At 39.5% G+C, this 57,671-nt stretch carries 47 protein-coding genes (2 of these 47 cut by a window edge); 20 read left to right on the top strand and 27 right to left on the bottom strand.

All coding sequences use genetic code 11. From position 1 onward, the window contains the following. The 5 genes from AC27JL_RS08040 to dapB form a co-directional block, all read right to left on the bottom strand. A protein-coding gene (locus AC27JL_RS08040; protein WP_487195321.1) for a S66 family peptidase crosses the window boundary here: on the bottom strand, positions 1-551 show its 5' portion. Its footprint begins 493 nt before the window's first position; the window shows 551 of its 1,044 coding nt (coding positions 1-551); the start codon lies at positions 549-551; its stop codon lies off the left edge, out of view. Positions 552-683: 132 nt separating this feature from the next. Next, positions 684-1,160 carry a transcription elongation factor GreA gene (gene greA / locus AC27JL_RS08035; RefSeq protein WP_006792433.1) on the bottom strand — a complete coding sequence of 159 codons (477 nt, stop codon included), beginning with the start codon at positions 1,158-1,160 and terminating at the stop codon, positions 684-686. A 47-nt stretch (positions 1,161-1,207) separates the two neighbouring features. Beyond that, positions 1,208-4,426, bottom strand: coding sequence for a carbamoyl-phosphate synthase large subunit (gene carB, locus AC27JL_RS08030; RefSeq protein ID WP_006792432.1), 3,219 nt, complete (start codon positions 4,424-4,426; stop codon positions 1,208-1,210). Positions 4,427-4,442: 16 nt separating this feature from the next. Continuing rightward, entirely contained in the window at positions 4,443-5,579 is a 1,137-nt protein-coding gene (gene carA / locus AC27JL_RS08025; protein ID WP_006792431.1) for a glutamine-hydrolyzing carbamoyl-phosphate synthase small subunit, read from the bottom strand. Positions 5,580-5,941: 362 nt separating this feature from the next. Then, the gene (gene dapB, locus AC27JL_RS08020; protein WP_487195320.1) at positions 5,942-6,739 is read right to left on the bottom strand and encodes a 4-hydroxy-tetrahydrodipicolinate reductase; all 798 of its coding nucleotides are present in this window, start codon (positions 6,737-6,739) and stop codon (positions 5,942-5,944) included. A 348-nt stretch (positions 6,740-7,087) separates the two neighbouring features. Between dapB and AC27JL_RS08015 the strand changes: the two genes are divergently transcribed. The 3 genes from AC27JL_RS08015 to AC27JL_RS08005 all read left to right on the top strand — a co-directional run bounded on the left by AC27JL_RS08015 (position 7,088) and on the right by AC27JL_RS08005 (position 10,478). Continuing rightward, the gene (locus AC27JL_RS08015; protein WP_058428722.1) at positions 7,088-8,401 is read left to right on the top strand and encodes a Na+/H+ antiporter NhaC family protein; all 1,314 of its coding nucleotides are present in this window, start codon (positions 7,088-7,090) and stop codon (positions 8,399-8,401) included. A gap of 119 nt (positions 8,402-8,520) precedes the next feature. Beyond that, complete coding sequence (locus AC27JL_RS08010; protein ID WP_487195319.1) at positions 8,521-9,309, top strand: nucleoside-binding protein; 789 nt, start codon at positions 8,521-8,523, stop codon at positions 9,307-9,309. Between the two features lie 152 nt (positions 9,310-9,461). Next, entirely contained in the window at positions 9,462-10,478 is a 1,017-nt protein-coding gene (locus AC27JL_RS08005; RefSeq protein ID WP_487195318.1) for an alpha/beta fold hydrolase, read from the top strand. A 108-nt stretch (positions 10,479-10,586) separates the two neighbouring features. Here AC27JL_RS08005 and AC27JL_RS08000 read toward each other — a convergent pair whose 3' ends face one another. Beyond that, the gene (locus tag AC27JL_RS08000) at positions 10,587-11,384 is read right to left on the bottom strand and encodes a M48 family metallopeptidase (protein WP_006792426.1); all 798 of its coding nucleotides are present in this window, start codon (positions 11,382-11,384) and stop codon (positions 10,587-10,589) included. A gap of 180 nt (positions 11,385-11,564) precedes the next feature. Here AC27JL_RS08000 and AC27JL_RS07995 point away from each other — a divergent pair, with 180 nt between their 5' ends. Further along, positions 11,565-12,767: a Bcr/CflA family efflux MFS transporter gene (locus AC27JL_RS07995; RefSeq protein ID WP_487195317.1), complete on the top strand. Its 1,203-nt coding sequence runs from the start codon at positions 11,565-11,567 to the stop codon at positions 12,765-12,767. Positions 12,768-12,795: 28 nt separating this feature from the next. On the opposite strand, the gene grpE is transcribed toward AC27JL_RS07995, so the two are convergent. Continuing rightward, positions 12,796-13,404 (bottom strand): nucleotide exchange factor GrpE, encoded by a 609-nt coding sequence (grpE, locus tag AC27JL_RS07990; RefSeq protein ID WP_033019113.1) that lies wholly within the window; start codon positions 13,402-13,404, stop codon positions 12,796-12,798. Between the two features lie 58 nt (positions 13,405-13,462). Further along, on the bottom strand, positions 13,463-14,428 hold the full coding sequence (locus AC27JL_RS07985; protein WP_006792423.1) for an HrcA family transcriptional regulator: 966 nt from the start codon (positions 14,426-14,428) through the stop codon (positions 13,463-13,465). A gap of 175 nt (positions 14,429-14,603) precedes the next feature. Between AC27JL_RS07985 and nadK the strand changes: the two genes are divergently transcribed. From nadK to recN, 3 genes are all read left to right on the top strand, one after another. Then, complete coding sequence (nadK, locus tag AC27JL_RS07980; protein WP_010557611.1) at positions 14,604-15,488, top strand: NAD(+) kinase; 885 nt, start codon at positions 14,604-14,606, stop codon at positions 15,486-15,488. A 78-nt stretch (positions 15,489-15,566) separates the two neighbouring features. Next, positions 15,567-16,124, top strand: coding sequence for a hypothetical protein (locus AC27JL_RS07975; protein WP_375276849.1), 558 nt, complete (start codon positions 15,567-15,569; stop codon positions 16,122-16,124). A 75-nt stretch (positions 16,125-16,199) separates the two neighbouring features. After that, positions 16,200-17,879: a DNA repair protein RecN gene (gene recN, locus AC27JL_RS07970; RefSeq protein WP_487195315.1), complete on the top strand. Its 1,680-nt coding sequence runs from the start codon at positions 16,200-16,202 to the stop codon at positions 17,877-17,879. A gap of 377 nt (positions 17,880-18,256) precedes the next feature. On the opposite strand, the gene AC27JL_RS07965 is transcribed toward recN, so the two are convergent. The 3 genes from AC27JL_RS07965 to gltB form a co-directional block, all read right to left on the bottom strand. Continuing rightward, the gene (locus tag AC27JL_RS07965) at positions 18,257-19,279 is read right to left on the bottom strand and encodes a GGDEF domain-containing protein (protein ID WP_487195314.1); all 1,023 of its coding nucleotides are present in this window, start codon (positions 19,277-19,279) and stop codon (positions 18,257-18,259) included. 322 nt (positions 19,280-19,601) lie between these two features. Further along, the gene (locus AC27JL_RS07960; RefSeq protein ID WP_006792417.1) at positions 19,602-21,017 is read right to left on the bottom strand and encodes an FAD-dependent oxidoreductase; all 1,416 of its coding nucleotides are present in this window, start codon (positions 21,015-21,017) and stop codon (positions 19,602-19,604) included. A gap of 9 nt (positions 21,018-21,026) precedes the next feature. Then, on the bottom strand, positions 21,027-25,484 hold the full coding sequence (gene gltB / locus AC27JL_RS07955) for a glutamate synthase large subunit (RefSeq protein WP_487195313.1): 4,458 nt from the start codon (positions 25,482-25,484) through the stop codon (positions 21,027-21,029). 876 nt (positions 25,485-26,360) lie between these two features. On the opposite strand from gltB, the gene AC27JL_RS07950 reads away from it, so the two are divergent. The 6 genes from AC27JL_RS07950 (at position 26,361) to AC27JL_RS07925 (ending at position 33,628) form a co-directional block, all read left to right on the top strand. Further along, the gene (locus AC27JL_RS07950; protein WP_487195312.1) at positions 26,361-27,614 is read left to right on the top strand and encodes an efflux RND transporter periplasmic adaptor subunit; all 1,254 of its coding nucleotides are present in this window, start codon (positions 26,361-26,363) and stop codon (positions 27,612-27,614) included. Between the two features lie 36 nt (positions 27,615-27,650). Next, the gene (locus tag AC27JL_RS07945) at positions 27,651-28,361 is read left to right on the top strand and encodes an ABC transporter ATP-binding protein (RefSeq protein ID WP_006792414.1); all 711 of its coding nucleotides are present in this window, start codon (positions 27,651-27,653) and stop codon (positions 28,359-28,361) included. 3 nt (positions 28,362-28,364) lie between these two features. Next, on the top strand, positions 28,365-29,678 hold the full coding sequence (locus tag AC27JL_RS07940; protein ID WP_487195311.1) for an ABC transporter permease: 1,314 nt from the start codon (positions 28,365-28,367) through the stop codon (positions 29,676-29,678). 11 nt (positions 29,679-29,689) lie between these two features. Then, positions 29,690-30,898, top strand: coding sequence for an ABC transporter permease (locus tag AC27JL_RS07935; protein ID WP_487195310.1), 1,209 nt, complete (start codon positions 29,690-29,692; stop codon positions 30,896-30,898). Positions 30,899-30,983: 85 nt separating this feature from the next. Beyond that, positions 30,984-32,315 carry a sigma-54-dependent transcriptional regulator gene (locus tag AC27JL_RS07930; RefSeq protein ID WP_487195308.1) on the top strand — a complete coding sequence of 444 codons (1,332 nt, stop codon included), beginning with the start codon at positions 30,984-30,986 and terminating at the stop codon, positions 32,313-32,315. Beyond that, on the top strand, positions 32,315-33,628 hold the full coding sequence (locus AC27JL_RS07925; protein ID WP_487195307.1) for a sensor histidine kinase: 1,314 nt from the start codon (positions 32,315-32,317) through the stop codon (positions 33,626-33,628). The genes AC27JL_RS07930 and AC27JL_RS07925 overlap by 1 nt, the downstream gene beginning before the upstream one ends. A gap of 90 nt (positions 33,629-33,718) precedes the next feature. Here the strand turns inward: AC27JL_RS07925 and AC27JL_RS07920 are convergent, their stop codons facing one another. Continuing rightward, the gene (locus AC27JL_RS07920; protein WP_006792409.1) at positions 33,719-34,057 is read right to left on the bottom strand and encodes a Grx4 family monothiol glutaredoxin; all 339 of its coding nucleotides are present in this window, start codon (positions 34,055-34,057) and stop codon (positions 33,719-33,721) included. 265 nt (positions 34,058-34,322) lie between these two features. Here AC27JL_RS07920 and AC27JL_RS07915 point away from each other — a divergent pair, with 265 nt between their 5' ends. From AC27JL_RS07915 to AC27JL_RS07900, 4 genes are all read left to right on the top strand, one after another. After that, entirely contained in the window at positions 34,323-34,904 is a 582-nt protein-coding gene (locus AC27JL_RS07915) for a superoxide dismutase (protein WP_010557600.1), read from the top strand. A 208-nt stretch (positions 34,905-35,112) separates the two neighbouring features. Beyond that, positions 35,113-37,035, top strand: coding sequence for a PrkA family serine protein kinase (locus AC27JL_RS07910; protein WP_487195306.1), 1,923 nt, complete (start codon positions 35,113-35,115; stop codon positions 37,033-37,035). Positions 37,036-37,065: 30 nt separating this feature from the next. After that, the gene (locus AC27JL_RS07905) at positions 37,066-38,349 is read left to right on the top strand and encodes a YeaH/YhbH family protein (RefSeq protein WP_487195305.1); all 1,284 of its coding nucleotides are present in this window, start codon (positions 37,066-37,068) and stop codon (positions 38,347-38,349) included. Between the two features lie 17 nt (positions 38,350-38,366). Beyond that, a complete protein-coding gene (locus tag AC27JL_RS07900; RefSeq protein WP_487195303.1) occupies positions 38,367-39,881 on the top strand; it encodes a SpoVR family protein in 1,515 nt (504 codons plus the stop codon). 46 nt (positions 39,882-39,927) lie between these two features. Here the strand turns inward: AC27JL_RS07900 and AC27JL_RS07895 are convergent, their stop codons facing one another. Together AC27JL_RS07895 and AC27JL_RS07890 are read right to left on the bottom strand one after the other, a co-directional pair. Next, entirely contained in the window at positions 39,928-40,899 is a 972-nt protein-coding gene (locus AC27JL_RS07895) for a sensor domain-containing diguanylate cyclase (RefSeq protein ID WP_006792404.1), read from the bottom strand. 3 nt (positions 40,900-40,902) lie between these two features. Beyond that, positions 40,903-41,907, bottom strand: coding sequence for a response regulator (locus AC27JL_RS07890; protein ID WP_006792403.1), 1,005 nt, complete (start codon positions 41,905-41,907; stop codon positions 40,903-40,905). A gap of 229 nt (positions 41,908-42,136) precedes the next feature. Here AC27JL_RS07890 and tpx point away from each other — a divergent pair, with 229 nt between their 5' ends. After that, positions 42,137-42,718, top strand: a complete 582-nt coding sequence (tpx, locus tag AC27JL_RS07885) for a thiol peroxidase (protein WP_487195301.1) — start codon at positions 42,137-42,139, stop codon at positions 42,716-42,718. A gap of 55 nt (positions 42,719-42,773) precedes the next feature. Here tpx and adk read toward each other — a convergent pair whose 3' ends face one another. The 12 genes from adk to AC27JL_RS07825 all read right to left on the bottom strand — a co-directional run bounded on the left by adk (position 42,774) and on the right by AC27JL_RS07825 (position 54,955). Then, on the bottom strand, positions 42,774-43,418 hold the full coding sequence (gene adk, locus AC27JL_RS07880; RefSeq protein WP_006792401.1) for an adenylate kinase: 645 nt from the start codon (positions 43,416-43,418) through the stop codon (positions 42,774-42,776). A 174-nt stretch (positions 43,419-43,592) separates the two neighbouring features. Continuing rightward, positions 43,593-45,506, bottom strand: coding sequence for a molecular chaperone HtpG (gene htpG, locus AC27JL_RS07875; protein WP_006792400.1), 1,914 nt, complete (start codon positions 45,504-45,506; stop codon positions 43,593-43,595). A gap of 103 nt (positions 45,507-45,609) precedes the next feature. Then, complete coding sequence (locus tag AC27JL_RS07870) at positions 45,610-46,317, bottom strand: RluA family pseudouridine synthase (protein ID WP_487195300.1); 708 nt, start codon at positions 46,315-46,317, stop codon at positions 45,610-45,612. A 5-nt stretch (positions 46,318-46,322) separates the two neighbouring features. Beyond that, positions 46,323-48,224 carry an MFS transporter gene (locus AC27JL_RS07865; protein WP_487195299.1) on the bottom strand — a complete coding sequence of 634 codons (1,902 nt, stop codon included), beginning with the start codon at positions 48,222-48,224 and terminating at the stop codon, positions 46,323-46,325. Between the two features lie 173 nt (positions 48,225-48,397). Next, positions 48,398-49,006 (bottom strand): recombination mediator RecR, encoded by a 609-nt coding sequence (gene recR, locus AC27JL_RS07860; RefSeq protein ID WP_008132248.1) that lies wholly within the window; start codon positions 49,004-49,006, stop codon positions 48,398-48,400. Between the two features lie 6 nt (positions 49,007-49,012). Beyond that, positions 49,013-49,339: a YbaB/EbfC family nucleoid-associated protein gene (locus tag AC27JL_RS07855; protein ID WP_487195298.1), complete on the bottom strand. Its 327-nt coding sequence runs from the start codon at positions 49,337-49,339 to the stop codon at positions 49,013-49,015. Positions 49,340-49,398: 59 nt separating this feature from the next. Next, a complete protein-coding gene (gene dnaX / locus AC27JL_RS07850; protein WP_487195297.1) occupies positions 49,399-51,894 on the bottom strand; it encodes a DNA polymerase III subunit gamma/tau in 2,496 nt (831 codons plus the stop codon). 3 nt (positions 51,895-51,897) lie between these two features. Further along, positions 51,898-52,443: an adenine phosphoribosyltransferase gene (apt, locus tag AC27JL_RS07845; RefSeq protein WP_006792394.1), complete on the bottom strand. Its 546-nt coding sequence runs from the start codon at positions 52,441-52,443 to the stop codon at positions 51,898-51,900. A gap of 169 nt (positions 52,444-52,612) precedes the next feature. Further along, positions 52,613-52,735: a hypothetical protein gene (locus tag AC27JL_RS07840; protein WP_008132255.1), complete on the bottom strand. Its 123-nt coding sequence runs from the start codon at positions 52,733-52,735 to the stop codon at positions 52,613-52,615. A 71-nt stretch (positions 52,736-52,806) separates the two neighbouring features. Beyond that, positions 52,807-53,559 (bottom strand): HvfC family RiPP maturation protein, encoded by a 753-nt coding sequence (locus AC27JL_RS07835; RefSeq protein ID WP_487195295.1) that lies wholly within the window; start codon positions 53,557-53,559, stop codon positions 52,807-52,809. 36 nt (positions 53,560-53,595) lie between these two features. Then, a complete protein-coding gene (locus AC27JL_RS07830) occupies positions 53,596-54,453 on the bottom strand; it encodes an HvfB family MNIO-type RiPP peptide maturase (protein WP_487195294.1) in 858 nt (285 codons plus the stop codon). Positions 54,454-54,520: 67 nt separating this feature from the next. Beyond that, positions 54,521-54,955 (bottom strand): HvfA family oxazolone/thioamide-modified RiPP metallophore, encoded by a 435-nt coding sequence (locus AC27JL_RS07825; RefSeq protein ID WP_248519656.1) that lies wholly within the window; start codon positions 54,953-54,955, stop codon positions 54,521-54,523. Positions 54,956-55,189: 234 nt separating this feature from the next. Here AC27JL_RS07825 and AC27JL_RS07820 point away from each other — a divergent pair, with 234 nt between their 5' ends. Then, on the top strand, positions 55,190-56,170 hold the full coding sequence (locus AC27JL_RS07820) for a tRNA-dihydrouridine synthase (RefSeq protein WP_487195293.1): 981 nt from the start codon (positions 55,190-55,192) through the stop codon (positions 56,168-56,170). A 61-nt stretch (positions 56,171-56,231) separates the two neighbouring features. Next, positions 56,232-56,573, top strand: coding sequence for a TraR/DksA C4-type zinc finger protein (locus AC27JL_RS07815; RefSeq protein ID WP_008131363.1), 342 nt, complete (start codon positions 56,232-56,234; stop codon positions 56,571-56,573). Positions 56,574-56,884: 311 nt separating this feature from the next. Here the strand turns inward: AC27JL_RS07815 and AC27JL_RS07810 are convergent, their stop codons facing one another. Further along, positions 56,885-57,671 carry the 3' portion of a hypothetical protein gene (locus tag AC27JL_RS07810; RefSeq protein ID WP_487195292.1) on the bottom strand. It continues 260 nt past the right edge of the window, so 787 of the gene's 1,047 nt are visible here — the last part of the coding sequence; its start codon lies off the right edge, out of view — the gene reads right to left on this strand; the stop codon is at positions 56,885-56,887.

Below are 57,671 nucleotides of genomic sequence, written 5' to 3'. Positions count from 1 at the left end.
AACAACGCATCAGGGTCGCTCTCATAATTAATTAATTTAGTTTGGTATGAAGTTGAAGGTAATTGTTCAAATTGCTCGCCTTTGGTGAGCGCTAAAACGTGAAAAACATTTACACAATTATGATCAGTTTCATTTGGATGTAGCTGCATTAAATTAGCAGTATGAAGGGTTGCCCAACCACAACGAGAAGTGAGCACACACGCTAATGTACTAACATCAGAGAACCCCACCAACCACTTAGGTTTAGCCGTTTTCACTATGTTAAAGTCAATATATTGCAAAACGTCTAGGGCAAGCTCTCCACCCCATGGGGGCATAATTGCCGCTATATTATCGTCGGTAAGAAAGTGCATTAGCTCTAAAGCTCGCTCTTTAGCGCTGATATTTTGCCTCACACTATTACCTTCAATTACTTTAAACCCTTGCGACTTTAAACCATTTAGCACAGTGTCTAATCGTGTTTGAAAGTGATTATCAACACCTGAAGAAAACGCACAAATTGCAATATTATCATTAGGTTTAAGTGGCTCAGGAAAATTAATTAAGGACATCAGTACTCTCAATCATTAGGATATAGTCAACCTAACGTACCCAATAAAGTAAACAAAGTCGAGATTATTAAAGGCATAAAAAAACCGATGTAATCACATCGGCTTTTATGTAAACGCTAAAGTGAGGATATATTAAAGGTACTCAACTTCAATGATTTCGTATTCAACGTCGCCCTTTGGTGTTTTAATGGTGACTGCATCATCCATTTGCTTACCAATCAAACCACGAGCTATAGGTGAGTTAACAGAGATTAAGTTATTTTTAATATCTGCCTCATCATCGCCAACTATTTGGTATTTAACTTCGGCATCAGTTTCTACATTAACAATAGTTACTGTGGTACCAAAAATAACCTTACCTGTGTTAGGCATTTTAGTTACGTCGATTATTTGAACATTTGAAAGTTTAGCTTCAATTTCTTGAATACGACCTTCACAAAAACCCTGTTGCTCACGCGCAGCGTGGTACTCAGCGTTTTCTTTTAAGTCACCGTGTTCACGCGCATCAGCAATATCAGCGATGATTTTAGGACGGGTAACTGTTTTTAATTCGTTAAGCTCCTTACGCAGTAAATCTGCGCCACGAACTGTCATCGGAATTGTTTGCATATTTTCTCACTTAACACCAAGGCCTAATTAGGCCTTGGTACATTTCCTTAGTTCAATCGCAGGTGTAGCTCTTGAACTGACGCCACTTTACTGCGGTCATCTGCTTTGTTAGCAGTACAGTTAGCGAATGCCGCGTTCAAGGTAGTCGTATAGTTGGTTTTATTTTGCAATGCACCACGACGTAACACCTTCGAATCTTCGATCGCTTGGCGACCTTCGGTGGTATTAACGATATAGCTGTATTCTTTATTCTTAATGTAATCAAGAATATGTGGACGACCTTCGTAAACTTTGTTTACGCGACGAACGTTAATACCCGCTTCTTCAAGCGCTTTGGCTGTGCCACCTGTTGCGTCTAATTCAAAACCTAACTCAGTCATGATTTTAGCTAATTCAACAATACGTGACTTATCGCTATTACGAACAGATAATAACGCGCGACCACCGCGTGGTAAAGTATTGCTTGCACCTAATTGTGCTTTTGCGAATGCTTCGGCGAAAGTATCACCAACACCCATTACTTCACCTGTTGAGCGCATTTCAGGGCCACGGATAGGGTCTACACCTTGGAACTTAGCAAACGGTAAAACCACTTCTTTAACGCTGTAGTAAGGAGGGATAATTTCTTTAGTAATGCCTTGGCTCGCTAAAGATTGGCCCGCCATACAACGTGCAGCTACTTTTGCAAGTGCAACGCCGGTGGCTTTAGATACAAATGGAACCGTACGCGCAGCACGTGGGTTAACTTCAATTAAATACACTTTGCCATCTTTTACTGCAAACTGTGTATTCATTAAGCCTACAACACCTAGTTCAAGAGCCATATCGGTTACTTGCTTGCGCATTACATCTTGCACTTCTTGCGATAAAGAATGTGCTGGTAATGAACAGGCAGAGTCACCAGAGTGAACACCAGCTTGCTCAATGTGTTCCATAATACCGCCAATGATTACTTGCTCGCCGTCACATATTGCGTCAACGTCAACTTCAATTGCGTTATCTAGGAAGTGGTCTAATAAAACAGGCGCTTCATTTGAGGCTTGAACTGCTTCGGTCATGTAACGACGTAAATCGTCTTCGTCGTATACAATTTCCATTGCACGGCCACCTAATACATATGATGGACGAACAACCAGCGGGAAACCAATTTCAGCTGATTTTAAAATAGCTTCTTCAGTTGATGTAACCGTTGCGTTTTCTGGCTGTAGTAAATCTAAACGCTCAACAAGTTGTTGGAAACGCTCACGGTCTTCTGCACGGTCAATTGCATCTGGTGAAGTACCAATTACTGGCACGCCATTGGCTTCTAGCTCACGTGCTAGTTTAAGTGGTGTTTGTCCACCGTATTGAACAATAACACCTTTTGGCTTTTCAACACGTACAATTTCTAGTACGTCTTCAAGGGTAATTGGCTCAAAGTAAAGTCGGTCAGATGTATCGTAATCGGTAGATACAGTTTCAGGGTTACAGTTAACCATGATGGTTTCGTAACCGTCGTCACGAAGTGCAAGAGCAGCATGTACACAACAGTAATCAAATTCAATACCTTGGCCGATACGGTTAGGACCGCCACCAATAACCATGATTTTATCTTTGTCTGTTGGATTTGCTTCACACTCTTCATCATACGATGAGTACATGTAAGCGGTGTCTGAACTAAATTCTGCAGCACACGTATCTACACGCTTGTACACTGGCACAATATTTAGCTGATGACGTTTTTTACGAATTTCAGCTTCTGACACGCCGGCAATTTCAGCAATACGCGGGTCGGCAAAGCCTTTACGCTTAAGCTTGCGTAAAAAATCTGCATTAAGGCCAGCCATTCCGCCTTCAGCGATTCTTGCCTCATCTTTTAAAATGTCTTCAATTTGAACCAAGAACCAGCGGTTAACTTTAGTCAGCTCGTAAACATCTTCAACGCTCATACCGTGTCGCATTGCATCTGCAATGTACCAAATACGCTCAGCACCTGGCTCACGTAATTCACGGATGATTTTTTCTTTTGCCTTAGGGTCATCAAGTGCAACAATTGGGTTAAAACCCGTTGCGCCAACTTCAAGACCACGTAATGCTTTGTGTAATGACTCTTGTTGGTTACGACCAATTGCCATTACTTCGCCTACTGATTTCATTTGCGTGGTTAAACGGTCGTTCGCACCGGCAAATTTCTCAAAGTTAAAGCGAGGTATTTTAGTTACAACGTAATCAATTGAAGGCTCAAAAGACGCTGGTGTTTTACCGCCAGTGATATCGTTTTGAAGTTCGTCAAGCGTGTAGCCTACTGCAAGTTTTGCCGCAATTTTAGCAATTGGGAAACCCGTTGCTTTAGAGGCTAGTGCCGATGAGCGCGATACACGTGGGTTCATCTCAATGATAACCATACGGCCATCTTTAGGGTTAATACCAAATTGTACGTTAGAGCCACCGGTTTCAACACCAATCTCACGCAGTACTGCCATAGAGGCATTACGCATAATTTGGTATTCTTTGTCGGTTAACGTTTGCGCTGGTGCAACAGTGATTGAATCACCTGTGTGCACGCCCATTGGGTCAAAGTTTTCAATAGTACAAACAATAATACAGTTGTCTTTTTTGTCACGAACAACTTCTGTTTCGTATTCTTTCCAACCAATCAGTGATTCATCAATTAGTAATTCGTTGGTAGGTGATAAGTCTAAACCACGCTCACAAATTTCTTCAAACTCTTCCATGTTGTAAGCAACACCGCCACCGGTGCCACCCATGGTAAAAGAAGGACGAATAATACAAGGTAAGCCTATGCGGCTCATTGTATCTTTAGCTTCTTCCATTGAGTGTGCTATCTCTGCACGAGGACACTCAAGACCAATATTTTTCATTGCAGTGTCAAAGCGTTCGCGGTTTTCGGCTTTGTCTATTGCATCAGCTGTTGCGCCAATTAACTCTACGCCATGCTTAGCCAATACACCGTGCTTATCTAAATCAAGTGCACAGTTTAATGCTGTTTGGCCGCCCATTGTAGGCAGAACTGCATCTGGCTTTTCTTTTTCGATGATTTTTTCTACCACTTCCCAGTGAATTGGTTCGATGTATGTTGCATCAGCCATTTCTGGGTCGGTCATAATCGTTGCTGGGTTTGAGTTAACAAGAATAACTCTATAGCCTTCTTCTCTAAGTGCTTTACACGCTTGTGCACCAGAGTAGTCAAATTCACAAGCTTGACCAATAACAATTGGGCCTGCGCCTAAGATAAGAATGCTTTTTATGTCGGTACGTTTTGGCATTATTACTCCAGTTAAATTAGTGTTTACGCGCTTGCATCAAATCGATGAAGTGGTCAAATAATGGGGCTGCATCATGCGGGCCAGGACTTGCCTCAGGGTGACCCTGAAAACTAAATGCTGGCTTATCTGTACGATGAATACCCTGAAGCGTACCGTCAAACAGTGATTTGTGTGTTGCACGAAGCGTGCTTGGTAGGCTTGATTCTTGGGCTGCAAAACCATGGTTTTGCGCTGTGATCATCACTACATCGCGGTCTAGATCTTTAACTGGGTGGTTACCACCATGATGGCCAAATTTCATTTTTTCTGTTTTAGCACCTGAAGCAAGCGCTAATAACTGGTGACCTAAACAAATACCAAAAATGGGTGTGTCGGTTTCTAAAAATGATTTTATTGCGTCAATTGCGTATGTACATGGCTCAGGATCACCAGGGCCATTAGATAAGAAAATACCATCGGGGTTTAATGCGAGTACGTCAGCAGCACTTGTTTGTGCAGGTACTACGGTAAGTTTACAACCACGGTCAACAAGCATACGTAATATATTACGCTTAACACCGAAGTCATAGGCTACAACATGAAACTTTTCATCGGCGGTATCTAAGGTTTTAAACCCCTCGCCTAATGTCCAGCTTGATTCGCGCCACTCAAAATTTTCCTTGGTTGAGACAACTTTTGCTAAATCCATACCTTTTAAGCCTGGGAAGGCTTGCGCGGCTTGTAGCGCTTTTTGTTCGTCTAGTTCGTCACCAGCAATAATACAACCATTTTGAGCGCCTTTGTCGCGCAAAATACGTGTTAGCTTTCTGGTGTCGATGTCCGCAATACCTAAAATATTACGTTCTTTCAAGTAATCATCTAACGATTGCTCGTTACGAAAGTTACTTGCTAGCAGTGGCAAATCACGGATCACTAGGCCTTTAGCCCATATTTGATTCGCTTCTTCGTCTTCGCTGTTGGTACCCGTATTACCGATATGTGGGTACGTCAAAGTTACGATTTGTTCCGCGTACGAAGGGTCAGTCAAAATTTCTTGATAACCAGTCATAGACGTATTGAATACCACTTCACCGACTGACATGCCGTCAGCGCCGATTGCAGTACCGCGAAACACTGTGCCGTCTTCTAGGACTAACAGAGCGGATTTAGTCAAGTTAAACCTCCTAACAGTAAAAAACGGGAGTAAGCAAATTGCTTATCACCCCGCCAATACCCAGAGGGATCGTCAAAACCAGATTTTGTATGAGATTAAATTGTTTTACGCAGTCTTAAATGAGGCCGATATAACCGCTAAATCTTCAACATTTTTTCTTGCCTAAAACTCTTATCATTCCCACTGAACCCCTGATTTTACTAGCCACTTGGGTATAATTGGAAACACGCATTTAGTAATTTTTGGCAAATTGGCTGTATACTACATGATGTTGAGTTTTAGGTCTAACATTATTTGGTAAATCATAACAAATAAGTGCTTTTAGCTAAAATTAGACCCAAACACCCAAAATAGATACTAAACTACTTTAAATCGAGCACATCTTGCATGTCATAAAGTCCTACCGGTTTATTTTGCAACCAGCTTGCAGCTCTTATAGCGCCTAGCGCAAAGGTCATTCTCGAACTTGCTTTGTGCGTTAATTCAAGCCTTTCCCCCATTGTGGCAAAATATGCGGTATGTTCACCTACTATGTCACCTCCTCTTAGGACTGAATAACCAATTTCGTTTTGAGATTTTTCAGTTTCAATTTGGCTTCGATCGTATACAGCAACCTCTTCGTGGTTCCATCCTTTTGCATCTGCAATTGACTCACCAATTGCCAGAGCCGTGCCCGATGGCGCATCGATTTTATGACGGTGATGCGCTTCAAATATCTCAATATCTAAATCTTCACCGAACTTAGTGGCAGCCGTTTGAACTAAATTTAGTAACACATTTACACCAACACTGTAGTTACGAGCAAATACAATAGGTATATGTTTAGCAGCATTTTCTAATAATGCCATGTCATCGGCCGTTAAACCTGTTGTGCCAATAACTAAAGGGAGAGATTGTTCAACAGCACGCTTTAAGTGGCTACGCATACCGTCTGGCAGGGTGAAATCAATTAAAACATCAACACTTTCGAGCGTGTTTTCGTCGCTAAAACATACGTTTTTATCAGCAGCGCTATTTATTTGGTTTACATTAATTCCAATTAACGATGACCCACTGCGAACATAGGCGCCTGTTAGTTGTGTTTGCTCTTTTATTGTTGCGGCTTCCAATAAAGCTAAACCCATTCTGCCATTAGCACCAAAAACACCTATTCGAATCATCACTATGCCTTAATTTATTTTTGTTTAAACCGTAAACCGATCGTTTTGTATATGTTGAGTGTATATATCGCTCAGTTAACATCAATCACTGAAAGTAACGTACTTAGTAGATTTTATCTAAAAGTCATGTAATAGTCAGTCAACCCTTTAATAAAAGAATAATAACAATACCAGTTTACTTTAGCCATCTATACATTTAAACTTCCCCTTCGCGTCGATTTGGTCTTTGGCTTGCGGGCGCTGCATTGTTCTACTATTTGTTAGCTTTTAACAACGTAGATAGGCTTGCTAAATTCAGCTAAAAGAGGAATTTTTGGCTGTGGTAATTAATTGGTTTCGAGGATTATGATGCAGCCATCATTTAATAAAAACAAAGCAATACTTTCTTTACTACCCCTACTAACATTTGTAGCCCTATTTTTAGGTTCTGGTTTATACCTGCAATCTCAAGGGGTTGATTACGCTTTCTATCAACTGCCAGCACCGGTGGCAATATTACCCGCCATTATGCTTGCCTTTATACTTAATAAAGGCACTGTTAATCAATGTGTTGAAACCTTTATAAAAGGCGCTGGGCATAACAATATTATTACGATGTGTTTAATTTACCTGCTTGCCGGTGCTTTTTCTGCAGTGGCCAGTGCAACAGGGGGTGTTGACGCAGTAGTTAATGCGGGTTTATCACTGATACCGCCCGCTTTATTACTTCCTGGTTTATTTTTAATTGCCGCGGTTGTATCTACAGCCATGGGCACATCAATGGGCACTATTGGGGCGATTGGCCCAATTGCTTATGCGGTGTCGATCAAAACAGGTATAGACCCAGCCCTTATGGCGGGTACTATTGTGTCTGGCGCTATGTTTGGCGATAACTTATCAATTATTTCAGATACCACGATTGCGGCTACACGAACGCAAGGTTGTGAAATGAAAGATAAGTTTAAAGAAAACCTTAAAATTGCAGTACCAGCCGCAATTTTAACAATCGGTTTATTATTTTACCTTACGCCTGCAGCGCAAGTGGTCGAAACCCAAGATTACGATATTTGGTTAGTGCTACCTTATGCTTTTATTTTAGTTCTCGCCGTAGCAGGTCTAAATGTATTTGTTGTGTTATTTAGCGGTATTATATTTGCTGCATTAATGGGCTTTACCGGTAGCTACGAAGGGTCTAGCTTTGTTAAAGATATTTATCAAGGCTTTACCGATATGCAGGAAATATTTTTACTTTCTATGTTTATTGGTGGTCTTTCAGAATTTATTCGCATTAACGGTGGCCTTGATTACATTGCCCAAAAAATTCAAGCCATTACTAAAGTAATTGCTAAATGGCACCGTAAAGTAGCTGACCAACTTGGCATTGCAGCCCTAGTCATGACAAGTAACATTTGTATTGCCAATAATACCGTTTCAATTATTGTGGCAGGTCCTATTGCTAAAAAACTCGCTGACGATGGTAAAATTAGTGGCAAACGCTCTGCAAGCCTACTTGATATTTTTGCTTGTGTAACTCAGGGCTCTTTACCTTATGGAGCACAAGCACTTTTACTTGGCGCTACGTTTAAAATTAGCCCTTGGGAAGTCTCAACATCGTCTTATTATTGTTTCATTTTAGCATTTACCGCTATAGCAATAATTTGTTTGCGTCGTAATAAAGCTTAAAACCTTTGCCCCACTGTTGCAGCTTAAAAACAAGCTGCAACATATTACTCTACATATTAATCACTTTTGCTATAATGCGCGCTTTCGCGTGTCAATCAAGTTATAGTTAAATACAAATTATGAAATTAAATAAAATACTCTCCTTTTTTACCCTTACATCCATTGCCTTATCGTCTTCTGCTTTTGCCGCTAATTGGAGCAGCACAGCATTACATATTAACAATGGCGACCAAAAAAACCCTTTTACTGAGCAAGAGTCAGATACCACGGTTTACTCAGTTCAACATGCATCGGGTTACGATTACGGCGACAACTTCTTTTTCATTGATTACAGTAAAGACGATAAAACTGACGGCTATCAAGATAGCGATTTTTACGGCGAATGGTATTCAACTGTTAGCTTATCGGCGCTCAGCGGTGAAAAAATTGGCACCGGTGCGTTATTAGATGTTGGCCTTACTGGCGGTATAAATATTGCTGGCGATGCTAAAATGGTGAAATACCTGCCAGGTGTTAAATTAAACTGGGATGTACCAGGTTTTAACTTCTTTCAAACAATAGTAACAGCCTATATTGACGACAGCGAAGGTGTTGCTAAAGGCGGCGCCCCCATAGAAACAAATAGCTGGATGTTTGATGTAGCTTTTGAATACCCTTTTACTATTGGCTCACAAAAGTTCAGCTTTAAAGGGCACGCAGAATACATTGCAGAACGTGAAGACGAATTTGGAAACGATGTAGAGGCATGGATACTCGCACAACCTATTTTAGTATGGGACATGGGTCATGCCTTTGAAATGAAAGAAAATACGTTGCTACTCGGCATGGAGCTTCAATACTGGCATAACAAGCTAGGAACTGAAGTGACAGAGTCAGTTCCGCAAATACATGTAGAGTGGACCTTTTAAGCAATTACACTGCGTTAAAATCACATAAATTGGAGCCCTATTAAGCGCTCCTTTTTTTATGCCATAAAAGTATTTAATTGAATGGCTGTAAATACTTAGTTATTGTCGTATTTCTTTTAAGCCTCATGCTTTACCTTTGAAGGAATAATGAAATGATGTCAATTAAAGTGATGTGTTTTGCCGCCTTGTTAGCTTTCACTAATAATGCTTTAGCAAGTAGTGAAGTAAATACAGAGTCCCTATCTTACGATGCCCTTTTAAGCAGTTATCAATATGACTTTAACGTAAATTACTTTAGCGTTGAATCACAAAAGCAGTCTTTAAAAATGGCGTATATATACCTAAAGCCTACCAAAGAAAAGATGCCTACCGTGACACTTATGCACGGCAAAAATTTTAATGCTGATTATTGGACGACTACAGCGCAGTACTTGCAATCGCTTGGCTTTGGTGTATTAATTCCTGATCAAATTGGCTTTGGTAAATCATCCAAACCCACTAACTATCAATATTCGTTTGCATCGCTTGCCCACCATACACATGCGTTAATGGACTCCCTTAACTTAAAACAAACAATTGTAGTTGGCCATTCTATGGGCGGCATGTTGGCAAGTCGCTTTGCTTTAATGTATCCCAATACAACAATTAAATTGGTTTTGCTTAACCCTATAGGGCTTGAAAACTACTTACATTATGTTGAATACAAAGACACCAACTTCTTTTATAAAAATGAGCTTGCTAAAACGCCCAAGGGCGTAAAAAAATATCAGCAAAAAAACTATTACGATGGTAAATGGAACGCTACGTATTCAGCATTAACAGACTTTATTACTGGGCAAATACAAGGGCCGGACAAAGCTCACATGGCGTGGGTTAATGCTAAAACATACGATATGATTTTCACTCAACCCGTTATTACTGAATTTAAAGACTTTGCCGTGCCAGTTGAGTTAATTATTGGTACCCGTGATAGAACAGGACCAGGCCGAAACTGGAAAAAAACCGGTGTAGATTATGAGCTTGGTCGATACGATAAGTTAGGCAAAAATGCCGTTTCGCTTATCCCCAATGCTAAATTATATGAACTCGATAATTTAGGCCATTTACCACATATAGAAGACTTTGAACGTTTTAAAACTGTATTTAAAGAAGCACTCGCTGCTGAATAACACACATAACCGATAAAATAAAACCCCTGAAAGTATTTACATTCAGGGGTTTTATTTTATTAGCGCATCAACACTATACGCCACTGCTTTATACTGTTAAGAGCTCAACTAAAGTGAGCACTGTGGCCTTTTTCCTTGCGAGTTTGCAGTACTTTGCTCACTTAGTGCTTTTGTCATTTGCGACTGCAAATTATTAATACGACTCGTTGGTGCTGGGTGGGTAGACAAAAATTCAGGCGTTGCACCGCTTCCCGCTTTACTCATGTTTTCCCAAAGCGTAACCGACTCTTTTGGGTTAAAACCCGCTTTTGCCATTAAATCAAGACCAATGGTGTCGGCCTCAGATTCATGAGAACGGCTAAACGGTAAAACCACACCATATTGAGCGCCTAATCCGAGTCCTTGCATAATTTCATTACGGTACTGCACGTTACCCATTTCAAGCGCAACACTACCCAATTGCATTCCCGTACTTAACAACGAGCTTTGTGATACACGTTCATTAGAGTGTTCTGCAATTACGTGTCCTACTTCATGCCCTAAAACGGTAGCGACTTGATCTTGATTAGTCGCTATTTTTAGTAACCCGGTATGAACACCAATGTAACCGCCAGGCAAAGCAAATGCATTTGCTGAATCATCTTCAAATACCACCACTTCCCAGTTTTGAGATGCATACTCATTAGGTAAAACGGCAATTACTTTTTCAGCAATACAATTTACATATGTATTGGTTTTTGGATTTTTATTAATTGGCTGATTTTTTTTCATGTCAGCAAAGCTAGCTGTACCCATTTCGCTCATTTGCTGATCCGAATAAAGCGCTATTTGAGTACGCCCTGTTGGCGATGTTTTACACCCTGCTAAAACAGCCGTTGCTACTAGTGCCAATACCAATTTTTTCATTGTATTACCTTAAGTCATTTATACTGCAAGTAGGATAGCAAACACAGTGCCAGTTTAAAATCATTGGTTTAAGGTAAGTACTTTGCGGTGAAGTAAGTAACGTTCCGGCTAAACTACGTTTATACATATACAATGCCCTGCTACACTATAGCCCTTGTTTTAGTTACCTTGAGTTTATGTATGGGCGCCTCGTCTACGTCTTTTAATACCCGTATTTTATTACCTTTATTGGCAAGTATTGTCGCTATTACACCCCTTGCAATTGATATGTATTTGCCCGCAATGTTGGTTATTGCGAACAATTTACAAACTAGTATGCCAAATGTACAAATATCGCTAAGTATATATTTAGCAGGTTACTCATTGGGCATGTTATTTTTTGGCCCTATAGCGGATCAAATTGGCCGCCGGAAACTGGCTAAAATTGGTTTAACATTATTTGGTTTAACCTCTACTGCGTTAGCATTCACAACAGAAATTCATACTTTTTGGGCACTAAGGGCAATACAAGCGTTCACTGGTGCTGCTGCTACGGTGGTCGTGCCAGGAATCATTAGGCATATTTATCAGCAAAATACGGCAAAAGGTATGTCGTATGTATCGATGATCATGATGGTTGCACCATTAATAGCGCCGTCTGTAGGCTCTTTTATTTTAGGGTTTTCTGTTTGGTCTACCATATTTTTAGTATTAGCAGCTTACAGCTTTATAATACTTGTGTTTGTGCAAGTATATTTAATTGATATACCTATTCATACCAGTGAAAAAAAAGGTTTAGCCTTATTTTTTGACAGTTATAAAACTGTGTTGAGTAACACCGATGCACGCGCCGATATTTTAAGCTCAATGTTTGTATCGTTTGGCTTTTTTTGCTTTTTAACCTCAGTGCCTTTTATTTATTTAGACTTATACAAAGTGTCGGAGCAACTGTTTGGGATATTATTTGCCTTTAACGTGATGGCATTAATGTTTGGTAACTTTTTAAATACGCGTATTGTGCCGCGTATTGGTTCACGCAAAATGTTATATATTGGATTGGTATGCGGTTTTATATCAGGGTTGTGCCTTTTAACTTTTAGTATTTTACATTTATCGCTTTATTATATAGTGGCAGCAATTGCACCATTAATGATGAGTTTAGGGGTCACTGCCAGTAATGCAGATTCGTTAATACTCATGAAGTTTGAAAAAAACACCGGCACGGCTACTGCCGTTATTGGTACGCTTAGGTTTGGCAGCGGTGCCTTGGTAGGCCCCATTCTTGCTGTTATGCATGCTCAAAGCTCTGTGCCGTTTTCGAGCCTCATGTTTAGCGCGGTACTACTGACGATATTAGCGCAAATAATTCATTTTAAAAAAGACAAAAAAAATGCCTCAATTTGAGGCATTTTTAAAGTGTTAAACGGCTAAATTAAGCGTCAGCCGCTTTTGAAACCATAACCATTGCCGGGCGTAATAAACGTCCATTTAATGTGTAGCCTTTTTGCATAACAGCAAGCACAGTGTTTGGTGTTACATCGTTGCTTGGCTGAATTGACATAGCTTGATGGAACTCTGGGTTAAATTGCTCGCCTTGTGGGTTAACAATTTCAACACCGAATTTAGCAACAGCATCGTTAAAGCTTTTAACTGTCATATCAATACCTTCAAGCAACGGCTTTAACGTTTCGTTTTCTTTATCAGAAAACTCAATAGCGCGTTCAAGATTATCAATCACAGGAAGTAATTCGTTAGCAAACTTTTCAAGTGCAAATTTGTGTGCTTTCTCTACATCTTGTGCAGCACGACGGCGAATGTTGTCAACGTCGGCAGCGGCACGGATCACACCGTCTTTTTGGTCTGCAATAGTTTGCTTAGCAGCTTCTAGCTCTGCGTAAAGCATCGCAATTTCAGCTTCAGGGCTTTGTTCTTCTGAATGTTGTTCAGCGGCATCCACGGCTGCTTCTACATCTGCTTGCATTTGTTCAATTTCTTCGTTTAGTTCTACTTCTTGCTCTGGGTTTTGTGTCTGCTCAGACATAAAATACATGCTCCAATTCTTTTCAATTGCGGTAATTATGGGGATTGAATAAAAAGATTCAAGAGTTCGATGACTCAATTAATTTAAATTCTTGGATTATTTGTTCTATTTGCGCTGATTTTGGGCAGATTATACAAAAGCGGCTTTGGTATTCTTGGTTTTGAAAGTAAGGAACGCTGATGGTTATTAGATCGTTACATTCACTAAACGGGAGTTTTTTACCGCTGATCACCGAAACACCATTTTTAAATGCCAGTGCATCTTCAACAAAATTTAGAAATGACACGCCTATATTTAGGCTTTGCTCACAATTTATTTTTTTATAAAGGTAGTTTTCACCCACAACGATACTATTATCTGAACCTAACTTTTGACTTAGCTGCCGTGTCCATTGAGTAAGTGAGTCATGACAGTTTTTAGGCGCTGTGTTTGCCATTGCTTGCATTCTATACAAGCCTTCCATCAATGTTTGTTGGCTAAATACTGTATTTAACCACGTTGCAAACTGGTAACGAACCGTATCTGAAGCATCATGTGGTTTATCAATGCAAATATTATGGCTTTGGCCTGCTCGATCGATCAATAAAATAAGCCAATCGGTAGAATCAAAATCAAGTACTTCGACTCTAAATACATGCTGTGAGCTCACTTGCGGTAAACCAACACAACAGCATACCTGATACTTTTGACTCAAGCCATGTGCCAATTCAACTAGCTGTGCTTGCTCTGGCTCCCAGTAACTAGCAATATCTGATAATGGAAAAAACTCATCAAACCAATAATTAAACCCTTCATCTGTAGGTACTCGTCCAGCAGAAGTGTGGGGGGAATACAATAAACCTACTTTTTCAAGACGGGCCATTGCATTACGAACGGTTGCTGAACACACAGCCATGCTTTTTAGCTTGGCAATTTTTGTTGATGGAACGGGCAATCCCTCACCGTTACAGTACATGTTCATTACAGCTGAAAATATTTGCTGATCGCGCGGATTTAATTTCATGATATCTACATCTTGTTGCATGAAAGGTATATCGGGGCATTTGCTGCTATTTCAAGTCATTTCCCCTTTGTTGAACAATATAAAACAAATTTATTTTAAACTAAATTGAATCATACTCATTTAGGTAAAATCTGTATTTTCAAACACTTTGCTTTTGAGTTACTCTACAAACATCAAAATTTTTAGTGTGCAGATTATGAACTCTCCTTTCAATACTATTGGCCTTATTGGCAAACCAAACCACCCAAAAGCGGCTGCCACTTTGCAGCGTTTGCATACATTTTTACTGGCACTTGGTTTTGAAGTGATTGTTGAAAAACGCACTGGTGGACAGTTAGTCGATGTACCTAAAGAAAACCTTGTTAAACTGGTTGATTTAGGAGAGCAAGCCGACCTTGCAATTGTGGTTGGCGGTGACGGAAATATGTTAGGAGCTGCGCGCGTGCTTGCTCGTTTTAACATTGCTGTAATTGGGGTTAACCGAGGTAACCTTGGTTTTTTAACCGACTTAAACCCTGAAGGTTTTGAAGCTAGCCTAGAGCATGTTTTAAGTGGTGAGTATATTGAAGAAAATCGCTTTTTATTGGAAGTAGAAGTTTATCGTCACAATGAACTAAAAAGTGCCAATTTAGCGGTAAACGAAGCCGTATTACATGCAGATAAAGTGGCTCATATGATTGAGTTTGAGGCATTTATAAATAGCGACTTTGTATTCTCTCAGCGCTCTGATGGGCTAATTGTATCTACGCCAACAGGATCAACTGCTTACTCACTTTCTGGTGGCGGTCCAATATTAACGCCTGAACTAAATGCAATATCTTTGGTGCCTATGTTTCCGCACACGTTATCAAGCAGGCCATTAGTAGTAGATGCCGATAACGAAGTGAGGCTAAAACTTAGTTTAGACAATACTGACAGCTTGCAAGTCAGCTGCGACAGCCACGTTGTGCTTGCCGTTTTACCTGGTGATGAAGTCGTCATTAAAAAAGCAGATAAAAAATTGCGGTTAATTCATCCAAAAAACTACTCTTACTACAACGTTTTACGTACAAAATTAAATTGGGGCAGTCGTTTATACTAATTTTATTGCTAAAGCGTTGTCTTTAGCGCAAAATGCAGATTACAACAATAATACACCAATTTTTAGGAACAAATAGCAATGACATATGTCGTTTTTTTTGCCTTGCTACTGTTAATTACACTTCTAGCAACCTACTTAAAAATAGAAAGCAATCGTCGCAAAGCAATTGAAGCTCAAAAAAAACAATTTAACGAACGGGTATCACAAGTTGGCGCCCGTCTAAAGTCAAAATTAAATGAGCTAGTAGAAGCGAAAATTCTTCGCCCTAAATACGCACCTCGAATTCAAGCAATCGTTTCCAACTTTTTTGTAGTTCAAAAGCATACTGACGAGAATTTACAAACCCTTGAAGATGTATCTGATCTATTAATCAATACTTTATCTAACGAATTGACTAAAGCGAACCAAATAGGCAGTGGCCAAAGCTTGGAAGAAAATATCCAGTATTTTGTGTCTGAACTTCCACAGCAAGGTATCTCGTATAACAAAACGTTTTACTCAGAGGCGTTACCAAACCTTATCGAATTAATTAAAACCAACGACTTGCTACAACCCCTTGATAATGAAGAAAATGAATACATCCCAGAAAATCAAGACCCAAACAACCAACTCAATCAACATGTTAATATTGCCTAAATAATAAAAAATTAATTTGCAAAAAAGCTAAACACTGTATAAATTACCAGTTAATTAACTGGATGGATAAACAGTATGTTAGTTGGTTTAGAAATTAAAAACTTTGCAATTGTAAGTAACTTAAGCACTGAATGGCATAACGGCATGACGGCGATCACGGGTGAAACCGGCGCGGGTAAATCGATTGCCATTGATGCACTTTCATTGTGTTTAGGCGAGCGCGCTGAAGCCTCTGCTGTACGACCTTCTGCAGACAAAGCTGAAGTATGTGCTCAATTTGATATAAGCGCACTCCCGCTCGCTCAGGCTTTTTTAGAGCAACATTTTCTGACCAGTACTGATAATGATTGCTTACTTAGACGCGTTGTTTGCAAAAATGGTCGCAGTAAAAGCTATATTAATGGCAGCTCAGTAACTGCATCTCAGCTCAAAGAACTTGGCCAGTATTTAATTTCTATACATGGGCAACACGCTCATCAACACCTTTTAAAAGCTGAACATCAATTACAACTACTTGATGCATATGCTGGCCATCAAGACTTGGTTGTAAAAGTAACTGAAAGTTATAAACAATTCGCCAACCTTCAAAAAGAATTTAAACAGCTTGAGCAACAGCAATTACAACAAGCTGCTCAAAAACAGCTACTAGAATACCAAGTGGCAGAACTTGACGAGTTTGACTTACAAGATGGCGAATTTGAACAAATTGAAGCCGAACACTACAAGCTAAGTAATAGCCAAACCATTTTAGAGTCATGTCAAAAAGAGCTGCAATACCTATATGAAGGTGAAGAACAAAGTGCGTGTTCTGTTTTACAGCACAGCGCACAACAGTTTGCAGATTTAGCACAATATGATGAAAGCTTAGCAAGTGTGGCTGCAATGTTAGAAGAAGCGGCTGTTCAAGTAGAAGAAGCTAGCCGAGAAATTCGCAATTATACGGAACAAGTTGATTTAGACCCTGCCCGTTTAACAGAAATAGAGAACAGGTTAAGCGGCGCAATGGACTTAGCTCGTAAGCACCATATAAAACCGCAAGCATTAGTTGAATTTCATCAGTCAATTTCAAATGAACTCGAGTCAATTAGTAATAATAGTTTCCGCTTGGAGCAACTCGACTCTGAAATAAACGATGCATTGCTTGACTACAAGCAAGCAAGTGAAGCATTAAGCGTTAGCCGCAGAAGTTATGCTAATACCTTAAATACCTTAATAAGCGAAAGTATGGCAAATTTATCCATGGAAAATGGTGTATTTGAAATATCGCTTACTGAAGATCCTGAACGAGCCCCCAATCTTTTAGGGCAAGATAGCGTTTCGTTTTTAGTATCGACCAACCCAGGGCAGCCTCTTCAGCCTTTGGCTAAGGTGGCGTCTGGTGGTGAGCTTTCGCGTATTAGCTTAGCTATTCAGGTTATTATTGCCCAAAAAGTAACAACACCAACATTGATATTTGATGAAGTAGACGTAGGTATTTCTGGACCTACAGCCTCTGCTGTTGGAAAGTTATTAAGGCAACTTGGTAAATCGACTCAGGTGATCTGTGTTACCCATTTGCCGCAGGTTGCAAGTAGTGCGCATCAGCAATTTTTTGTAGCAAAAGAAATTGCTAAAGGTGAAACCTTTACCAATATGCTGGCACTAACAAAAGATGGTAGAGTAGACGAAATAGCAAGGTTGCTTGGCGGCGACAATGTTAGTAAAACAGCAAAAGCAAACGCAAAAGAGTTAATAAAAAGCGCATGTGTAATTTAGGTTTAATTAATAACCAACTAGGGTTTCAATTTTCAGCAAGGCCTTTATATGATTACTAATACTGCTTTAATTCTTATTATTGTAAGCTGGCTACTGGTTTTAATTAGTATATTGTTAACTTTATTTAGCCGATATAAACACACACAATTCAAGAAACACTTAATGAGCTTTTTAAATGTAACGTTATTCGTTCAGCTTATTCTTAGTGTTTACAATTTAATGAGTTACCAGGATGGTAATTCGAATAATTTAATTTTTAGTTATACATGTGTTTTGCTCACCCAAATACTGTGTAATGTATTTTGTTACATGAGTTTAAAAAGACGTATTGCTAAAGTTAAGTCAACACTTGATTCGTTCTCAATGGAATAATAAAACTACTCTGAGCAAGTCTTATTTTTACCTTGCTCTTTAGCTTTATAAAGCAATTCATCTGCGCGCTTGATATCAATGTCTATAGAATCGCTTTCATGGGATTGAACAACCCCCATACTAATCGTTAAGCTTAAGCTCGCAAAAGATGTATTAACAGGAAATTGTTTTAGCGCGGCATGTATTTTATTTGAGATTTCTACGCCCTTTGCGTTAAATACATTAGGAATTGCAATCAAAAACTCTTCCCCGCCCCAGCGTGATGCAACGGCATTATTAGGAATATGTTGCTTTAAAATATTAGCTAAGTGTATGAGCGCTTCATCACCAAAACTATGCCCGTACTCGTCGTTAACTTTTTTAAAGTTGTCTACATCGCACAAAATAAGTACAAACGGTGTTTGTTCCTTCGTGAGCGCTAATTTAAATTCACTAAGCTTATTCATTGTAAAGCGTCTGTTTGGTAACCCCGTTAAAGGGTCAATAGTCGCCAACAGTTCATTTTTTTTACTCAGTGCTAATATTTTTTGATTGTATTTTTCCCTTGAGTTTTCATAAAAGCCACTCAACATTGCGACAATAATAAATGAAAATATAACTCGATAGGGAAATTGATCCGGTAGATAGTTATAAATACTAAAGGTATGCGCGCAATAAAAAGCTAATATAACCGCTAATAAAAACAAAACAATATCAACGATACCGCGCTTTAAGCCTCTAATTGAAAATGTGACTGGCGAAACTATGAATATCCAAATCGGACCAGTTCCCTGCGCGCCTCCAGTTAAAACAAGGTAAATCATCAATGCATAAAGGTTATAAAGGATAGCACTAGCTGACTTTTCAAGGTTTTTATAAACACTAAGCGCCCATGCGTAAATTAGCGAAGAACATATTAAGGTAAAAAATAAAAAATAATCGCTGTTGGTCAATGCAATGCAGCCCATCACCAAGGTTGCTATAAAGCCTATTGATGAGAAAAATCTAACTATTAGTTTTCTTTCTGGATTATTTGAATGTTCATGCATAATAAGCGCTATTTTTCTTATATTATTGAGTTAATTTTCAGCAAAGTTATCACCAATTTTTCTGAGTAACACTCAATACTCCCCTTTTTCAGCAGTTAAATCAAGATTAAAGTATTACTGATGTAAAATTAATACTAGTACCTTTTTTAACAAATTATAAGTTTATGAATCTTAAAACTATTCATGAGAATAGCTTGGTCATTCAACCAAATTATCATCGAAATTAAAATGGTTAAAAATAAATGGTACCTAATTCGTTTCAAACACAAAAAAGCAAGCCACTTGGCTTGCTTTTAAATTGTCGATTTCTGAAAATATTAAATTAAACTTTTAAATAATCCATAATACCTTCAGCTGCATTACGGCCTTCAAAAATAGCGGTTACTACTAAATCCGAACCACGCACTATATCGCCACCAGCAAATATTTTAGGGTTAGTTGTTTGATGTGTAAATTCACCTTGCTCTGGTGCGTTAATACCGCCCCAATGGTTTATTTCTACATCATACTTTTCTAACCAGTCCATTTTATGTGGCTTGAAACCAAACGCCATAATTACTTGCGTTGCTTCAATAACATGCTCTGAACCGGCGACCTCTTCTGCGCGGCTACGACCATTCGCATCTGGCTCACCCAGCTTAGTTTTAACCATCTTTACGCCAGCAACATGGCCGTTAGCGTCTAGCACAATACCTTTTGGTTGAACATTATATGTAAATATAACCCCTTCCTCTTTGGCATTTTTAACTTCACGCTTAGAGCCTGGCATATTTTCTTCATCACGGCGGTACGCACACGTTACTTTTGCAGCACCCTGTCGTATAGACGTTCTTACACAGTCCATCGCAGTATCACCACCACCTAACACAACGACCTTCTGGTTCGCCATATCAATATAAGCTTGATTCGCTTCATCATAGCCCATAACTCGGTTAGTGTTGCCGATTAAAAACGGCAGCGCATCGTGAACACCCGGTGCATCTTCATTTTCAAGCCCAGCACGCATGCTCTGATACGTACCCACGCCCAAAAATACTGCATCATAGTCGGCTAAAATATCATCCATAGTGATATCTACACCTACTTCAACATTCAGCTTAAATTCTACGCCCATTTCAGTGAAAATCTCACGGCGTTTTTGCATCACTTCTTTCTCTAGTTTGAAAGAAGGAATACCAAATGTGAGTAATCCACCAATTTCTGGGTGACGATCAAACACAACAGGCTTAACACCATTTCGAACTAAAATATCCGCACAACCCAAGCCCGCGGGCCCTGCACCAATGATAGCTACTTTTTTGTCAGTCCATGTTACGTAAGACATGTCTGGCTTCCAGCCCATTTTAAACGCGGTATCGGTAATATATTTTTCAATGTTACCTATCGTTACTGCGCCAAACTCTTCATCGAGCGTACATGAGCCTTCACACAACCGATCTTGAGGACAAACACGGCCACATACTTCAGGCAAACTGTTTGTTCGATGAGAAAGCTCCGCAGCTTCTAATATACGCCCTGTGCGAATTAGTTTAAGCCACTGTGGAATGTAATTATGTACCGGACATTTCCATTCACAGTATGGGTTACCACAATCCAAGCAACGATCAGCTTGAGAGTTAACCTGATTTTCTGAAAAGGGTTCGTAAATTTCTACAAATGATTTTTTACGTGACGAAATTGGCTTTTTGCGTGGATCTACACGCTGCACGTCTATAAATTGATATACATTTTCGCTCATACTGCCCCCTTATTGCGCCTGAACACGTAGTTCGGCACTACTACGGGCGCGATGCCCGAGTAAACTTTTTACGTCACTTGATTTAGGTTTTACTAATTTAAACATAGGTAAGTAGAGCTCAAAATTAGCTAAAATACTTTCTGCTCTGCATGAGCCTGTTAGCTCTAAATGCTCAGCAATTAATCCACGTAGGTGCTCTTGGTGTGACGTTAACGCTTCTAATGTCACAACTTCGACAAGCTCTGGGTTTATGCGTTTCTCAAAGTCGTTTCGCTCATCTAAAACATAGGCAAAACCACCGGTCATACCCGCCCCAAAGTTAACACCTACATTACCAAGCACACACACAACACCACCGGTCATGTATTCACAGCCATTATCGCCAACGCCTTCAACAACTGCTTGCACGCCTGAATTACGAACTGCGAAGCGCTCACCTGCGCACCCTGCAGCAAACAATTTACCGCCAGTTGCACCGTATAAACAGGTATTACCAATAATCGTAGCTTTATGACTTTCAAATGATGAACCCACTGGCGGACGAATAACTAGCTTACCACCAGCCATGCCTTTACCAACGTAGTCATTAGCGTCACCAACGAGGGTCATTTCAAGGCCACCTGCGTTCCAAACACCAAACGATTGACCAGCTGTGCCATGGAGCTCAATGGCTACCGGATCAGCCGCCATACCCTGATTTCCGTGTTTATCAGCAATGTAGCCTGATAGCATTGCACCAACAGATCTGTCTGTATTACAAATTCGGCTAACAAGTGAAATACCACTTGAAGCATCTATCGCTTCTTGCGCTTTTCCTAATAGGCTTTCGTTAAGCTTGCCTAAATAATGTGAGCTATTTGGCGCGCTACAAAATAACGTTTCGCCTGTTGGATTGTTTGGCTGCGCAATAACAGAAGATAAATCTATCTTTTTCTGTTTGGCTGTTTTGCCCTCAATTGCTTCAAGTAAATCAAGACGACCAATTAAATCTGTTAAGTTTGCAACACCTAGGCTTGCCATGATTTCACGCGCTTCTTGTGCAATAAACTTAAAGTAGTTCATCGCCATTTCAGGTAAGCCATGGTAATGCTTTTGACGAAGTGTTTCGTCTTGCGTTGCAACACCGGTTGCACAGTTATTTAGATGACAAATACGTAGATATTTACACCCTAATGCCACCATTGGGCCTGTACCAAAACCAAAGCTCTCAGCACCTAAAATAGCAGCTTTAATAATATCTAAACCTGTTTTTAAACCACCATCTGTTTGCAAACGAATACGATGACGAAGGCCATTTTCTACAAGGGCTTGTTGTGTTTCAGCTAGACCTAGTTCCCATGGGCTGCCTGCATATTTTACAGACGTAAGCGGGCTTGCGCCTGTGCCGCCGTCGTAACCCGATATGGTAATTAAATCAGCATATGCTTTAGCTACACCCGTTGCTATGGTGCCAACACCTGGTTCAGACACTAGTTTTACTGATACAAGTGCTTTTGGATTTACTTGCTTTAAGTCGAAAATTAGCTGAGCAAGATCCTCAATAGAATAAATATCATGATGTGGTGGCGGTGAAATTAACGTCACGCCAGGTACCGAATAGCGAAGTTTAGCAATGTAAGGTGTTACTTTTTCACCCGGAAGTTGCCCGCCTTCACCTGGTTTTGCACCCTGCGCTACTTTAATTTGAATTACATCTGCGCTACGTAAATAATGCGGTGTAACACCAAATCGACCTGAAGCTACTTGCTTAATACGTGAGTTTTTCTCTGTGCCGTAACGAAGTTTATCTTCACCACCTTCACCTGAATTTGAACAACCACCTAGGCGGTTCATCGCAATTGCGAGTGCTTCATGAGCCTCTGGCGATAAAGCACCAATACTCATTGCAGCTGAGTCAAAACGTTTGTAAAGCGCTTCTGCAGGCTCTACATCATCAATACTAATTCCATTTTTTGGTAATTTAAGTGCCAGCATATCGCGTAATGTTGAAATAGGGCGATTATTAACAAGCTTTGCATACTCGTTGTAATCTCTATATTCACCAGAGCGAACTGCTACCTGCAGTGTTTGGATTACATCTGGGTTATATGCATGGTACTCACCACCATGTACATATTTAAATAAACCTCCATGGCTAAGTAACTTACGTTTACTTAAGGCAAGCTTATGTAAGCTTTGTTGATCGTCATCAAAGTCTGTAAAACATGCGCCTTTAATGCGGCTAGCCACACCTTTAAAACACATATCAACAACAGCATCTGATAAACCCACCGCCTCAAATAACATTGAGCAACGGTAAGAAGCGACTGTACTAATGCCCATTTTCGACATTATTTTGTATAAGCCTTTATTTACTGCTTTACGATAAGCAAGGGTTACCTCGCAGTAAGATTTATCGATGATTTTACTGTCGCTCATCGCGACTAACGATTCATACGCTAGGTATGGGTAAATAGCTGTTGCGCCAAAACCAAGTAACACTGCAAATTGATGAGGGTCTCTTACGCTACCCGTTTCGATAATAATGTTTGATTCACAGCGTAAATTGTTATCGACCAAACACTTTTGCACTGCACCTACAGCCATAGCCGCAGGGATAGGTAGGTTTACATCGTCGAAATTACGATCAGTTAAAATAAGCATGATAGAGCCAGCAGCTGCTTTCTCTTTTGCTTTATCGCAAATGCGTTTAACTGCGTTTTCCAAGCCTTCTTCAACAGTATAAGTAATATCAATTTTACAATAGCTGTAATGCGCTTCATCTGCATTTAGTAGCTGCTGCATGTCTGCATACATTAAAATAGGTGTATCGAACTGCAAGCGCTTAGCGTGGCCTGTAGTTTCGTTAAACACATTTTGTTCGCTACCAATACACGTAGCCAAAGACATAACATGATTTTCGCGAAGAGGATCAATTGGCGGATTAGTGACTTGTGCAAACTTTTGACGGAAATAATCGTATAGTGAACGATGCCCTTCGCTTAACACAGCAAACGGAGTGTCATCACCCATTGAGCCAGTCGCTTCTTGGCCGTTTTCACCCATTACACGAATAACGCTATCCAACTCTTCATTGGTATAACCAAACATTTTTTGATATTTAGCTAACGTTTCATCGTCAAATGAACGATTGCCTGCATCTTGCTCTTTTAATTCTTCAAAGGGAGTCAAGCGCTTAACATTTTCTTCAAGCCACGACTTATAAGGATGGCGAGATTTTAAATCTTGATCTATTTCATCTGAGTGCCAAATTTTGCCCAATTTGGTATCAATCACTAAAAGCTCACCCGGGCCCACTCGGCCTTTTTCAACCACTTCATCGGCGGTGTAATCCCAAATACCGACTTCAGAAGCAAGGGTTATAAAACCATCTTGTGTGATTACATAACGCGCAGGACGAAGACCATTTCGGTCTAAGTTACAGGCTGCAAAACGGCCATCTGACATAACAATCCCCGCAGGACCGTCCCATGGTTCCATATGCATGGAGTTAAAGTCATAAAATGCACGTAAATCGTCATCCATAGCGCGGTTTTTTTGCCATGCAGGCGGCACCAGCATGCGCATAGCACGGAATAAATCCATGCCACCAGCTAAAAATAGCTCTAGCATGTTATCGAGGCTTGACGAATCTGAGCCTGTTTCATTAACAAACGGCGCTGCGCTTTGTAAATCTGGAATAAGTGGAGACGAAAATTTATACGAGCGAGCACGAGCCCACTGACGGTTGCCCTCAATGGTGTTAATTTCACCATTGTGCGCTAAATAGCGGAAAGGTTGAGCAAGTGGCCAACGAGGCTGTGTGTTTGTTGAAAAGCGCTGATGAAAAACACAAATCGCGCTGGTCATACGGATGTCTGCCAAGTCTAAATAAAAATTAGGCAAATCTGCAGGCATCATAAGGCCTTTATAGATAGTCACTAATCCAGATAAACTTGCAATGTAAAATGATTCATCGTCTGCTAAACGTTTTTCAGCACGACGGCGCGCTACGTATAAGCGACGTTCTAAATCTTTTGAACGCCAACCTTCAGGTGCGCTTACAAAAATTTGCTCAAAGCCCGGTAATTGCTGCACAGCAATTGGACCTAGCATTGATGGGTCGGTAGGCACTTCACGCCAGCCTAAAATATTTAGCGTTTCTTTTTCTAATTCTTCGCTAAGAATTTCCTTTGCAGCTTGTGCTAAAACAGGATCTGAATTTAAAAAGATCATGCCTACTGCATAGTTTTTACCAAGGTGCCAATTATGCTCACTTGCAATAGCACGGAAAAAACTATCTGGTTTTTGCAAAAGCAAACCACAGCCATCGCCTGTTTTACCATCAGCAGAAATACCGCCACGGTGTTGCATACGATCCAACCCAGTAATAGCAGTGCGAATAAGCCGGTGACTAGCCTGACCATTAACTTGGGCAATTAAGCCAAAGCCACAATTTTCTTTCTCTAATTTCGAGTCGTATAACATAGACCCCTCCCCTTGCTTCACTGTTAGCGTTAATGAACTGCTCGACGATTTGCTAACAGCCGGTCAAAACTAGCCTCTATATCAAATAGAGTCAACAGTAATTTGAATACATATTCACATTCTTGAATATTTCTCACTTCATAGCAAGATTTCTTTTTTATCATTTTTATTAACATTTAGCGGTGTTTTCATCGTTATTTTTTCATGACACTGGTGTCAAGTTTAACATTTTGTAAAAATAGCTCTAAATTAAAATACAGTTTACGTAAACGTAAACCTAAATATTAGTGAATAAATATTCAATTTAAGAGATTCGTAAAATGTGGGGATTATGCAAATAATATTACCCCTTTTCATTAACGAATTATAAAAGGGATAAATACAGGTAGAATTATGTTCCTTATTCTTCATTCAGCTTAAAAACTGTCATTTAACCACTCATCACTTTGATTAATTATTCGTAAATAAAAAAAATTACACCAGTTCAAGCTTAAATGTCATCCCGCTATTTAATCACCTGAGTAGCTTAGCTTTAAAATACACTTACACCTTGAGTTCACTGTAGAGCCGACGTTATTGGTTTTCTTATACCCGCAACGCAGTATTTACTCTTTATATATTGCTTTTTATGTGTCCGAAGCGGACACATAAAGTGTCCGCGGACATATTACTTTAAAAAAATAATTACTAAGTGATTTAATATCAACAAGTTAAATTCTGGCATGCTAATCGTATAGTGTAATTTAGTAATTATTATTTGGAAGAATTATGTTCACTTTAAGCTTATTTTTACTCTCGCCACTAGCCGCTATTTTTGCAGCACTACTTTATGTCATGTTTGAAAAAAATATAAATGCATTTAGTTAAGGTTGAATAATGATTAAAGATACCAGTGCTCAAGACATACAAGTTAAAACACCCGCAAACCATAAAAAACTTTTTCTTTTAATTATCGCTGTGTTGTTACTTATTATTGCTGCTACTTATGGAGTTATGTCAGGCTCGGATGCAACTAAATCATTTAGCCAAGAAAAGGTGCAAATAGCAAAAGTAGAAATTAAAACGCTTGTTCGCGATGTAGCCGCAAGTGGAAAAATTGTTGCCGCCAATGCACCACACATCTACAGCCCAGAGAGAGGCTTTGTAAGCTTGCACGTTAAAGCTGGCGATACAGTTACCAAAGGCGACGAGCTTGCTGTTCTTCATAGCCCTGAACTTACCAATGAATTAAAACAACAACAATCCGTATTACAACGCTTAGAGGGTGAACTTAAAAGGCAACACCTACAATCAAGAAGAGACACTTTAACCCTTACAAAAACACTCGATATGGCAAGTGTAGAATTAAACGCAGCACAAAGAGAAGATCGTCGCGCAAAACTATCAATTAAAAAGCATTTAATAAGCCAAATAGACCTTGAAAAAGCAATAGACGACTTATCACGTGCACAGCTTACCTATAAACACGCACAGCAAGAGGTAGCACTTGCTAAAGATACACTCGCCTTTGAATTGCAAGCAGCTAAAAGTGATGTAGAGCGTCAGCAGCTGATCGTTGATGAATTACATAGAAAAGTAAATGAGCTGTCAATTCGGGCCACAGTGACAGGCATTGTGGGTAATCTGCTTGTGCAACAAAAAGCAGCCGTCACGCAAAGTCAGCCTCTGATGACACTCGTTGATTTAAGTCATTTTGAAGCACAGTTGCAGGTGCCAGAAAGTTACGCAAACGAACTCGGATTAGGTATGGACGTAGAGCTTAAGCTAGGGAACGAAACAATAATGGGGGTGCTATCGGCTATATCACCCGAAGTTAATAATCGCGAAGTAACCACACGTGTTCGCTTTACAAGCAACAGCAATAACATTCGCCAAAATCAACGTTTAACCGCGCGTATTTTACTCGACAATCGCCAAAATGTGCTGCAGGTAAAGCGAGGCGCTTTTATGCAACAAGGCGGCATTGTTGCATATAAAATAGACGGTAATTTTGCCAGACGTATACCTATATCCGTAGGTGCCACCAGCATTAACGCGGTAGAAATTTTAAGCGGCTTAAATGAAAACGACGAAATAATAATTTCTAGCTACAACCAATTTAACCAAGCAGACACGCTTTTATTAAATTAGAAGCGCTCTCAACCAGCGCCAATTTAAGGAAAAACCATGTTACAAATGAAAAACATAAGTAAAGTATACCAAACTGAAATGGTTCAAACTCACGCATTAAGAGACTTTAATTTAAATGTAAATGAAGGCGAATTTATAGCTGTCACAGGCCCTAGCGGCTCTGGGAAAACTACCTTTTTAAATATTGCCGGAATGTTAGAGCCCTTTAGTGAAGGTGATTATATTTTAGATGGTGTAAATGTGGGTAGCCTAAACGACAACCAACGTGCCGATTGCCGAAATCAAAAAATTGGTTTTATCTTTCAAGGTTTTAATTTAATACCAGATTTAAACCTCTATGAAAATATTGAAGTACCTCTTCGTTATAGAGGTATTAAAGCAAAAGAACGTAAACGTAGAATAGAGCAATGTTTAGAACAAGTAGGCTTAGCCTCCCGCGCTAAGCATTTACCTCAACAACTTTCTGGCGGCCAGCAACAACGCGTCGCAATAGCCCGCGCACTTGCTGGCGAACCACGCTTTTTACTTGCCGATGAGCCCACCGGTAACTTAGACAGCCTAATGGCTCGCCAAGTGATGGAATTACTTGAGCAAATAAATCGCGATGGCGCCACTATTATAATGGTGACACATGACAGCGAATTAGCCCGCCGTGCACCGCGCAACATTCAAGTAGTTGATGGACAACTTGCTGACTTTACTTTGTACCAAGGTACACAGCCAATAAAAGTCGCACAAGGAGTATAATTCATGCTGGTTCATTATATTGATCTGAGTTGGCGTAGCTTTAAGCGCACACCACTCGTAAGCTTTTTAATGGTACTTGCCATAGCAATTGGTATAGGCATCACTATGACTAGTCTGAGTGTGTATCACATGATGTCGGCCGATCCAATCCCGCACAAGAGCAGTCAGCTTTTTAGTGTGCAATTACAGATAATGGATGATGGAAGCACATGGTGGACGTCAGATAACCAGCCTCTTCAACTAACTTATCAAGATGCTGCAAATCTTTATCAATCCCAAGTAGGTGCTCAACGTTTAAAAATGGTACGAAGTGGCTTTTCTGTTTACATAGACTCTGACAAAGTAAAACCGTTTAGTCAAAGTGCAAGACTTACCACTCCTGAATTTTTTAATATGTTTGACCTCGAATTTTTACATGGTAGCAAGTGGTCACAGCAACAAGAAGACAATGCAGCGCCCGTTGTTGTCATTAGCGAGAAGTTAAACAATAAGTTATTTGCTGGCAAAAATTCAGTGGGTCAGGTTATTTACCTTGACGATGCTAGTTACGAAGTGATTGGCGTTACAAAAAACTGGCCTCTAACCATCAAATATTACGACTTAAACAATGGTGCATTTAACCAACCCGAACAACTTTTTATGCCATTTAGCCTTCTTGAGGCAAAGCAACTTGGTAATTGGGGAAATACTAATGGTTGGAAGCATGAAGATGTTCGAAGTTTTACTGCCAAATTACAGTCAGAAATGGTTTGGATTCAATTCTGGGTTGAATTAACGACCGAGCAACAAAAAAATGATTACGAAAATTACTTATTAGCTTATATGCAAGAGCAGCAAAAGCTCGGTCGATTTAATCGTAAAGAGCTCGCTTTTGGGCTTCGAGATGTTAATCAATGGATGGCTTACAATAATGTGGTTAGTGAAGATAACAAAATTTTAGTGGCTCTAAGTTTTATGTTTTTGGCTGTGTGTTTGGCTAATATACTTGGCTTATTACTTGCCAAATTTTTACGTCGAGCGCCAGAGGTAGGTGTACGTCGTGCTCTTGGTGCTAATAAGCGACAAATTTTTATGCAGCATATCATTGAAGTCGCTATGTTAGGGCTTTTGGGCGGGCTACTTGGGATTGTATTTGCGCAGTTTGGTCTATTAGGTGTTCGTCAGAGCTACAGTTATTACGAAAGCTTAGCGACTATGGATTTAAGTATGTTACTAAGCGCCCCACTTATTGCAATCAGTACTTGTGTAATTGCCGGGCTTTATCCTGCTTGGCTGGTATGTAAAACCAACCCTGCCATTCATCTAAAAAGCCAATAAGGACGAACACAATGATATTAGAAATTAAACCTATTTTTCATGCGCTGTGTCGATCTAAGGTGGGTGCAATTTTGCTACTTATACAAATAGCAATTACCACTGCAATTGTTAGTAACGCAGCATTTATAATTCAAGACAGAGTAACCTACCTTAACCAAGAAACAGGCTACCCGGAAGACGAAATACTTGCTTTTCATGTTATGCATTTTGGTAAAGATGTTCAAAGCCATCAGCAATTTGAACTTGATGAAGCCATGCTTCGAGCTTTACCCGGCGTTAAAGACGCCATATATATTAACAACATACCGTTATCAGGAAGTGGCAGCTCATCTGACTTCAGTATTAACTCTGCACCAGAGCCAGGGCTTTCAGCAAGAACGGCTTACTTTTTTACGGATGACCATGCAATTAATACACTTGGCGTTGAGCTTGTTGCAGGACGAAATTTTACTCAAGATGAGATTGTTGTAACCAACGATAATGATCAACGAGCCAATGTGACAATTGTCACTCAAGCATTACTCAATGAGCTTTTTCCTGATGAAGAGGGCTTAGGAAAAACGATTTTTCTTGGTGATATTCCACTGAAAGTTGTTGGTGTAATTAAGCATGCAAAAGGGCCTTGGCTAAAAGACAGCCACCCAAATAATATCGCATTAATTCCTTACATTAATCCCAATATATCTGGCAACTTTTTAGTTCGCACTGCGTCCAACGAGCGTGCAGACATAGCTAAACAGATTGAAGACGCTATGCTTAAAAATTATAACAAGCGTGTGATTATTCGAATTCGTGGTTTAGATCAAGACAAAGCGCAGTATATGGCTGAAGACACATTGATGATGCGTATGCTCATTGTGCTCATCACTATCTTAGTTCTGGTTACAGCGGTGGGCATTTTTGGTTTAACGCTATTCAATATAAGTAAGCGCACCAAACAAATTGGAACCCGTCGCGCTTTGGGCGCTCGTAAATCTTCAATTATCAATTACTTTTTAGTTGAAAATGCATTGATTTGCATTGCTGGATTAGTTTTAGGCGTTATTGCTGCCCTCATACTTGGGCAATTGCTAATGCAACACTTTTCAATAGCTGCATTACCCTTAGGCTATGTCGCAGCAACTGCCGTTATGGTTTTTATCATGAGCCTTCTAGCTGTATTTGGCCCTGCTAAACGTGCTGCAAATATTTCGCCCAGTATCGCAACCCGAACCATATAGCGCTGCTCCCAACCTATGCTACACTGGCTAAACACGGTGTAGCATTTTCAATATTTAAATAATAATAAACAGCGATTAAATTCTCATGGAAAAAATACTTATCGTTGATGATAATCCGGCCGTTTTAGAGGCATTATCATTACTACTGGAAATACATCACTTTAATGTAGTTACCGCGTCAACGCCCTTTGAAGCCATTCAAATTGTGCAATACCAACGCATTGCTCTCGTTATTCAAGATATGAATTTTACCAGCGATACCACCTCAGGCGAAGAAGGTAAAACTTTGTTTTATGCGCTGCGTGAAGAGAACCCACTCCTCCCTATTATACTAATAACCGCTTGGACTGAATTGTCAACGGCTATTGAACTCGTTAAAGCAGGTGCAGCCGATTACCTTCCAAAACCATGGGACGACCATAAGCTTCTTACGTGTATTACTAACTTAATAGAGCTAGGGCGCACTAAGCAACTTGTGGCCACGCACAACCGCCAGCAAAAAGAGCGAGATGATAAATATAACACTGCTAACTTAGCAGGCCTTATTTTTAAAAGTACCGCAATGGAGCGATTGGTCACAATGGCATTGCAAGTGGCTAAATCTGATATTTCTGCACTCATAACAGGTCCTAATGGCAGTGGTAAAGAGTGTATTGCCACTATTATTCAAAAAAACTCTTCACTAATAAATCAGCCTTTCATAAAGGTCAATGCAGGCGCCCTTCCCCAAGAGCTTTTGGAAGCTGAATTGTTTGGTGCTGAAGCAGGTGCTTACACTGGTATAAGCAAGCAACGTATAGGTCGTTTTGAGGCAGCCGATGGTGGAACATTATTTTTAGATGAAATTGGCAACTTGCCACTTTCTGGGCAAATGAAGTTGCTAAGAGTGTTACAAACAGGTGAATTTGAACGGTTAGGGTCCACACAAACGCGCAAAGTAACTGTACGTGTTATATCAGCCACCAACGAAAATTTATTACAAGCAATAACCGAAGGGCGTTTTAGAGAAGATTTGTACTATCGCCTTAACGTTATTGAGTTAAACGTACCTGCGCTTTGTGAGCGCGTTGATGATATTGCGCCACTCATTAATCACTTTTTACCACATAGAGAGCTAAGTATTGATGCAGAGCAAGCCCTTAATCGATACCAATGGCCAGGTAATGTAAGAGAACTTGAAAACGCCTGTAAACGTGTTGGTGTAATAAAGCCTAACGGTTTGCTTAGTGCAGAAGATTTTGGCCTAACCCCGTCGTCGCCAATAAAAAATAACGACGTAAAAAAAGAACCTACAAAATTCGAAATTGAACAATCAATACGCGCTAATCAGGGGGTTATAGCCAAAGTAGCACGAGAGTTTGGTTTAAGCCGTCAAGCACTCTATAGGCGCTTACAAAAAATGGGTATTGATTACTAATGTTTAATTTTATTAGTGGCTTATCGTTAACTCAAAAAATAATGGCTATATGTGTTTTATGCAGCGTTTTACCTGTTGTTAGCATTACAATAATTGCACAACATCCGCTGTATTACTCTGTGTTATTGGTCATAGCAGCTATGCTAATAAGCCTCTTGCTAGCTAGAGCCTTAACAAAACCTATTAAGCTAGGGTTGCAATCGCTAGAAACCGGCTTACTTAATTTTAAAGATGGTGAGCTTTCTAGTTTATTAGCCTACAAAAATAACGATGAGCTAGGAAAGCTATGTCTGCTTTATAATCAAACGGCAAAACAACTTCGTCAAGAAAAACAGTGGATTTATCAACGAGAGTTAATGTTAGATAAAGTATTACAAAGCTCTCCACAAGCACTTTTACTTGTTAACGATAACAAAACTGTTGTATTTAGTAACTTAGTCAGCCGCACTTTATTTAATAGCACAACACAACTAGAAGGCACGCAACTTCACGAATTATTGTCTGATGCACCTATTCAGCTTACTAATGCTATTGAGCAAGGCGTGGATGGCTTGTTTAATATTGAAATAGATAGTCACGATTCTCAAACTTGGCATTTATCGACTGGCGAGTTTTTGCTTAACAATCAAAAACATAACTTATACATATTTAAACAACTTACCCGTGAACTCAGCCGCCAAGAAGTAGCAGTATGGAAAAAAGTTATTCGAATAATAAGCCACGAGCTTAATAACTCTCTTGGCCCTATGTCATCAATGCTGCACAGCGCTCAGCTTTTAGCTAGCCGCGTAGATGAACCTCGTCTTGCACGAGTGTTTTCAACAATCGATGAAAGAATAAGCCACTTGACTGAGTTTGTTCAAGGCTATGGCAAATTTGCGAAGCTCCCTACACCACAAAAATCAGCGATAAATTGGCAAAACACATTACGTGATCTGAATAGCCAATGGCAGTTTAGCTACACAGTAAGCAGCACCCAAAGCATATTACATGCAGATCAGGCACAACTTGAGCAATTATTTATCAACTTACTCAAAAATGCACACGAGTCAGGCTCAAATCCGTCTAAAATAAACATAGATGTAACGTTTTTTAATAATACTTGCATCGTAGATGTAAGCGATGGCGGAAAAGGCATGAGTGAGCAGGTAATGGCTAATGCCCTTGTGCCTTTTTATTCTACAAAAAGTACAGGAAGTGGTTTGGGGTTAGCTTTGTGCAGAGAGATTGCTGAAGCACATAAAGGACAAATAAGCTTACATAATAAATTAAGTGGTGGTCTAAACGTGCAAGTTACCCTGCCGTGCAGATAAGTGATGTTGTAAAAATACTAAAAACAATAAAGCCACTTAACGTGGCTTTTATTATCACAGCACTATAAAAATAGCGCTCACAAAATAAGATTACTCAGCGTCAGCTTCTTTGTACTTAGCCGCTGTTTCTGTGATTAACGGTTGTAATTCACCACGTTGGAACATTTCGATGATGATATCACAACCACCAATTAGCTCACCCTCAACCCAAAGTTGTGGGAATGTAGGCCAATTTGCGTAAGCAGGAAGCTCAGCACGAATGTCTGGGTTTAGTAAAATATCAACGTATGCAAACGGTTCGCCACACGACATAAGTGCTTGTGAAGCTTGTGAAGAAAAACCACAGTTTGGTAACTTAGGTGACCCTTTCATGAAAAGGATAATTGGGTTTTCTGAAATTTGCTGTTTAATTTTATCAATGGTTTCCATCTACAACCTCAAAGTAACGATAGCTAAATATACTTAGGTCTTGAAAATAACTCATCGTGACCATAAATATATAACTTAAAATGGGCAAATAAAGCCACAATTGAAATAGTCTTTCGCAATAGCATTGCTGTTTGCTTAAACTTGAGTAAAATACTCAACAATTATAGTAACACTATATTCCCACTTGGTATAGGTAAGTGGTCTGTTTCAACAGGCATTACGTATTACCAAATGGACTATCAACTAAAAAAGATGGAGATAAAAAATGGCATTTGAACTACCGTCACTACCATATGCAATCGACGCACTTGAGCCACATATTTCAAAAGAAACATTAGAGTTTCACCACGGTAAGCACCACAACACTTATGTTGTTAAGCTTAACGGTTTGATCCCTGGTACAGAGTTTGAAAACAAATCTCTAGAAGAAATCGTATGTTCATCAGAAGGCGGTGTATTTAACAACGCAGCGCAAATCTGGAATCACACGTTTTACTGGAACAGCCTATCTCCAAATGGCGGCGGCGAGCCTACTGGCGCAATTGCAGATGCAATTAACGCTAAATGGGGTTCTTTTGATGCGTTTAAAGATGCATTAAACGACAAAGCAGTAAATAACTTCGGTTCAAGCTGGACTTGGTTAGTAAAACTTGCCGATGGCTCTTTAGACATCGTTAACACATCTAACGCTGCTACACCACTTACTGACGACGGCGTTACACCTGTTCTTACTGTAGATTTATGGGAACACGCATACTACATTGATTACCGTAACGTGCGTCCAGATTACCTTAAAGGTTTTTGGTCACTTGTTAACTGGGAATTTGCAAACGCAAACTTCGCTTAATTAGCACTTACCGCTAATTTAAAAAAGACGCTAAAGCGTCTTTTTTTATGCCTATTATTTATACTTTTAAACTCTGTCATTTGACAAAATAGTCTTCTTCAACATGATCTTTTTTCACTTAAATTTTTAATTTTATTCCACAAACATATACTTTCGCGACTAGACTTTAAAATGTAAGCACCTTTTACAGCGGGTTTCGGAGGTTATTATGACGATTTTTGAGCATTACCAAGCACGTTACGAAGCGGCACAAGAAGAAGAGTACAGTATCGTCGAGTTTCTTGAGATATGTAAAACCGATAAATCTGCCTACGCGAGTGCACCAGAACGCCTTTTAATGGCCATAGGTGAACCCACAATGGTTGATACCGCAACGGACGCACGCCTCAGTCGGTTATTTTCAAATAGAGTAGTTGCACGCTACCCTGCCTTTACCGATTTTTATGGTATGGAGGATGCCATTGAACAAATTGTTTCTTATTTAAAACACGCCGCTCAGGGGCTTGAAGAGTGTAAACAAGTTCTCTACCTATTAGGTCCAGTCGGCGGTGGCAAATCATCTATTGCTGAAAAACTAAAGTACCTCATGCAACAAGTACCCATCTATTCAATTAAAGGGTCGCCGGTAAACGATCATCCATTATCTCTGTTTGATCCCATTGAAGACGCTAATGTGCTAGAGCAAGAGTACGGTATTAAGCCACGTTATTTAAAAACAATTATGTCACCGTGGGCAGGCAAACGGCTGAAAGAGTTTAATGGCGATATAAGTAAGTTTAGAGTGGTAAAACGTTACCCATCTATTCTGAATCAAATAGGCATCGCTAAAACAGAGCCAGGCGATGAAAACAACCAAGATATATCCGCATTAGTAGGCAAAGTAGATATACGTCAGCTTGAACATTTTGCGCAAAATGACCCCGATGCTTATGCTTATTCAGGATCACTTTGCATGGCAAATCAAGGCTTGATGGAATTTGTAGAGATGTTTAAAGCCCCTATCAAAGTACTCCATCCACTACTAACGGCCACGCAAGAAGGTAATTACAATGGAACTGAAGGTATTAGCGCTCTTCCCTTTAATGGCATGATCCTCGCTCATTCAAACGAATCTGAATGGCAAACCTTTAAAAATAACAAAAATAATGAAGCCTTTTTAGACCGTGTATACATAGTCAAGGTACCTTATTGTTTGCGTGTCACTGAAGAAATTAAAATTTACGACAAACTTCTTCAGCATAGTGAACTTCATAGCGCCCCTTGCGCGCCCGGCACCCTCAAAGCTTTGGCACAATTTACAACTCTTTCACGATTAAAAGAGCCTGAAAACTCAAGCCTATATTCTAAAATGCGAGTGTACGATGGTGAAACACTCAAAGACACTGATCCAAAAGCAAAGTCGTATCAAGAGTATCGCGATTACGCAGGGGTGGATGAAGGCATGACGGGCCTTTCTACTCGCTTTGCATTTAAAATTTTATCTCGGGTGTTTAATTTTGATAACACAGAAGTGGCCGCGAACCCTGTTCACTTATTTTATGTACTTGAACAACAAATAGAGCGTGAACAATTCAGCAGCGATGTTGAAGAACGCTACTTGAGCTTTTTAAAAGGCTATTTAATCCCTCAGTATGTTGAATTTATTGGTAAGGAACTTCAAACTGCGTATTTAGAATCATACTCAGAATATGGGCAAAACATATTTGATCGCTATGTTATTTATGCCGATTTTTGGATTCAAGATCAAGAATATCGTGACCCTGATACAGGCCAATTATTTGACCGAGCTGCGCTGAATGCAGAGCTTGAGAAAATTGAAAAACCAGCCGGCATTTCTAATCCTAAAGATTTTCGAAACGAAATTGTCAATTTTGTACTACGCGCACGGGCTCATAACAATGGCAAAAACCCGCTGTGGACGAGTTATGAAAAATTACGCACTGTCATTGAGAAAAAAATGTTTTCAAACACAGAAGATCTGTTGCCTGTTATTTCGTTTAATACTAAAACCTCAGCTGAAGATCAGCAAAAACACGAAGACTTTGTTAATCGCATGGTCGAGAAAGGCTATACACAAAAGCAAGTCAGATTGTTATCTGAGTGGTACCTACGTGTTAGAAAATCACAATAACCTTCATGGTTGTGGTTTTAGGAGGTCATTATGGCGCATTTCATAGACAGACGTTTAAACGGTAAAAATAAAAGCACCGTAAATCGTCAACGCTTCATTAGGCGTTATAAAAAACAGATAAAAGAAGCGGTGTCAGATGCAATAAATAAACGCAGTGTAACCGACTCTACATCGGGGGAAAGTATATCTATTCCGCAACGTGATATCAGCGAGCCTACCTTTCATCAAGGTAAAGGTGGGAATAAGAAACAAATACACCCGGGTAACGATCAGTTTGCAACAGGTGATAAAATAGAGCGACCAAAAGGTGGTCAAGGTGATGGTTCTGGACAAGGTGAGGCAAGCGACTCTGGCGAAGGGCAAGATGAATTTGTGTTCTCTATCTCAAAAGATGAGTACCTCGATTTACTTTTTGAAGATTTAGAACTTCCTAATCTTCAAGAAAATCAACTTGATAAACTTGTACAAATGAAAACCCACCGAGCCGGTTTTTGCAGTGAAGGTATGCCAAGTAATATTGATATTGTTCGTTCGTTACAAGGATCACTTGCCCGACGTGTTGCGATGAGCGCTGGAAAAAAGCGCCGCTTAGCCGATTTAGAAGCTCAGCTAAAAATATTAATACAAGAACCTCATAGCGATAAAGCCGCTGTTGCACTTTTACAAAAAGAAATAAACCTACTCAAACAGCAAATTAAAGCTGTGCCATTTATTGATAACTACGACTTGCGTTTTAGAAATTACGAGAAGCGCCCCCACCCCACCAGCAAAGCGGTTATGTTTTGTATTATGGATGTGTCAGGCTCTATGGACCAAGCCACAAAAGATATGGCAAAACGGTTTTATATTTTACTATATCAATTTTTAACGCGCAGTTATAAAAACATTGAAGTGGTCTATATCCGTCATCATACGCAAGCGACTGAAGTAGACGAACAAACATTTTTTTACTCTCAAGAAACTGGGGGAACTATCGTATCGAGCGCACTTAAACTGATGGATAAAATAATTAAAGAGCGTTACAACGCAGACGAATGGAATGTATATGCAGCACAAGCATCTGACGGTGATAACTGGGCTGACGATACTCCTCATTGCGGACAAATATTACGTAATAGCATTTTAGATGCTGTTCGCTATTTTGCCTACATTGAAATCACAACACGTGCTCATCAAAGCCTATGGCGAGAATATTTAAATATTACGCAAACACATTCCAACTTTGCCATACAGCACATTCAAAGTGTTGAAGACATTTACCCTATATTTAGGGAGCTTTTTAAAAAAGGTCGGCAACAACAAGGGGCTGCATAACCAAGCGAGGTATTAATATGAATACTAAACGAATGAGTGACGGCCCTGACTGGACTTTTGCTTTGTTAACTGAGTATCAAACAGAAATAGCCCGCGTTGCAGACCTTTACCGGTTAGACATTTACCCTAATCAGATAGAGGTGATCACCGCCGAGCAAATGATGGATGCGTACTCAAGTGTTGGGATGCCTATTGGTTACAACCATTGGTCTTACGGGAAAAAATTCATTCAAACTGAGCAAAACTATAAACGCGGACAAATGGGCCTCGCGTATGAAATAGTGATTAATTCAGACCCCTGTATTGCATATTTAATGGAAGAAAATACGTTACCGATGCAAGCACTAGTTATGGCGCACGCATGTTATGGCCACAACTCTTTTTTTAAAGGTAATTATTTATTTAAAACATGGACCGATGCCAGCTCTATCATTGATTACCTGGTATTTTCTAAAAATTATATACGTCGCTGCGAAGAAAAATACGGTGTAACAGCAGTAGAAACCTTACTAGACTCATGCCACGCACTCATGAACTATGGCGTTGATCGTTATAAACGCCCGCAACAAATTTCGTTATTCGAAGAGCAAAAGCGCCAAGAAGAACGCGAGGCTTATTTGCAATCTCAAGTGAACGAATTATGGCGAACAATCCCCGAACATCACCAAGAAGCAAAAAAGAAAGAACGCCACTTTCCTCAAGATCCGCAAGAAAATATCTTGTATTTTATAGAAAAAAACGCACCACTTTTAGAACCTTGGCAACGTGAAGTTATTCGTATAGTGCGTAAAATATCACAATATTTTTACCCACAAAAACAAACACAAGTAATGAATGAAGGCTGGGCCACCTTTTGGCATTACACCATTTTAAATCACCTATATGATGAAGGTAAACTTACCGACTCATTTATGCTGGAATTTTTACAAAGCCATACAAATGTTGTTTATCAACCACCTTACAATAGTCAGTATTATTCTGGTATCAATCCATATGCTCTGGGATTCAATATGATGGTTGATATTAGACGACTATGCGAACACCCAACAGAAGAAGATAAAAAGTGGTTTCCTGAATATGCCGGAAGTAATTGGCTTGATACCCTTCATTTTGCTATGCAAAACTTTAAAGATGAAAGCTTTATAAGCCAGTTTTTATCCCCTAAATTAATTCGCGACTTTAAGCTTTTTACACTTATTGATAACGCAAGCGCTTCGCATTTAGAAATAGGCGCAATTCATAACGACAATGGATATAAAGCGGTAAGGGAAGCGCTTTCGGCTCAATATAACTTAAGTAATCATGAACCTAACATTCAAGTGTACGATGTTGATATCAGAGGGGATAGAGCGCTTACGCTTAGGTATGTGCCACACAATAATATACCTTTAGCAAATACACATGAGGAAGTACTTAAGCATCTTTATAGATTATGGGGGTTTAAAGTAAAACTTGAACAAGTAGATAATAATGAAAAAATAACGACTATCGGACAATGCCCTAAAGATGACTCTCGACATACAACCGAGTGATTAAACTCAGAGCTGCAGACTAAAAATAATTAATAAAAAATGACGCTTAAGCGTCATTTTTTATATCGGCATATGCAGTTACTTTATTTCGTCCATTCTTTTTAGATTGATACATAGCTTTATCTGCAGCTTCTATCCAGCGCTCATGGTCTTTAAACTCATTACTGAAACAGGCAAAACCAATACTCACTGTTACTTTCACTTCAAGTTGTTTATACATAACAGGACTTTGCTCAATTAATACCCTTAAGCGTTCAGCAAAAATTTCAGCCCCCTTTTCATCGGTATCTAATAAAGTAACTACAAACTCCTCACCACCGTACCTTCCTGCGATGTCCGTTTCGCGTAGTGTCGTTTTTAAAAGTTTTGACAAGTGGCGTAGTGCTTCATCACCACACGTGTGGCCATATTCATCATTTACGACTTTAAATCGATCGATATCAAACATCAGCAATGCACTAGAACCGCCATTGCGCTTAGTACGCAAAAACTCTTGCTTGAGCGTACTCTCCCAATGACCACGGTTATACAATTGAGTGAGGCTATCTGTTTGGCTTACTTGCTCTAGGCGGGCATTTAAATCCTCTAATTCTTTTTTATTTACCGCAATATCAGTTACATCATATAAGATAATACATATATGACTGACTTCTGCACGAATATTAGTTAAAGGTATAAAAGTTGCATTTTGATACATATACTCGGCTTTACCAGTGATAGGACGGTAATTTTTAAACCTAAATATATAAGGTTGCTGTTCCCATATTGTGAATGAGCGATTTTTTAAAACAAATACTGATTCAGATTTACTTCTAAACCATTTTTCGTCTATTGCAGGAAACAAATCAAATAAATCTTTATGCTTTACCGCACTTGGTAATAAGCCGGAATGGTTTTCCATGAACCCATTCCAAACACACACTCGGTAATCTCTATCAAGTACAACAAGACCCACATCAACGGTATTAAACATATCCATTAACCAATGGATCTCATTCATATCTAAATCAGCAGCCATAACTTAATCTTCTAATAGGTAAGCAACTTTGTATTTCAAAGTTTTAAGTGAGTCTTCGGTAAATAACAACATTAAATCACAGTTTATGTTGTGATTTTCAATGCCATAGCTAATTTCAATTGCAAGAGTGCGTTGCCAACGAGACTTGTTTGCTTTTACCAGTTCAGACACATCTCTATGCTGACCTAACACAATTGGGTGTCCTTGGCTGAATGACATGTCGAGCTGCTTAGAAAGACCCGTAAGAATTGCACCAATAAGGATATTACTAATATCCATTAGTAGCTCAAGCTCAACGTTATCGGTGAGTACACCGTCATAATTCATTAAAGACGCAATTTCTTTAAAACTAGAATCGTTGAGTAATAATAAAGCTTCGCCAGATACACCACCACCTATAAAGCCCTGGCACACACCAGAAGTAGACGCATTATTATCTATGGAGCGAAGTGCCATATCTAGCTCACTCACCTCGAGAATATTTACATTAGGGATTGGTAATTCGACAAATACATTGAGTAACCTTGCTAGTAAGTCACCAGCCTGCCCCATTGCGACATTCGTCAGTTCTTGGTAGATGTCTCGAACGTCAGGGTCAACTTGCTCACCTAATGCATGGGACAAGCGTTCACGCATAGCTTTGTCTTTAATTCCATGATGCTCTATTATTTCGGCAAGCTTTTCTGGTGAGCAGGGTTTTTGAATAAAATCGATAGCGCCTAAATCAAGCACTCGTTGGTGGGCATTAGGTTGTATGTCGCCAGATACCACAACAGTAAGCACATTTAAGCCTAACTCTTTCATTGCCATCAACACTTCATACCCGTCCATTTCAGGCATGTTTAAATCAAGGAATAGAATTTCTGGGTCAACCGCTTTTATTTGCTTTATGCAATCAACACCGTTAATTGCAAACTCAACCTTTATGTCCCAGTCTTCCGGCAATGAGCGAGCTAACTGGCGCCTCGCTAATTTGGAATCATCACATACTAATACTGATGTTGGCATACTATCTCTCTATTTTTAAACCAAGTATTAACATCACAAAATGATAGTGGCTTTTATTTTTATTATTTAAGATATTTTTTGTAACTATATGTTAATCAAAGTTTCAGCGGTTTACAATTTATAAATCTCATAACTAATTCTTAGCAAGCAAGAACGCATAATCGCTTGGTTACTCATACGCAGTATAATACACTGTCACTTATTGCGTTAATTTAAAAGGAAATACCTTATGTATCGTACGTTCGCGTTTGTACTGAGTGCATTTTGCTCCGTTGCTATGGCAGCCGATTACCAAGAAAACACGCTTGATGCAGGAAAAGTGTCAGTACAGGGCAAACCAATTACTTTAATGGGCGAAGGTGTCTCAGTAGGTGAAAGTGCGCCTGACTTTAAAGTAGTTGATGGAAACTTTACGCCTGTAACGCTCAAAAACTACAAAGGGCAAGCATTACTAATTAGCGTAGTACCAAGTTTAGATACCGGTGTGTGTAGTTTACAAACTAAACACTTTAACGAAAAAGTGGCGCTGCAATTTCCAAGTATTGAAATATTGACTATAAGCGCTGATTTACCGTTCGCCCAAAAACGATTTTGTAAAGCAGAAGGTATAGATAAAGTCATCACATTATCTGATTCAGTATGGCGTGATTTTGGCCAAAAATATGGTGTGATTATAAAAGATATGGGGCTTCTAACGCGCTCTATTTTTATACTCGATAAGAGCCACAAAGTGATTTATAAGCAATTAGTGAGTAACCTATCTACCGAGCCAGAATATGACAGCGTAATAGAAAAGCTTAAAACCTTATAGGTCTTTCTGTAAAACAAAAAAACCGCCAGCAGGCGGTTTTTTTGTGCGCTTTAAATTAACCTAAAAGCTCACCTAACTGTGCACTTACAACTTCTACGGCTTGTGTACCGTCAAGTTTATGGTACTGCGTGTTGCCTGCAGCTGCTTCAGCTTGGTAGTAATCAACCAACGGCATAGTTTGCTCGTGGTAAATACCTAGACGTTTACGCACAGTCTCTTCTGTGTCGTCAGCGCGCACAATTAACTCTTCACCTGTTTCATCGTCTTTACCTTCCACTTTTGGTGGATTGTAAACAACATGGTAAACACGACCCGAGCCAGGATGAACACGACGTCCGCCCATACGCTCTACAATTACTTCATCAGCAACATCAAATTCAATAACGTGATCAACTACTACGCCATTTTCTTTCATTGCATCTGCTTGTGGAATGGTACGTGGAAAGCCATCTAGTAAAAAACCTTTTTCGCAATCTGCTTTAGCAATACGCTCTTTAACTAAACCAATAATGATATCGTCAGAAATTAGCTGACCTGCGTCCATTACTTTTTTTGCTTCTAAGCCAAGTGGAGTGCCTTCTTTAATTGCAGCACGTAACATATCGCCAGTCGAAATTTGTGGAATACCGTACTTGTCCATTAAAAACTGAGCTTGAGTACCTTTACCTGCACCCGGCGCGCCCAAAAGAATAATGCGCATATCATTGTCCCCTAGTATGAGAGTTTATTTTTAAAGCCTGAATTCTTCCATAAGCGCCGCTGATACTCAAGCAACTTATACTAATTGCCTAGTTTATAGCGCATAAAAAAAGGAAGCCTCGGCTTCCTTTTTTAATATGTACAATATTTGTACTTTTAATAAGTTAATATAAATTTATTTGCTTAGCTCTAACATTAATTTATTTAGGCGTGTAACAAACCCTGTTGGGTCTTTTAATGTTCCGCGCTCTGCAAGTAATGCTTGGTCTAATAGGACATGTGACCATTGTGCAAATTTATCTTCATCTTGTTCGTCATTTAAATGTTTCACAAGTTGATGCTCTGGGTTTAGCTCAAACACAGGCTTAGCCTCTGGCGCCGCTTGACCAACAGACTCCATTAGCTTTTGCATTTGCGAACTCATGTCGTTGTCATCACTTACAACACATGCTGGAGAGTCAGTTAAACGGTGTGTGAAACGCACTTCTTTAACATCATCTCCTAAGGCTGTTTTAATGCGTTCTACTAAGCCGGCCATCTCTTTTTCAGACTCTTCTTGCGCTTTCTTTGTCTCTTCATCATCAAGCTTGCCTAGGTCTAAGTCACCACGTGTGATTGACTGAAGTGGCTTATCTGCAAACTCAGTTAGGTGGCTCATCATCCACTCGTCAACACGGTCGCTTAGTAATAATACCTCAATGCCTTTTTTGCGGAAAATCTCTAAATGCGGCGAGTTTTTAGCAGCGGTAAAGGTATCGGCTACCACGTAATATATTTTATCTTGCCCTTCGTTCATGCGCTCAACATATTGCTCAAGCGACACATCTTGCGTCTGTGAATCTGTATGAGTAGAAGAAAAACGAAGTAACTTGCAAATCGCTTCTTTATTTGCAGCGTCTTCCGCTGGGCCTTCTTTCATTACTTGGCCAAATTCATTCCAAAACACTTGGTAATCGTCAGCTTTGTTTTTAGCCATACGCTCAAGCATTTTAATGATACGCGAGGTACACCCTTTACGAATCGCTTGGGTTACTTTGTTATCTTGTAAAATTTCACGCGATACATTTAATGGTAAATCGTTTGAATCTAATAAACCCTTAACAAAACGTAAGTAGCTTGGCATAAACTGCTCAGCATCATCCATTACAAACACACGTTGAACGTATAGTTTTAAACCACTTTGACGCTCACGATTCCATAAATCGAAAGGGGCTTTTTTAGGGATATACAAAAGGCTAGTGTACTCAGTTTTACCTTCAACTTTATTATGTGCCCAGCTTAGCGGATCTTCCCAGTCATGGCTCACATGCTTGTAAAACTCTTTGTATTCTTCATCAGAAAGCTCTGATTTATCACGCGTCCACAATGCCGTGGCGCGGTTAATGCTTTCCCACTCACCCGGTACTGCTGGAATCTTTTCGCCATCTTCGCCTTCAGATTCTGGTACTTCTGCTTTGTACATTTGTACAGGCGTAGAAATATGATCTGAGTATTTAGTCACAATGCTACGTAAACGGAATTCGTCTGCAAATTCTTTTTCGTCTTCGCGAAGGTGTAAAGTAATTTCGGTACCACGGCCTTCTTTTTCAATTTCTTGCAGCGTGTACTCGCCTTCACCTTTAGACTCCCACTCATAAGCAGTTGTTTCACCCGCTTTACGTGTGCGAACAGTCACTAAATCAGCAACAATAAATGCAGAGTAAAAACCAACACCAAACTGACCAATAAGTTGTGAATCTTTGCTCTGATCGCCCGTTAAGTTTTTGAAAAACTCAGCCGTGCCCGATTTTGCAATAGTGCCTAAAGAGTTAATCACTTCTTCACGCGTCATACCGATGCCGTTATCTGAAATAGTAACGGTATTGGCCTCTTTATCTGCGCTGATACGAACGCGAAGGTCTGCATCACCTTGGTAAAGATCACCATTTGAAAGCGCTAAAAAACGTAGCTTGTCGGCTGCATCTGATGCGTTTGATACAAGCTCACGTAAAAAAATCTCTTTGTTTGAATAAAGAGAATGAATCATTAAGTTTAATAGTTGTTTTACTTCTGTTTGAAAGCCTAATGTTTCTTTTTGTGCTGCAGTCATTTATATATCTCCAATTAGCAAAGTGTCTGCGTTATGCACTTAATATGGGGGGAGCTAATAGAACTTCAAGGGAAAAAATTAAAAAATGTAATGTTAATTCACACTAAAATGGGCTTGGGCAATGGATATGAATTGCTTGATTTGTAGTGGGATGTTCAAAAAACAGATCGCTTGCATGCAACTGTAAACGTTTTGATAGCTTTTCACTGTGTGCACTCTTATACAGGTCGCACCCTAAAATAGGGTGGCCTATAAAATGACTATGTATGCGTAGCTGATGAGTACGCCCAGTCAAAGGAGAAAAGCGTACATAAGTTCTAACAGGGTTAGCAAGGCGCTTTATAACATTAAACTCGGTAACAGCAGGCTTCCCCTCTAGCTTGCAGATTTTTACACGCGGAAATAACTGTGTGTCTTTAGCTATGGGCGCATCAATTTGCCCTCTATTTTCGCTAACATACCCCTGCAGCACTGCTACATAATGCTTTTTTACACTACGTAATTGAAACTGCTTATTTAAACGTTTTGAGCTCAAATCGTTTAGGCTTACAAGCATTATTCCCGATGTGCCTAAATCTAATCGATGAACTAATTTAGCGTTTAAAAAGGCCGGCGTTACTCCTTTTTGCCCATTTACTAGACGATAATGTACTGAGTCCCAGTTTTCTGGATTTTTCCCTGATAAACTCAGCAACCCGCTGGGTTTATTAATGACTAAAATATCGTTATCTTGATACAAAATACTAAACGTATCTATGCATTTTGGCGCTATAAAATTATCGACAATAGGGTTTGTTTGGCTGCTTTTCATGCCTATTAATCATTACCTTTAGAGTAAAGTAGTTTTAAATCTAACACTCGTTGACGCAGATTATCCGCTTTTGCTTTATTTGCCGTAACAGGCTCACCAACAGATACAGAGACTAGCGACCATTTTAAACGAGGTAATTGCCACTTTGTTTTTCGGCTAAACATACTGCCCCAAAGCCCACCTAAATGCACAGGCACAACAGCAACAGGCGTTCGCTCAATTATTCTCTCTATACCTCTTCTAAACATATCAACACAGCCATCACCTGTTAATTTACCCTCAGGGAAAATACCCACAAGCTCGCCGCGTTCAAGTGCCTCTGCAACATCGTCAAACGCCTTTTTAAAAGCTTCAGGGTTTGCTTTTTCGCTATCAATCGGTATTGCTTTAGCCATTTTAAATAACCAGTGCAGAGCAGGAGAATAATAAATTGGCGCAAAAACCATGAAACGAATTGGTCTTGGTGACGCTGCTAAAATAAACATCCAATCAACAAAGCTGACATGATTGGCAACGATAACCGCTGCACCTTCCTCTGGTATATTTATTTCGCCTCTGGTTTTCACGCGATACATGCAAATAGCTAAAATATAGATAATAAAACGCAAGAAAAACTCAGGTACTTTGGTATAAATATACAATGAAATCAGTAAGTTTAACCCTGCAAGTAAAAGCAATAATTCTGAGATACTCCACTCTAAAATAGACAATGTCACAATACTTAAAATGGCACTGCACACCATAAACAGTGCATTAAGTACGTTGTTAGCGGCAATAACACGAGACCGACACGCCTCTTCTGTTCTTTGTTGTATCAAAGCATACAAAGGAACAGTATAAAAACCTGATGCTATACCAATACCGGCCATCCACACAAAGTGCCAGCGCATATCGCCAGTATTTAATACCTGCTTTAAGGTTAATAATTCATCGATTTGCACACCATAACTTAAAATAGCGGGCTCTGTACTGAGCAAGTATAAAAATAGGGTAATTAAGATGGCACCAAAGGGCACAATGCCTAACTCAATACGCGAACGCGAAAGCTTTTCACATAATAAAGAACCAATAGCAATACTTAACGAAAATACCACCAGCGCACTGGTTACTACTAATTCGTTACCGCCCATTACGTGCTTAACATAGTTTGGTAATGTAGTTAGCACAATGGCGCCTATTAACCAAAACCAGCTTATACCTAAGACTGATTTGCCTACAGACTCTGTTTGCGAATTAAGTGCTGAAAACACATTTTTTGTAGAGGTATAAATATTGTAGGTAAACGCTAAGTTAGGTTCATTCGCTGCACTTATTGGTATAAAGCGGCTACTCACATAACCTAATAATGCGAGCACGAGTACTGCAATGCTAATAATTTCGGGGCCTACGTTTTGCGTAATGTAATAAGTCCCAAAAATAGTCCCTAGTAAAATGGCAACAAAGGTACCCGATTCAACTAACCCATTCGCTTTTGTTAATTCGTTCGGGGCAACGTGCTGCGGTAAAATAGAATATTTTAACGGACCAAAAAATGTACTTTGAAACCCCATGAAAAATATAGTGGTGAGCATAAGCCAAATAGACTGGGTATAAATAGATAGTGCCCCTACAACCATAATAGGAATTTCGCAAAGTTTTACAAACCTGATTAATTTTGATTTTTCTGTTTTCTCAGCAAGCTGCCCTGCCATACCCGAAAATAAAAAAAACGGTAAAATAAATAAACCTGCTGCTATGTTTGAATAGAGCGCACCATCGGCCAATGTTGCAGCTTGAAAAACCAGTAAAATAAGCACCGACTGCTTATAGACATTATCGTTAACGGCAGAAAAAAACTGGGTAATAAACAAAGGTAAAAATCGTTTACTATTAAGTAAGCCGCTTTGATTTGTTGAATGCGTTTTCATTGTGATCCTTACGTTTTAACTCTAAATAAACCTATCTCAAAAAAGGCTTTGATTACTTAGCCGTCAAATTAACTGCACACTATTTTTAGCTAGCTTACCTTAAAAACAAAAAAGCCTACATAAATTAATTACGTAGGCTTTTACATATCTTTTCAAACAGTCGCTTTAATAAACTATTCTTGTGTAACCACGCGGCGACCACTAAATGCATGCATTAGGGTTCTACCATCAACTAAATCAAGTTCGCCTCCAACCGGAATACCGTGCGCTATGCGCGAAGCACCCACATTGTTTTTATGGCAAAGCTGGGCAATGTAATGCGCAGTCGTCTCACCCTCAACACTAGGATTTGTTGCTAGTATTACTTCGTTAATGCCGCCTTGAGAAAGTTTTTGCTCTAAAACATCTAACCCTATTTCTTTAGGGCCAATACCATCAATAGGTGATAAATGCCCCATAAGAACAAAATATAAACCTAAATACTGACCCGTTTGCTCAATAGCAAGTACATCAGTAGGCGACTCAACAACACATAACGTACCGCTGTCTTGGCGTTTTGTACTTAAGCAAATGTCACATTGAGGTTGCTCACAAAAAGTTCGGCACGTTTGGCAATGACCTATTGCTGTCATTGCCTTAGTAAGCGCGCTACCTAGTTGTGTACCACCTTTGCGATCACGTTCAAGCAAATGAAATGCAATACGCTGTGCAGACTTTGGGCCAATACCCGGTTGACACCGCAATGCTTCAATAAGCTGATTTAAACTATCTGAAAGTTGCATTGTTTGTTAAAACGGCATTTTCATACCTGGTGGTAATTGCATACCGCCAGTTACTTTGCTCATTCGTTCTTGCGTTTCTTCAACTACACGGCGCACAGCATCGTTACATGCCGCTGCAAGTAAGTCTTCAATCATGTCTTTGTCGTCTTCCATAAGGCTTTCATCAAGCTCTACGCGACGCACATTGTGGTTGCCAAGCATGGTTACTTTAACTAAGCCTGCACCCGCTTCACCAACAACTTCCATTGTTGCTATTTCGTCTTGGGCTTTTTGCATGCGCTCTTGCATTTGCTGCGCTTGCTTCATCATGTTACCCATTCCACCTTTAAACATAATTTTCTCTCTTTCTTTTAATCTTTAATTGTCATGAAGATAAGGGCGATTGTATGTAATTACAATGCCTGAATACTGTTTTCGTCAATTTCGGCGCTAAATAACTGTTGAAATTGTACTATGTTTTCGTCACTTGTGATCACATCTATTGCTTGCTGATGGCGCCCTGCATCTATTTTTTGTTGAATTAAATAAGGCGAGTCGATAACACCTTGAGCAAATTTTATACTCAGCGATACATTGTGATCGTAAATACTCGATAATGCGGCATCAAGTTTTTGGCGAAGCATTGGCGTATCTAAGTGTTTTTGCGATTCATCAACATCTATATGTAAGTTACTTCCCTGCTTCGTAAAAATTGAATGCAGCGCAAATTGGCGCATTCGTCCACCCAGCCCCATACGTTTTATCAAATAAGCCCACTCGTCTTGCTGATGAGCAAACTTTATTTCACTTATTGGGCTTTGAAAATCATCTGGAACCGGAATACTTTCCTCTTGTGGAGCTGTAGCAGGCACACTTTGAGGATTAATTTGTTCTAGTAACTCAGGCGCTAAATTTTCAGTGATTGTTTGATGCTTAGCTTTAAAATCAACTTTTTGTGCTTTTGTAGCGACGACACTGGGGCGTTTTGCTTGGCTCCCGCTAACAGGGAGCTCAGACTTTTTTTCATGCTCGCCTGTATTATAGTCATCCCACGGCGGTGGGTTAGTAGATTGCACAGAAGCCGCTTGAGGGTGTTCTGCGTTTTCAGAATGAGTGTGTATATCTGTATTAGTGGATTCACTTTGCTCTACAATTGGCGAACCAACCAGCCTGTTACTTTGCTCATTATTATCAGCTTCAGGTTTTTCAGACACTGGCGGCTGAGCTATATTATTACCTGATAACCTGCCTGAACCTGATATATTTCTGTCACGTAAGATGCGTGCAATGGCCGATTGTGCCTGAGACTCTTTATCATGCAGTGAAGCTGCATCCAAAGAGACTGGAGCGCTTGGAGATTCAGCCTGTTGCGATGTGCTTTGAGTTTGAGGATTAAAACCTTGATCTAGCGCGCTACTCATTACATCATCGAATTGTGCAGCTAATGTTTGCTCTACATCATTGTGCTGCATGTATGCTTCATTTTCGCTGTTACGCTGTGCTTGCTCATCACTTATTTGCTTCGCAGGTGTATTTTGGCTCGTTTCAGTTTGAGCCTCTTCGTTTTCAACCTGTAAATGCTCTACGTGAGCAGAATCAACAGGCGTGTCAGTAGCCGTGGGGGTTACTTGCTCATGCTGTTCTGCACTTATAATCGATTTTTCAGCTGGTTGCTGTACAGCGCTTATGTCGCTGTGTTTAGCTGCGTTATTAGTACTTTCATGCTTATTTTTACTTAAAATATCGCGCAGTGCATTGGCTCGGCTTTCAGTGTTACGTGCCGGCAATTGAGGTGTATTTATCTCGTCCTGCTGATTTTCGTTTCCTGCAGGCTGAAATGCAAGTAACCTCAGCAAAATCATTTCGAACCCTAAACGTGGTTCAGGGGCCCATTGTAAATCTTTTTTACCGTTTAAAAGTAACTGGTAATAAACCTGCACTTGCTGCGCACTGGTGTGCTCTGCAACGTGTTTTATGTAATCAGCATTGGTCTCATCAAGCCCAGCAGCTTGAGGCACTAGTTGGGTAAGCTGGGTTAAGTGCGTTAATGAAATTAAATCATCAAGTAACGCTATATAATTTGGATTTTTGCTCGCTACATTTGCTATTTCGCTCATGAGCGCAGCGCCATCTTGACTTAGTAATGCTGCTAATAAACTCTGGCTGTAGTGTGTATCCATTAAACCAAGCATAGCTTGAACCGCTTGATTATTAATATCACCATTCGTTTGTGCTATAGCTTGATCGGTTAAGCTAAGCGCGTCGCGCATACTGCCATCTGCAGCTTTTGCAATAACGCTAAGTGCATCGTTATCAAAGCGCAGTTGTTCTTGAGTCAAAACGTGTTGAAGCTGTGTTTTAATTTCACTTTGCGATAAGGCGTTTAAATTAAACTGTAAACACCGCGATAAAATAGTAACGGGTAACTTTTGGGGATCGGTGGTTGCGAGTAAAAATTTCACATGCTCTGGCGGTTCTTCAAGCGTTTTTAAAAGCGCATTAAAACTATGCTTTGAAAGCATGTGAACTTCATCTATTAGGTATACTTTGTAACGCCCGCGCGTAGGTGCGTATTGAACGTTATCAAGTATTTCACGCGTATCTTCTACTTTAGTACGAGAGGCAGCATCAATTTCTAGCAGGTCAATGTAGCGCCCTGCTTCAATATCTGTACAGCTGCTACATTGCCCACAAGGAGATGCCGAAATACCTTCGTCGCAATTTAAGCTTTTTGCAAAAATACGCGCAATTGTTGTTTTACCAACTCCTCGGGTTCCAGTGAATAAATACGCGTGGTGCAGTCTATTTTGTGTAAGCGCATTAACAAGCGCTTGTTTAACATGAGACTGCCCAACCAATTCATGAAAGGTTTGTGGACGCCATTTTCTCGCTAGAACCTGATAACTCATCGATTATTCGCCTTCGAATTCAACCAACTTTAAGATTTTGATACCCATTTTTTCTATGCGTTGTTCGCCACCTAATTCAGGCAGTGATACAACAAATGCTGCATCAGTAGCCTCACCGCCTAACTTATTAACTAGTTTAGCAGTCGCTTCAATAGTACCGCCAGTTGCTAGTAGGTCATCAACAAGGAGTACTTTATCACCGGGTACAATTGCATCAACATGAAGTTCTAGCGTGTCTTCACCGTATTCTAGTAGGTAATCTTGGCGAATAACTTCGCGCGGTAATTTGCCAGGCTTACGCACTGGAATAAAAGGAATACCTAAAGCATAAGATAAAGGCGCACCAAAAATAAAGCCACGTGATTCTGTGCCAATAATTTTTGTAAAACCTTGGTCTTTATATTCGGTTATAAACGCATCAATAGTAGCCTTGAACGCTTCAGGGTTGGCCATTAATGTAGTTACATCGCGAAACATAATGCCCGCTTTAGGATAATCAGCAATTGTTGCAATGCTGTTTTTAATAATTGCTGGTGTTACTTGAGTCATAAGTTTTACTGCTCAATGGTTGATATTACAAAGCAGGTGATTATAACCTTAAGTGAACTTTAATTGCGAGTTTGCTGTGACTTTAACGAAAATATTGAACAGTTATAGAGGATAAAAAAGCAAAGCGTTAAGGCTGATGCTAACAACAGCCTTAAACTATAAATACGTTTTAGGTTAAGCTAGTGATCCAACCTAAAATTGCATTTAAACAACCAATACCTGCAAATACCGCTAGAAAAGCAATAAAATAAGTAGCGTTAAACGGATCTTTAAAATCTTTATCATCTGACATGGTACAACCTTTTATTAAGCACGATAAATAAGGCTGCCATGATAGACGATGTAAAAACATCAATAAAGGCCTTAATCTTGATTTTTTGTCACGATTACACCGCGTTCAATCAGCGCATTGAGTGTTACAAGCGCCCCTTGTGTTATTTGCTCTTCGTTAAACTGAGGAGCCTGCATAATCACCTGTTGGCAGAGGTTATCAAATGTAATGCCTTCAGCGCTTTCAATGATAGAGAGTAATAAAGCCGTCATTGCATTAGTTGCTAAAAACTGTACTTCATCTTCTTCATCTCTATAAACAACAAAATAGTTAGGTACAGTCGATGGTTCTTTTGGCCGGACTTGGTCACTTATAGTTTGCACTGGATATTGGTAACTCAAATTTCTCGCTACGCTTGATAGAAATAATGGACTTTTAGTTAACGCTGTTTGTTGTAGTTTTCTCTCATTAGGATCTTCGTTAGCTATTGAAACGTCAAGCTCTATCCATTCATAATGCGCAAGCTCTAACATAAAAGCAGGATCATAGTTTTTCATTTTATAACTACTCGACAAGTAATTAATAAACTCCCCTGCTATATCTAAAAAGTATGGTGATTGACAATTATATCCACTAAAAAACTGCCTAATCAATTTGTTCCATTGTTTGTCACTATAAAGCGTTTTTAACACTGGATACCCAGAAGAAATGAATCCCTCTATGTTATTAAAGAATAAGTCGCGATATATAGCCATGCGTCTATCTTCAATATCAGTTGGCTTTTTATTTTTTTTTGGTTCACGTATGTGCGCCATAAATTCATTTTGAACATCTATAAAACTCATAGCTGGATACTCATTACTGTCTGATTCGCGTTAACTTTAAGCTCGTTGTTTTGAAAGCTCAGGATTTAGATACTTTTGTTGCAACTGAATAATAATATCAAGCTCTTTAGTGAGTACATTTATCTCTGGAATATTAAAATCTCGCTCAAGAAGCGTTGGAAATACACCATGTACCTTATAAGCTTTATCAAGTAACTCCCAAACTGGATCAATAACATCGGCGCCATGAGTATCGACTATCAAATCATTAGCCTCATTATAATGTCCCGCAACATGCCCATAGGCGATACGCTTTGTAGGTAAGCCGGCTAAGAAAGTATTTGCGTCATAACCATGGTTTATCGAATTAACATAAATATTATTTACATCAAGCAACAATTTACAATCTGCTTGCTCTAAAATTTCAGTAGTAAATTCGAGTTCAGATAACTCTTGGCCTGGCGCACCGTAGTAAGATACATTTTCCATCGCAATAGGTCGTTCAAGAATATCTTGAACTTGCTTAATTCGGGGGACAACGTGCGCTATTGCCTCTTCGGTAAAAGGGATGGGCATTAAATCATACATATGGCCTTGACCAGAGCAATAACTCAAATGCTCACTAAACATTTTAATGTTGTGCTGATCAAAAAAGACTTTTAGCGATTTAATAAATTCAATATCAAGCGGCTCTGGCGAACCTATTGATAAAGACAAACCATGACATACAAAATTATTAGCATCGGTTAATGTTTTAAACTGCTTTTTAAATCGGCCGCCCAGTTTTAACCAATTTTCAGGCGCAATTTCTAAAAAATCAATTTGCTTTGGAACGTGTTCTAATAACTCATCTAGCATTTCACGGCGCAAACCTAAGCCAACCATTCCAAATCCCGAACTGTGCATTTGTGTCATAACTGCCTCTACTATTAACAAAAAAGGGCCCCGTGGCCCTTTAGCATAACTTAATTAAATTAAGAAATTAACGGCCACCACATTTACCTTCGCCGCACTTGCCTTCTTTTTTACCTTTTGCGTCGCCACCACATTTACCTTCGCCGCACTTGCCTTCTTTTTTACCTTTTGCATCGCCGCCACATTTACCTTCGCCGCACTTGCCTTCTTTTTTACCTTTTGCGTCGCCGCCACATTTACCTTCGCCGCACTTGCCTTCTTTTTTACCTTTTGCGTCGCCGCCACATTTACCTTCGCCGCACTTGCCTTCTTTTTTACCTTTTGCGTCACCGCCACATTTGCCTTCACCGCACTTACCTTCGGCAGCATCTAATTGATAACCTGAAACAAGCTGCTGAAATTCAAACGGGTTTGCTTGTACATCAGCAGATACTAAACTCGCAGAACCCACTACTACTGCACCTAATGTTAATGCGATTGTATTATTTTTTACTGTATTCATTATCTTTGCTCTCTATACTCAATGTGTAAGTCATTGCAATGTAAATATCGTTTTAAATTGCGTGTATGTTTAAGTAGACCTGTAATGAAATAAAAACTTTCATTTTTATTTTTATTTAATCGAAAAAATTTGCCCCCTGCGCTCTCACTTTAACTATGAGTAACAATTACAGATTTATCAATATGCAATTTACAGGTAAACTAGCGACCTTATTTTTAATAATATAATCGCTTTATGAAACTTGTTTTAGCACCTATGGAAGGTGTTGTAGATTTTAAAATGCGCCAATTACTAACTGACCTTGGCGGGTTTGATTTATGCGTGACCGAATTTGTAAGAGTTGTTCAAGCACGTTTACCTGAAAAAGTATTTTATCGATACTGCCCTGAACTAAATAATAATGGCTATACCCGAGCAGGCACGCCGGTGCGTATACAATTGCTTGGACAAGAAGCTAATCCATTAGCTGAAAACGCAGTGAGAGCGATTGATTTGGGTTCCCATGGTGTTGACCTTAATTTTGGGTGTCCTGCGAAGACGGTTAACCGTAGCCGCGGTGGTGCCGTTTTGCTTAAAGATCCCGAGCATATGTATACCATAATTAAAGCGGTTAGAGATGCGGTAGATTCAAAACATGAAGTCAGTGCAAAGATACGTTTAGGCTTTGATGACGACAGTAACAGCCAAGAAATTATTGATGCGGTTGTAAGTGCTGGCGCTAATAGCGTAGCAATTCATGCAAGAACAAAACGCGATGGATACAACCCGCCTGCATATTGGGAAAAGATACCTCCTATAATAAAAGGTAAAAATATTGCCGTAGTTGCTAATGGTGAAATATGGCAAGTTGAAGACGCAATACTATGCCAAAAAAGAAGCGGTTGCAGTGACTTAATGCTTGGCAGAGGCGCCCTATCTCATCCTGATTTAGCAAAAAAAATAAAGGCACATGTCAACAATGAGCACTACGAGGGTTTAGAATGGGAGCATGTTCTTTATCACTTAATACACTCAGCTATTCATCATGATCCAGCTAAAGATGAAAAATATTTTGCATCTAGAACTAAGCAATGGCTAGGTTATTTAAAGCGTCAATATCCGCAGGCGATAACATTGTTTGATGAAATTCGTAGGTTAAAAACCAAAGAAGACGTATCTGCCGTTTTAAAAAAATATGCAAAAGCACCACAACTTGATTCAAATCATGACAGATAATTAAAAGCAATTAGATAATATCAGTATAACGAGCAGTTAATGTAAAAGGGTTATACTGATAATGAACCACCAAAAGCGCTTACATGATGAACTAACACAAGTTAAATCAAACATACTTGTTATGCTTTCTAAATCGCCCCACCCCGCCCATCAAGGCTTGATCACCACATTAAAACATACAGCAAATAATGAATGGTTAGATCTTGCTGCAAAAAGGCTCGGCCCTGAGTATGCCAACTTAATTAATCGTATGACTATGTTAGAGGCCGCAGTGAGTCAAATTGATATAGGTCAATACGGCTATTGTTGTGATTGTGAAGAAAAAATTGCAACCGCATTACTTCAAAAAGACCCTGCAACACAGCGCTGTACAAAATGCGCAATTAAACGAACATCTAACTAATGTTTAAAGTTATAAGTTTCTATAGCTAATGCCTGTAAACATATTAGTTTTGAAATTGGTTTAACCGGGGTGCAAAGTTTTTGAGCCAGTAGACAAGTAAAAACAGAGCAAAACCTCTGCACCCTACTCATTACTCATGCCCATTATCTATATTGACTAGAGGCAGCTAAACATAAACTACCCCGGCCGGAACTCAAAAAAATAACAGGGTATATTAGGAAATACTCTGCGTAATTACGTATTAAAAAATAAGTATCTACACTTCAATGCTTTGCCTTCCCATAAGCCTCGGCAAATAAACAACCTCTAGGTTAATAACAAATCTGACCACAAAAACTAAACGATTGACCTGGATATAGAATAATATCTTCAACTAAATATTGCGCGGTTTGTTCTGACACTTTAAGACGCTTTGACAAATTAACTTTAGCCTGTTCAATCGTCCATGCATGGTAATGAATACCTATATCTGTTTCCATCATTGTAAGCATGAGCAACTTGTCCTTATTAGACAATTTTGTATTGCTGGCCATAGCAGGCAAGTCTAAGTAATGTGTTTGCCAGTCAAGTCCATTAATCAATGGCTCTTTAGATAAATATTGCACAACAAATGATTTGGTGTGATTTTGTTTAAATTTGACATTAATAACTGCACTTTCAAGCGCTTTAATTTGTTCGTTAATAATAACAACCCACTCTAAAGGAGAGTTAACCGCGTTGCCATAATAATTGAGTTTACTCTGATACCACTCTGAACCATTAGAAAGCCCTCTTAAACCAACACTCCCTCTAGGCTTATAATTATCCAAATAATTAGAAAAAGCTCTGATATGGCTTTTAATTGCACCTTGTGTAGCCTTGTTTTCGATAGCTTGCGCTACATATTCCTGTAATAAAGAATACTCTAACTTGTTTAGTTTTAGATTACTTTGCTTTGCAATGTCTAACTTAGCTTGTGTAAATTTAAGCCAACTAATAGTTTGCTCAACGGTGCTAGCTGAACGGTTAAATAAACTCATATTATGTAGAACGTCTACTTGGGCTGGCCAAGGAAAAAAACGCTCAGGAAATCGTTCTGCAATAACCAAATAATTAACT

The organism is Pseudoalteromonas sp. 4NS20-0020 (assembly GCF_057554385.1).
Note: the sequence above shows the minus strand (reverse complement) of the source record. Positions and strands in the feature narration are given on the sequence as shown.

Excerpts from the sequence above, each read along its gene's own strand:
- AC27JL_RS07815 (WP_008131363.1), top strand. The coding sequence starts at position 56,232 with ATGAACCACCAAAAGCGCTTACATGATGAACTAACACAAGTTAAATCA.
- AC27JL_RS07975 (WP_375276849.1), top strand. The coding sequence starts at position 15,567 with ATGACATATGTCGTTTTTTTTGCCTTGCTACTGTTAATTACACTTCTA.
- AC27JL_RS08010 (WP_487195319.1), top strand. The coding sequence starts at position 8,521 with ATGAAATTAAATAAAATACTCTCCTTTTTTACCCTTACATCCATTGCC.
- AC27JL_RS07925 (WP_487195307.1), top strand. The coding sequence starts at position 32,315 with ATGTTTAATTTTATTAGTGGCTTATCGTTAACTCAAAAAATAATGGCT.
- gltB (WP_487195313.1), bottom strand. The coding sequence starts at position 25,484 with ATGTTATACGACTCGAAATTAGAGAAAGAAAATTGTGGCTTTGGCTTA.
- AC27JL_RS07920 (WP_006792409.1), bottom strand. The coding sequence starts at position 34,057 with ATGGAAACCATTGATAAAATTAAACAGCAAATTTCAGAAAACCCAATT.
- AC27JL_RS08015 (WP_058428722.1), top strand. The coding sequence starts at position 7,088 with ATGCAGCCATCATTTAATAAAAACAAAGCAATACTTTCTTTACTACCC.
- AC27JL_RS07985 (WP_006792423.1), bottom strand. The coding sequence starts at position 14,428 with ATGCAACAAGATGTAGATATCATGAAATTAAATCCGCGCGATCAGCAA.
- apt (WP_006792394.1), bottom strand. The coding sequence starts at position 52,443 with ATGACTCAAGTAACACCAGCAATTATTAAAAACAGCATTGCAACAATT.
- AC27JL_RS07890 (WP_006792403.1), bottom strand. The coding sequence starts at position 41,907 with ATGCCAACATCAGTATTAGTATGTGATGATTCCAAATTAGCGAGGCGC.
- AC27JL_RS07965 (WP_487195314.1), bottom strand. The coding sequence starts at position 19,279 with ATGCATGAACATTCAAATAATCCAGAAAGAAAACTAATAGTTAGATTT.
- AC27JL_RS07830 (WP_487195294.1), bottom strand. The coding sequence starts at position 54,453 with ATGACACAAATGCACAGTTCGGGATTTGGAATGGTTGGCTTAGGTTTG.
- nadK (WP_010557611.1), top strand. The coding sequence starts at position 14,604 with ATGAACTCTCCTTTCAATACTATTGGCCTTATTGGCAAACCAAACCAC.
- AC27JL_RS07915 (WP_010557600.1), top strand. The coding sequence starts at position 34,323 with ATGGCATTTGAACTACCGTCACTACCATATGCAATCGACGCACTTGAG.
- AC27JL_RS08005 (WP_487195318.1), top strand. The coding sequence starts at position 9,462 with ATGATGTCAATTAAAGTGATGTGTTTTGCCGCCTTGTTAGCTTTCACT.
- AC27JL_RS07995 (WP_487195317.1), top strand. The coding sequence starts at position 11,565 with ATGGGCGCCTCGTCTACGTCTTTTAATACCCGTATTTTATTACCTTTA.
- recN (WP_487195315.1), top strand. The coding sequence starts at position 16,200 with ATGTTAGTTGGTTTAGAAATTAAAAACTTTGCAATTGTAAGTAACTTA.
- AC27JL_RS07905 (WP_487195305.1), top strand. The coding sequence starts at position 37,066 with ATGGCGCATTTCATAGACAGACGTTTAAACGGTAAAAATAAAAGCACC.
- AC27JL_RS07840 (WP_008132255.1), bottom strand. The coding sequence starts at position 52,735 with ATGTCAGATGATAAAGATTTTAAAGATCCGTTTAACGCTACTTATTTT.
- AC27JL_RS07825 (WP_248519656.1), bottom strand. The coding sequence starts at position 54,955 with ATGAATACAGTAAAAAATAATACAATCGCATTAACATTAGGTGCAGTA.
- recR (WP_008132248.1), bottom strand. The coding sequence starts at position 49,006 with ATGCAACTTTCAGATAGTTTAAATCAGCTTATTGAAGCATTGCGGTGT.
- AC27JL_RS08000 (WP_006792426.1), bottom strand. The coding sequence starts at position 11,384 with ATGAAAAAATTGGTATTGGCACTAGTAGCAACGGCTGTTTTAGCAGGG.
- AC27JL_RS07960 (WP_006792417.1), bottom strand. The coding sequence starts at position 21,017 with ATGAGCGAAAATGTATATCAATTTATAGACGTGCAGCGTGTAGATCCA.
- AC27JL_RS07855 (WP_487195298.1), bottom strand. The coding sequence starts at position 49,339 with ATGTTTAAAGGTGGAATGGGTAACATGATGAAGCAAGCGCAGCAAATG.
- AC27JL_RS07935 (WP_487195310.1), top strand. The coding sequence starts at position 29,690 with ATGATATTAGAAATTAAACCTATTTTTCATGCGCTGTGTCGATCTAAG.
- AC27JL_RS07820 (WP_487195293.1), top strand. The coding sequence starts at position 55,190 with ATGAAACTTGTTTTAGCACCTATGGAAGGTGTTGTAGATTTTAAAATG.
- dapB (WP_487195320.1), bottom strand. The coding sequence starts at position 6,739 with ATGATTCGAATAGGTGTTTTTGGTGCTAATGGCAGAATGGGTTTAGCT.
- AC27JL_RS07865 (WP_487195299.1), bottom strand. The coding sequence starts at position 48,224 with ATGAAAACGCATTCAACAAATCAAAGCGGCTTACTTAATAGTAAACGA.
- AC27JL_RS07940 (WP_487195311.1), top strand. The coding sequence starts at position 28,365 with ATGCTGGTTCATTATATTGATCTGAGTTGGCGTAGCTTTAAGCGCACA.
- AC27JL_RS07910 (WP_487195306.1), top strand. The coding sequence starts at position 35,113 with ATGACGATTTTTGAGCATTACCAAGCACGTTACGAAGCGGCACAAGAA.
- AC27JL_RS07945 (WP_006792414.1), top strand. The coding sequence starts at position 27,651 with ATGTTACAAATGAAAAACATAAGTAAAGTATACCAAACTGAAATGGTT.
- carB (WP_006792432.1), bottom strand. The coding sequence starts at position 4,426 with ATGCCAAAACGTACCGACATAAAAAGCATTCTTATCTTAGGCGCAGGC.
- greA (WP_006792433.1), bottom strand. The coding sequence starts at position 1,160 with ATGCAAACAATTCCGATGACAGTTCGTGGCGCAGATTTACTGCGTAAG.
- htpG (WP_006792400.1), bottom strand. The coding sequence starts at position 45,506 with ATGACTGCAGCACAAAAAGAAACATTAGGCTTTCAAACAGAAGTAAAA.
- AC27JL_RS07835 (WP_487195295.1), bottom strand. The coding sequence starts at position 53,559 with ATGAGTTTTATAGATGTTCAAAATGAATTTATGGCGCACATACGTGAA.
- adk (WP_006792401.1), bottom strand. The coding sequence starts at position 43,418 with ATGCGCATTATTCTTTTGGGCGCGCCGGGTGCAGGTAAAGGTACTCAA.
- dnaX (WP_487195297.1), bottom strand. The coding sequence starts at position 51,894 with ATGAGTTATCAGGTTCTAGCGAGAAAATGGCGTCCACAAACCTTTCAT.
- grpE (WP_033019113.1), bottom strand. The coding sequence starts at position 13,404 with ATGTCTGAGCAGACACAAAACCCAGAGCAAGAAGTAGAACTAAACGAA.
- AC27JL_RS07930 (WP_487195308.1), top strand. The coding sequence starts at position 30,984 with ATGGAAAAAATACTTATCGTTGATGATAATCCGGCCGTTTTAGAGGCA.
- AC27JL_RS07950 (WP_487195312.1), top strand. The coding sequence starts at position 26,361 with ATGATTAAAGATACCAGTGCTCAAGACATACAAGTTAAAACACCCGCA.
- AC27JL_RS07900 (WP_487195303.1), top strand. The coding sequence starts at position 38,367 with ATGAATACTAAACGAATGAGTGACGGCCCTGACTGGACTTTTGCTTTG.
- AC27JL_RS07895 (WP_006792404.1), bottom strand. The coding sequence starts at position 40,899 with ATGGCTGCTGATTTAGATATGAATGAGATCCATTGGTTAATGGATATG.
- AC27JL_RS07870 (WP_487195300.1), bottom strand. The coding sequence starts at position 46,317 with ATGAAAAGCAGCCAAACAAACCCTATTGTCGATAATTTTATAGCGCCA.
- tpx (WP_487195301.1), top strand. The coding sequence starts at position 42,137 with ATGTATCGTACGTTCGCGTTTGTACTGAGTGCATTTTGCTCCGTTGCT.